This window comes from Streptomyces sp. NPDC054770 (assembly GCF_053611985.1).
The window spans coordinates 1-54,872 of the sequence record NZ_JBSHBL010000066.1; the positions used below are offsets into that span (position 1 = coordinate 1).

55 protein-coding genes (1 of these 55 running past the window's edge) are annotated in these 54,872 nt (G+C 71.3%); 21 read left to right on the forward strand and 34 right to left on the reverse strand.

Features of this window, described 5'->3' with window-relative positions; all coding sequences use genetic code 11:
• Positions 1-148 precede the first annotated feature (148 nt).
• From ACWGKQ_RS39055 to ACWGKQ_RS39065, 3 genes are all read right to left on the reverse strand, one after another.
• Complete coding sequence (locus ACWGKQ_RS39055; RefSeq protein WP_453296800.1) at positions 149-931, reverse strand: SDR family oxidoreductase; 783 nt, start codon at positions 929-931, stop codon at positions 149-151.
• 84 nt (positions 932-1,015) lie between these two features.
• Positions 1,016-1,855 (reverse strand): SDR family NAD(P)-dependent oxidoreductase, encoded by an 840-nt coding sequence (locus ACWGKQ_RS39060; protein WP_453296801.1) that lies wholly within the window; start codon positions 1,853-1,855, stop codon positions 1,016-1,018.
• Between the two features lie 125 nt (positions 1,856-1,980).
• Entirely contained in the window at positions 1,981-2,856 is an 876-nt protein-coding gene (locus tag ACWGKQ_RS39065) for a helix-turn-helix transcriptional regulator (RefSeq protein WP_453296802.1), read from the reverse strand.
• 236 nt (positions 2,857-3,092) lie between these two features.
• On the opposite strand from ACWGKQ_RS39065, the gene ACWGKQ_RS39070 reads away from it, so the two are divergent.
• The 4 genes from ACWGKQ_RS39070 to dacB all read left to right on the forward strand — a co-directional run bounded on the left by ACWGKQ_RS39070 (position 3,093) and on the right by dacB (position 6,633).
• Positions 3,093-3,950, forward strand: a complete 858-nt coding sequence (locus ACWGKQ_RS39070) for a helix-turn-helix transcriptional regulator (protein ID WP_453296803.1) — start codon at positions 3,093-3,095, stop codon at positions 3,948-3,950.
• Positions 3,951-4,032: 82 nt separating this feature from the next.
• Complete coding sequence (locus tag ACWGKQ_RS39075; RefSeq protein WP_453296804.1) at positions 4,033-4,626, forward strand: flavin reductase family protein; 594 nt, start codon at positions 4,033-4,035, stop codon at positions 4,624-4,626.
• A gap of 86 nt (positions 4,627-4,712) precedes the next feature.
• On the forward strand, positions 4,713-5,102 hold the full coding sequence (locus ACWGKQ_RS39080; protein WP_453296805.1) for a hypothetical protein: 390 nt from the start codon (positions 4,713-4,715) through the stop codon (positions 5,100-5,102).
• A 196-nt stretch (positions 5,103-5,298) separates the two neighbouring features.
• On the forward strand, positions 5,299-6,633 hold the full coding sequence (gene dacB / locus ACWGKQ_RS39085; protein WP_453296806.1) for a D-alanyl-D-alanine carboxypeptidase/D-alanyl-D-alanine endopeptidase: 1,335 nt from the start codon (positions 5,299-5,301) through the stop codon (positions 6,631-6,633).
• A gap of 104 nt (positions 6,634-6,737) precedes the next feature.
• Here the strand turns inward: dacB and ACWGKQ_RS39090 are convergent, their stop codons facing one another.
• From ACWGKQ_RS39090 to ACWGKQ_RS39115, 6 genes are read right to left on the reverse strand one after another with little or no spacing between them, the layout of a single operon-like run.
• Positions 6,738-8,036: an amidohydrolase family protein gene (locus ACWGKQ_RS39090; RefSeq protein ID WP_453296807.1), complete on the reverse strand. Its 1,299-nt coding sequence runs from the start codon at positions 8,034-8,036 to the stop codon at positions 6,738-6,740.
• Between the two features lie 21 nt (positions 8,037-8,057).
• Entirely contained in the window at positions 8,058-8,366 is a 309-nt protein-coding gene (locus ACWGKQ_RS39095; protein ID WP_453296808.1) for a hypothetical protein, read from the reverse strand.
• The gene (locus tag ACWGKQ_RS39100; protein ID WP_453296809.1) at positions 8,341-8,766 is read right to left on the reverse strand and encodes a hypothetical protein; all 426 of its coding nucleotides are present in this window, start codon (positions 8,764-8,766) and stop codon (positions 8,341-8,343) included. Before ACWGKQ_RS39100 ends, ACWGKQ_RS39095 begins: the two co-directional genes overlap by 26 nt.
• Positions 8,763-9,482, reverse strand: coding sequence for an ABC transporter ATP-binding protein (locus tag ACWGKQ_RS39105; protein ID WP_453296810.1), 720 nt, complete (start codon positions 9,480-9,482; stop codon positions 8,763-8,765). The genes ACWGKQ_RS39100 and ACWGKQ_RS39105 overlap by 4 nt, the downstream gene beginning before the upstream one ends.
• The gene (locus ACWGKQ_RS39110; protein ID WP_453296811.1) at positions 9,479-10,192 is read right to left on the reverse strand and encodes an ABC transporter ATP-binding protein; all 714 of its coding nucleotides are present in this window, start codon (positions 10,190-10,192) and stop codon (positions 9,479-9,481) included. The genes ACWGKQ_RS39105 and ACWGKQ_RS39110 overlap by 4 nt, the downstream gene beginning before the upstream one ends.
• Positions 10,170-12,281 (reverse strand): branched-chain amino acid ABC transporter permease, encoded by a 2,112-nt coding sequence (locus tag ACWGKQ_RS39115; RefSeq protein WP_453296812.1) that lies wholly within the window; start codon positions 12,279-12,281, stop codon positions 10,170-10,172. The genes ACWGKQ_RS39110 and ACWGKQ_RS39115 overlap by 23 nt, the downstream gene beginning before the upstream one ends.
• 156 nt (positions 12,282-12,437) lie before the next feature.
• Between ACWGKQ_RS39115 and ACWGKQ_RS39120 the strand changes: the two genes are divergently transcribed.
• The 5 genes from ACWGKQ_RS39120 (at position 12,438) to ACWGKQ_RS39140 (ending at position 17,688) form a co-directional block, all read left to right on the forward strand.
• Entirely contained in the window at positions 12,438-12,854 is a 417-nt protein-coding gene (locus ACWGKQ_RS39120; protein WP_453296813.1) for a nuclear transport factor 2 family protein, read from the forward strand.
• Positions 12,851-13,945, forward strand: a complete 1,095-nt coding sequence (locus ACWGKQ_RS39125; RefSeq protein WP_453296814.1) for an acyl-CoA dehydrogenase family protein — start codon at positions 12,851-12,853, stop codon at positions 13,943-13,945. Before ACWGKQ_RS39120 ends, ACWGKQ_RS39125 begins: the two co-directional genes overlap by 4 nt.
• Positions 13,946-13,951: 6 nt before the next feature.
• The gene (locus ACWGKQ_RS39130) at positions 13,952-14,740 is read left to right on the forward strand and encodes an acyl-CoA dehydrogenase family protein (protein WP_453296815.1); all 789 of its coding nucleotides are present in this window, start codon (positions 13,952-13,954) and stop codon (positions 14,738-14,740) included.
• A gap of 8 nt (positions 14,741-14,748) precedes the next feature.
• Positions 14,749-15,555 (forward strand): acyl-CoA thioesterase, encoded by an 807-nt coding sequence (locus ACWGKQ_RS39135; RefSeq protein WP_453296816.1) that lies wholly within the window; start codon positions 14,749-14,751, stop codon positions 15,553-15,555.
• A gap of 408 nt (positions 15,556-15,963) precedes the next feature.
• On the forward strand, positions 15,964-17,688 hold the full coding sequence (locus ACWGKQ_RS39140) for a tannase/feruloyl esterase family alpha/beta hydrolase (protein WP_453296817.1): 1,725 nt from the start codon (positions 15,964-15,966) through the stop codon (positions 17,686-17,688).
• Between the two features lie 69 nt (positions 17,689-17,757).
• On the opposite strand, the gene ACWGKQ_RS39145 is transcribed toward ACWGKQ_RS39140, so the two are convergent.
• Entirely contained in the window at positions 17,758-18,156 is a 399-nt protein-coding gene (locus tag ACWGKQ_RS39145) for a carboxymuconolactone decarboxylase family protein (RefSeq protein WP_453296818.1), read from the reverse strand.
• Positions 18,157-18,302: 146 nt separating this feature from the next.
• Here ACWGKQ_RS39145 and ACWGKQ_RS39150 point away from each other — a divergent pair, with 146 nt between their 5' ends.
• The gene (locus ACWGKQ_RS39150; protein ID WP_453296819.1) at positions 18,303-19,178 is read left to right on the forward strand and encodes an NAD(P)-dependent oxidoreductase; all 876 of its coding nucleotides are present in this window, start codon (positions 18,303-18,305) and stop codon (positions 19,176-19,178) included.
• A 50-nt stretch (positions 19,179-19,228) separates the two neighbouring features.
• On the opposite strand, the gene ACWGKQ_RS39155 is transcribed toward ACWGKQ_RS39150, so the two are convergent.
• Both ACWGKQ_RS39155 and ACWGKQ_RS39160 read right to left on the reverse strand, forming a co-directional pair.
• Positions 19,229-20,359: a thiolase family protein gene (locus ACWGKQ_RS39155; RefSeq protein WP_453296820.1), complete on the reverse strand. Its 1,131-nt coding sequence runs from the start codon at positions 20,357-20,359 to the stop codon at positions 19,229-19,231.
• Positions 20,352-21,782, reverse strand: a complete 1,431-nt coding sequence (locus ACWGKQ_RS39160) for a class I adenylate-forming enzyme family protein (RefSeq protein WP_453296821.1) — start codon at positions 21,780-21,782, stop codon at positions 20,352-20,354. Before ACWGKQ_RS39160 ends, ACWGKQ_RS39155 begins: the two co-directional genes overlap by 8 nt.
• Positions 21,783-21,836: 54 nt before the next feature.
• Between ACWGKQ_RS39160 and ACWGKQ_RS39165 the strand changes: the two genes are divergently transcribed.
• Complete coding sequence (locus ACWGKQ_RS39165; RefSeq protein WP_453296853.1) at positions 21,837-22,604, forward strand: SDR family oxidoreductase; 768 nt, start codon at positions 21,837-21,839, stop codon at positions 22,602-22,604.
• Positions 22,605-22,704: 100 nt separating this feature from the next.
• Here the strand turns inward: ACWGKQ_RS39165 and ACWGKQ_RS39170 are convergent, their stop codons facing one another.
• The 3 genes from ACWGKQ_RS39170 to ACWGKQ_RS39180 all read right to left on the reverse strand — a co-directional run bounded on the left by ACWGKQ_RS39170 (position 22,705) and on the right by ACWGKQ_RS39180 (position 25,758).
• Positions 22,705-23,769, reverse strand: coding sequence for a phosphotransferase family protein (locus ACWGKQ_RS39170; protein ID WP_453296822.1), 1,065 nt, complete (start codon positions 23,767-23,769; stop codon positions 22,705-22,707).
• Positions 23,766-25,091 carry an acyl-CoA dehydrogenase family protein gene (locus ACWGKQ_RS39175; protein ID WP_453296823.1) on the reverse strand — a complete coding sequence of 442 codons (1,326 nt, stop codon included), beginning with the start codon at positions 25,089-25,091 and terminating at the stop codon, positions 23,766-23,768. Before ACWGKQ_RS39175 ends, ACWGKQ_RS39170 begins: the two co-directional genes overlap by 4 nt.
• Positions 25,092-25,164: 73 nt before the next feature.
• Positions 25,165-25,758 (reverse strand): TetR/AcrR family transcriptional regulator, encoded by a 594-nt coding sequence (locus tag ACWGKQ_RS39180; RefSeq protein ID WP_453296824.1) that lies wholly within the window; start codon positions 25,756-25,758, stop codon positions 25,165-25,167.
• A gap of 47 nt (positions 25,759-25,805) precedes the next feature.
• On the opposite strand from ACWGKQ_RS39180, the gene ACWGKQ_RS39185 reads away from it, so the two are divergent.
• A complete protein-coding gene (locus ACWGKQ_RS39185) occupies positions 25,806-26,573 on the forward strand; it encodes an SDR family NAD(P)-dependent oxidoreductase (protein WP_453296825.1) in 768 nt (255 codons plus the stop codon).
• A gap of 81 nt (positions 26,574-26,654) precedes the next feature.
• On the opposite strand, the gene ACWGKQ_RS39190 is transcribed toward ACWGKQ_RS39185, so the two are convergent.
• Positions 26,655-27,269 (reverse strand): TetR/AcrR family transcriptional regulator, encoded by a 615-nt coding sequence (locus tag ACWGKQ_RS39190; protein WP_453296826.1) that lies wholly within the window; start codon positions 27,267-27,269, stop codon positions 26,655-26,657.
• A gap of 263 nt (positions 27,270-27,532) precedes the next feature.
• Here ACWGKQ_RS39190 and ACWGKQ_RS39195 point away from each other — a divergent pair, with 263 nt between their 5' ends.
• Complete coding sequence (locus ACWGKQ_RS39195; protein WP_453296854.1) at positions 27,533-28,666, forward strand: FAD-dependent oxidoreductase; 1,134 nt, start codon at positions 27,533-27,535, stop codon at positions 28,664-28,666.
• A gap of 122 nt (positions 28,667-28,788) precedes the next feature.
• Here the strand turns inward: ACWGKQ_RS39195 and ACWGKQ_RS39200 are convergent, their stop codons facing one another.
• Complete coding sequence (locus tag ACWGKQ_RS39200; RefSeq protein ID WP_453296827.1) at positions 28,789-30,198, reverse strand: purine-cytosine permease family protein; 1,410 nt, start codon at positions 30,196-30,198, stop codon at positions 28,789-28,791.
• A 532-nt stretch (positions 30,199-30,730) separates the two neighbouring features.
• Here ACWGKQ_RS39200 and ACWGKQ_RS39205 point away from each other — a divergent pair.
• The 3 genes from ACWGKQ_RS39205 (at position 30,731) to ACWGKQ_RS39215 (ending at position 32,894) form a co-directional block, all read left to right on the forward strand.
• Positions 30,731-31,198 (forward strand): DinB family protein, encoded by a 468-nt coding sequence (locus tag ACWGKQ_RS39205; RefSeq protein ID WP_453296828.1) that lies wholly within the window; start codon positions 30,731-30,733, stop codon positions 31,196-31,198.
• Complete coding sequence (locus ACWGKQ_RS39210) at positions 31,195-32,403, forward strand: MalY/PatB family protein (protein ID WP_453296829.1); 1,209 nt, start codon at positions 31,195-31,197, stop codon at positions 32,401-32,403. The genes ACWGKQ_RS39205 and ACWGKQ_RS39210 overlap by 4 nt, the downstream gene beginning before the upstream one ends.
• An 80-nt stretch (positions 32,404-32,483) precedes the next feature.
• The gene (locus ACWGKQ_RS39215) at positions 32,484-32,894 is read left to right on the forward strand and encodes a RidA family protein (protein ID WP_453296830.1); all 411 of its coding nucleotides are present in this window, start codon (positions 32,484-32,486) and stop codon (positions 32,892-32,894) included.
• Positions 32,895-32,959: 65 nt separating this feature from the next.
• Here ACWGKQ_RS39215 and ACWGKQ_RS39220 read toward each other — a convergent pair whose 3' ends face one another.
• The 9 genes from ACWGKQ_RS39220 to ACWGKQ_RS39260 form a co-directional block, all read right to left on the reverse strand.
• Complete coding sequence (locus ACWGKQ_RS39220; protein ID WP_453296831.1) at positions 32,960-33,523, reverse strand: CGNR zinc finger domain-containing protein; 564 nt, start codon at positions 33,521-33,523, stop codon at positions 32,960-32,962.
• A gap of 474 nt (positions 33,524-33,997) precedes the next feature.
• Positions 33,998-35,281 carry a HEAT repeat domain-containing protein gene (locus ACWGKQ_RS39225; RefSeq protein ID WP_453296832.1) on the reverse strand — a complete coding sequence of 428 codons (1,284 nt, stop codon included), beginning with the start codon at positions 35,279-35,281 and terminating at the stop codon, positions 33,998-34,000.
• 529 nt (positions 35,282-35,810) lie between these two features.
• Positions 35,811-36,872: a CaiB/BaiF CoA transferase family protein gene (locus ACWGKQ_RS39230; protein ID WP_453296833.1), complete on the reverse strand. Its 1,062-nt coding sequence runs from the start codon at positions 36,870-36,872 to the stop codon at positions 35,811-35,813.
• Positions 36,869-37,825: a TIGR03564 family F420-dependent LLM class oxidoreductase gene (locus tag ACWGKQ_RS39235; protein ID WP_453296834.1), complete on the reverse strand. Its 957-nt coding sequence runs from the start codon at positions 37,823-37,825 to the stop codon at positions 36,869-36,871. The genes ACWGKQ_RS39230 and ACWGKQ_RS39235 overlap by 4 nt, the downstream gene beginning before the upstream one ends.
• 1 nt (position 37,826) lies before the next feature.
• Positions 37,827-38,228, reverse strand: coding sequence for a cobalamin B12-binding domain-containing protein (locus ACWGKQ_RS39240; RefSeq protein WP_453296835.1), 402 nt, complete (start codon positions 38,226-38,228; stop codon positions 37,827-37,829).
• Positions 38,228-39,805: a methylmalonyl-CoA mutase family protein gene (locus tag ACWGKQ_RS39245; RefSeq protein ID WP_453296836.1), complete on the reverse strand. Its 1,578-nt coding sequence runs from the start codon at positions 39,803-39,805 to the stop codon at positions 38,228-38,230. The genes ACWGKQ_RS39240 and ACWGKQ_RS39245 overlap by 1 nt, the downstream gene beginning before the upstream one ends.
• Positions 39,802-41,244, reverse strand: coding sequence for a FadD3 family acyl-CoA ligase (locus ACWGKQ_RS39250; RefSeq protein ID WP_453296837.1), 1,443 nt, complete (start codon positions 41,242-41,244; stop codon positions 39,802-39,804). The genes ACWGKQ_RS39245 and ACWGKQ_RS39250 overlap by 4 nt, the downstream gene beginning before the upstream one ends.
• Complete coding sequence (locus tag ACWGKQ_RS39255) at positions 41,241-42,419, reverse strand: amidohydrolase family protein (protein ID WP_453296838.1); 1,179 nt, start codon at positions 42,417-42,419, stop codon at positions 41,241-41,243. The genes ACWGKQ_RS39250 and ACWGKQ_RS39255 overlap by 4 nt, the downstream gene beginning before the upstream one ends.
• A 35-nt stretch (positions 42,420-42,454) precedes the next feature.
• A complete protein-coding gene (locus tag ACWGKQ_RS39260; RefSeq protein WP_453296839.1) occupies positions 42,455-44,017 on the reverse strand; it encodes an AMP-binding protein in 1,563 nt (520 codons plus the stop codon).
• Between the two features lie 82 nt (positions 44,018-44,099).
• Here ACWGKQ_RS39260 and ACWGKQ_RS39265 point away from each other — a divergent pair, with 82 nt between their 5' ends.
• From ACWGKQ_RS39265 to ACWGKQ_RS39275, 3 genes are read left to right on the forward strand one after another with little or no spacing between them, the layout of a single operon-like run.
• Entirely contained in the window at positions 44,100-45,083 is a 984-nt protein-coding gene (locus ACWGKQ_RS39265; RefSeq protein ID WP_453296840.1) for a 2Fe-2S iron-sulfur cluster-binding protein, read from the forward strand.
• 47 nt (positions 45,084-45,130) lie between these two features.
• Entirely contained in the window at positions 45,131-45,850 is a 720-nt protein-coding gene (locus tag ACWGKQ_RS39270; RefSeq protein WP_453296841.1) for an enoyl-CoA hydratase/isomerase family protein, read from the forward strand.
• A complete protein-coding gene (locus ACWGKQ_RS39275) occupies positions 45,840-46,574 on the forward strand; it encodes an alpha/beta hydrolase fold domain-containing protein (RefSeq protein WP_453296842.1) in 735 nt (244 codons plus the stop codon). Before ACWGKQ_RS39270 ends, ACWGKQ_RS39275 begins: the two co-directional genes overlap by 11 nt.
• Positions 46,575-46,704: 130 nt before the next feature.
• On the opposite strand, the gene ACWGKQ_RS39280 is transcribed toward ACWGKQ_RS39275, so the two are convergent.
• From ACWGKQ_RS39280 to ACWGKQ_RS39290, 3 genes are read right to left on the reverse strand one after another with little or no spacing between them, the layout of a single operon-like run.
• Positions 46,705-47,967, reverse strand: a complete 1,263-nt coding sequence (locus tag ACWGKQ_RS39280; RefSeq protein ID WP_453296843.1) for an amidohydrolase family protein — start codon at positions 47,965-47,967, stop codon at positions 46,705-46,707.
• The gene (locus ACWGKQ_RS39285) at positions 47,967-48,296 is read right to left on the reverse strand and encodes a hypothetical protein (protein ID WP_217562114.1); all 330 of its coding nucleotides are present in this window, start codon (positions 48,294-48,296) and stop codon (positions 47,967-47,969) included. The genes ACWGKQ_RS39280 and ACWGKQ_RS39285 overlap by 1 nt, the downstream gene beginning before the upstream one ends.
• A 34-nt stretch (positions 48,297-48,330) precedes the next feature.
• Positions 48,331-49,614 carry an aromatic ring-hydroxylating oxygenase subunit alpha gene (locus ACWGKQ_RS39290; RefSeq protein ID WP_453296844.1) on the reverse strand — a complete coding sequence of 428 codons (1,284 nt, stop codon included), beginning with the start codon at positions 49,612-49,614 and terminating at the stop codon, positions 48,331-48,333.
• Positions 49,615-49,738: 124 nt separating this feature from the next.
• Here ACWGKQ_RS39290 and ACWGKQ_RS39295 point away from each other — a divergent pair, with 124 nt between their 5' ends.
• Together ACWGKQ_RS39295 and ACWGKQ_RS39300 are read left to right on the forward strand one after the other, a co-directional pair.
• The gene (locus tag ACWGKQ_RS39295) at positions 49,739-50,110 is read left to right on the forward strand and encodes a carboxymuconolactone decarboxylase family protein (protein ID WP_453296845.1); all 372 of its coding nucleotides are present in this window, start codon (positions 49,739-49,741) and stop codon (positions 50,108-50,110) included.
• Positions 50,107-50,958: an NAD(P)-dependent oxidoreductase gene (locus tag ACWGKQ_RS39300; protein ID WP_453296846.1), complete on the forward strand. Its 852-nt coding sequence runs from the start codon at positions 50,107-50,109 to the stop codon at positions 50,956-50,958. The genes ACWGKQ_RS39295 and ACWGKQ_RS39300 overlap by 4 nt, the downstream gene beginning before the upstream one ends.
• Here the strand turns inward: ACWGKQ_RS39300 and ACWGKQ_RS39305 are convergent.
• From ACWGKQ_RS39305 to ACWGKQ_RS39325, 5 genes are all read right to left on the reverse strand, one after another.
• A complete protein-coding gene (locus tag ACWGKQ_RS39305; RefSeq protein ID WP_453296847.1) occupies positions 50,934-51,557 on the reverse strand; it encodes a TetR/AcrR family transcriptional regulator in 624 nt (207 codons plus the stop codon). The genes ACWGKQ_RS39300 and ACWGKQ_RS39305 overlap by 25 nt on opposite strands.
• Positions 51,558-51,646: 89 nt before the next feature.
• Entirely contained in the window at positions 51,647-52,462 is an 816-nt protein-coding gene (locus ACWGKQ_RS39310; RefSeq protein ID WP_453296848.1) for an NAD(P)-dependent oxidoreductase, read from the reverse strand.
• Positions 52,463-52,478: 16 nt separating this feature from the next.
• Positions 52,479-52,979 (reverse strand): DoxX family protein, encoded by a 501-nt coding sequence (locus ACWGKQ_RS39315; RefSeq protein ID WP_453296849.1) that lies wholly within the window; start codon positions 52,977-52,979, stop codon positions 52,479-52,481.
• Positions 52,972-53,886, reverse strand: coding sequence for an alpha/beta hydrolase (locus ACWGKQ_RS39320; protein ID WP_453296850.1), 915 nt, complete (start codon positions 53,884-53,886; stop codon positions 52,972-52,974). Before ACWGKQ_RS39320 ends, ACWGKQ_RS39315 begins: the two co-directional genes overlap by 8 nt.
• Positions 53,887-53,902: 16 nt before the next feature.
• Positions 53,903-54,872: the 3' portion of a thiolase C-terminal domain-containing protein gene (locus tag ACWGKQ_RS39325; RefSeq protein WP_453296851.1), read on the reverse strand. It continues 707 nt past the right edge of the window; 970 of the gene's 1,677 nt are visible here — the last part of the coding sequence; the start codon falls outside the window, past its right edge; it ends in the stop codon at positions 53,903-53,905.

Genomic DNA, 54,872 nt, shown 5'->3' on the forward strand with positions numbered 1-54,872 from the left:
CCCGCCGCCCCCCCGCCCTCGTCCGATCACCTTTTTGTTCATGTCGGGTCCTCTCATGTCCTCATGTCCGAAAGTCCGCTGGACGGTTGGTGGGGGGGGGGGGGGATAACGGAACGGGCCGCTCACCCCCGCCACGCCGGAACGGATGTCAGATGGCCTGGGCGGTGGGCAGGATGGTGATCTCGGTGAGGTTGACGTGGCGCGGGACGGCGGCCATGAAGGCGACGGTCTCGGCGATGTCGGCGCTCTGGAGGACGTCGATGTCGTGGATGAGGTCGGCCATCAGCTTGGAGGCGTCGGGGTCGGTGACGTGGTCGGGGAGCTCGGTGTCGACCATGCCGGGCTCGATGGTGGCCACGCGGACCATCTTGGGGCCGAGCTCGACGCGCAGCAGCCGGGTGAGGTGGCTGATGTAGGCCTTGGTGCCGGAGTAGACGGAGAACTTCGTCAGGATGCGGGTGGCCGCGATCGACGAGGTGTTGATCAGGTCGGCGGCCTTGCCCGCGGCGGCGGATTCCGTCAGGTGCGGGATGAACGCGGCGATCACGTTCATCAGGCCGCTGATGTTGAGGTCGATCTGGCGCTGCCAGTCGTCGACCTTGAGTTCCTCGATGCCGGAGATGAGCTGGACACCGGCGTTGTTGAACACGAGGTCGGCCTTGCCGAAACGCTCGGCGACCTGGTCGGCGGCGGCCTGGACGGCGGCGCGGTCGGTCACGTCGACGGCCAGGGCGAGCGCGGTCCCGCCGGCGGTCTCGATGTTCTTGACCACACCGTCCAGGCGCTCCTTGCGCCGGGCCAGTACGACCACGGTGGCGCCGAGTTCGGCGAGGCGCTCGGCGGTGACGGCACCCATGCCGCTGGAGGCGCCGGAGACGACGGCGACACGGCCGGCGAGGGGGGTACCGGTGAGCAGGGCAGCAGACATCACAAGACCTCAATCTCTTTGATCACAGGCTGCGGAAAGTGAGTGAAGGGGCGGGGTGCCCGAACGGGTCGGGCACCCGGCAGAACGTCAGGCGGCGTCGTCGTGCGCGGTGGCCGCGGACTTCTCGCGCCACGGGGCGAGGTCGTCCTGCACCTGCTGGTACTTGACGTCGAGCCGCTCAAGCGTGTCGCGCCCGAGGTACAGATGCGTGGGCAGCTTCTCGGTGGAGGCCACCTCGACGATGAGGGCGGCGCCCTTGACGGGGTCGCCGAGCTGGGCGTGGTTGGCCCGGTCGATCCAGTCCAGCGTCACGTGCGCGGGGGTGTCGTCGTAGTCGCTGATGCGGTTCCCGGCGACGGACAGGGAGCTGGCGTCCAGGAAGTCGGTGCGGAAGACGCCCGGCTCGACGACCATCGACTGGATTCCGAACGGCGCCATCTCGGCGGAGAGCGCTTCGCTGATGCCGGCGACCGCGAATTTCGACGCGGAGTACAGGCTGACGCCCGGCTCGCCCTCGAAACCGGAGCGGGAACCGATGTGCACCAGCCGGCCCGAGCCCTGCTTGCGCATCACGGGCAGCACGGCGCGGGTGACGTTGATCAGGCCGAAGACGTTGAGGTCGAACAGCGACCGGGCCTCCGCGTCGGTGATCTCCTCCAGCGCGCCGAGCAGGCCGCGGCCGGCGTTGTTCACCAGGACGTCGATACCGCCGAACCGCTCCACGGCGGCCTCGACCGCCTGCGGGATGCTGTCGTTGTCCGTGACGTCCAGGGCGACCGCGAATACCTTGTCGGAGTTCTTCAGATCGTCCGGTACGCGTTCCGGATTTCGTACGGCGACCACGACATTGTTACCGCCTGCCACAGCGGCACGGGCGATTTCCGCGCCGATTCCGCGGGAGGCACCGGTGACAAACCACGTAGCCATGGGAAAACCCTCTTTCGTTCCTTTCCCCTTGAGGGGGATTTCTCGTTGACGTATTCGAGTCTGTCCTTCCTCGACGGCGATATGAAGGCAGCGGTTTTCCTGGGAGTCCTACACCCAGGATGGGCTCAGGTGCCGCGCGCTGGGTTCTGCTGGTGCGGCACCTCGGGTGCGTTGACGGAGCCCAGCAGGGCCAGTCCGTCCGCGGAGGGGGAGCCGGGCTCGGCTTGCAGGATGACGAGCTGCTGTCCGGGGGCGCTGCGGATGTTGAGGGCCTCGTGCCGCAGTTCCAGGTCTCCCACCACGGAGTGGTACACCTGCTTGATCTCGTAGGGCGGGACCCGGGTGTACTCGCGTGCCCACAGGGCGCGGAACTCGCCGCTGCGCACCGAAAGCTCACCGACCAGCTCCAGGATGCGGGGGTCCTCCGGGGTGCTCGCGGCCGTCTGCTGAAGATCGGCGACCGCCCGGTGCCTGGCCCGCTCCGGGCTGCGGTAGAAGGTCTTCGCCGCGGGGTCCAGGAAGAGCATGCGCAGGACGTTGTCGTGCTGCGCGAAGTCGCGGTAGAGGGCGTCGGCCAGTGCGTTGGTGGCCAGCAGGTCCTGGGCGTGGCCGATGATGAAGGCCGGCGTCCTGGTCCAGCTCTCGATCAGCTGTCGCAGGTGCGGCCGGACACGCTCGACCCGGCCGGGGGCCTTGGTACGGCGGGCTCCCGGCAGGGCGAGCCGGAAGAGCGCCCGCTTGTCCTCGTCACCGAGCTGCAGCACGCGGGCCATGGCCTCGAGGACCCTGGGCGACGGACTGACCTCACGGCCCTGCTCGAGCCGGCTGTAGTAGCTCAGGCTGACCCCGGCGAGCGTCGCGACCTCGTCGCGCCGCAGCCCGGGCACCCTGCGCCGACCGGCGGTGGGCAGCCCCGCCGCCGCGGGGCTCAGGCGCTCCCTGCGGGTGCGGAGAAACCGACCCAGCCCTTCCACCGGGTCGAGGTGCGTGTCGTTGTCCATGTCATCGAGGCTAGGCGGAAAACGCCCGGGAAAGTTCCGCCGACGGTGGGTGCATTACACCCAGGATTACGGGCTCCACGGGCTGGGGCGGTGGCGGACTACGGCCTGACGTTTCGGCCGCGGTCTCCTATCCGGGACCCCCGACAAGGAATCACCCTGTGCGACGGGCGTTCGACCGGCTGTGATAGTGGACGACCGGCGCTTCTCACCGGCCGAAATCCATCTAGTCTTGCCGCATGAGCAATGGGACGCCTTTGGGTGATTTTCTCCGAGCCCGCAGAGAAGCCCTGAAGCCGCACGACGTCGGCCTCCCCGAACACGGGCGGCGCCGGGTGCCGGGACTGCGCAGAGAAGAAGTCGCGCTGCTCGCCGGGGTCAGCTCCGACTACTACATCCGGCTGGAGCAGGGGCGCGAGAACAGCCCGTCCCCACAGGTCCTCGACGCCGTGGCGCACGCGCTGAAACTGGACGCGGAGTCCACCGACCATCTCAACCGCCTCTGCCTCGCCGCCTCGCAACGCCCGCACCACTGGGGCGAGGCGGACGTCAGCCGGCAGTTGTTGCAGCTGATGGACGGTTGGGATCACACCCCGGCCTTCGTCGTCGGCCCGGCCCTCGACATCATGGCGGGCAACTCCCTGGCCACGGCCCTGCACAGCGGTTTCGAGAAGTTCGACAACCTCGCCCGGATGGTGTTCGTCGACCCGGCGGGGCGCGACTTCTACCAGGAGTGGGAGCGGGCCGCGCACTCCTGCGTCGCCGAGATCAGAGCCGCCTACGGCCATGACCCCGAGTCCGCTCGCATCGCCGAGGTCGTGGCGGAACTGTCCGCCCGGAGCGAGGAGTTCGCCGCGCTCTGGCAACTGCACGACGTCAAGGGCAAGTCCCAGGAGGGCAAGCACCTCAAACACCCCCAGGTCGGGGACCTGCACATCAAGTTCGCGGCCTTCACGGTCAACGGGGCCCCGCACCAGCAGCTGGTGGTCTACCAGGCCGAACCGGCCAGCCCGACGGCGGCCGCCTTCGAGACGCTGAGGTCCATGGCCACCCGGCCGAAGCAGGCCCGGGCGGAAGCGGTGGACGCGAGCATGTGAGTTCCGGCGGAGCCTGGTCCTGGCGCACCCAGGAACAACGCGGCCTTCATAGGGGTGTGTCTGTCTGCCGACACTCGATGCCATGAACCGCACGGCACCGGGAGCAGACATGATCACCGTGAACGACCTTCGGCCGCACCCCCTGGACCAGGTTCACCGCCTGATCGAACCCGGCCCCGTCATCCTGGTCACCACCCGGCACCGCGGCATCCCGAACGTGATGACCAACGGGTTCAACATGGTGGTGCGCCATGTCCCACCGCTGATCGGCTGCACGATCGGCCCCTGGGACCACAGCTACCAGGCCCTGGTCGAGACCGGGGAGTGTGTCATCTCGGTCCCCACGGCCGACATGGCCGCCACCGTGGTCGACATCGGCAACTGCTCGGGCGCCGATGTCGACAAGTTCGAGGAGTTCGACCTGACCGCCGTGGCCGGGGAGAGGGTCCAGGCGCCGCTGGTGGCCGAATGCTTCGCCAACATCGAGTGCAGGGTCGCCGACAGCAGCCTCGTGGCCCCCTACAGCCTCTTCCTGCTGGAGCCCGTCCGGGCCTGGACCGACCCCTCACAGCCCCGACCGCAGCTGTTCCACCACCGCGGGGACGGCACCTTCACCCTCGACGGGCCGACCGTCGACCTGAAGGACCGCATGACGAAGTGGCAGTACCTCCTGTAGACAAGCCCGGCGGGACGAGGTGACGATCCGCGGTCGCAGAGAGCGAGGAGCAGGGCGTGGGCCCATGGTCGTGGAGTGCCGGTGTGATGGCGGGGCTCAAGTGGTGGCAACGGGTGGTGTTGGTCGTGTGCCTGTGTGCGCTCACGGTGCCGCTGTGGTTCGCGGCGAAGAACACCTACCGGTTCGTCGACGGCCACCGCACGGCGACGGATGGATATGTCCACTGCGACTGGGACGGCCCGTGCCGGGGCACGTGGCGCCTGCCCGGCGGTCGGCAAGGGCGGGGCGAGATCGACGGTCTGGCCTTCCAGGACGATGAGGAGCTCGTGGCGGGCATACCGCTCTACGCGGGTGCGGACTGGGCCGTGGCCGACCGCTCCGACCTGCTGGTGCACGCGGCCCTGCAACTCGGCGGCGCCGCGTTGGGCACGGCCCTGGTGCTCTCGGTCGCCTGGATCAGGTCCAGGGATCTTTGACGGCGCGGGTGACCGCCCGGGTTCGACGGCTGCCGTGGGCTGCGCCGGTGACCGGTCCTCCCCGATCCGAGCCGGGACATGCCGTCTTCACAGGAACCCCCTCGGAAACAGGATCACGCCTGTAGCTTTCACTCTCAAGAACCCGGGATTCCTCTCACAACTCCCCTTCGCCCACGAGCACTTCACCGAGGCCTGCATGTCCAACCCCCCGTCCCCCGCCCGCACGACCGGTCGTCACCGCAAGGCCAGAACGCTCAGCCCCGCACTCCGCCGGGTCGCCGTCGTCGCGGTGACCACCCCCGTCGCCGGGACGATCCTGTTCGGCACGTCCGCCTTCGCCGCCGGCAAAGCCGTCTCCAAGACCGCGGTCACCGCACTCGACCCCGCCGAGCAGAAGATCGCCGCCAACCTCAACACCCGTGTCCAGGACACCCGGCTCGGCAGCACGCTCAGCGGCGTCGTCATCGACGCCACGTCCCGGAAGGCCGTCTGGGGCCATGACGCGACCACCGCGCTGATGCCCGCGTCCAACACCAAACTCGGCACCGCCACCGCCGCGTTGACGGTGCTCGGCCCCAACCACCGGTTCACCACCAAGGTCGTCTACGGCAACGGCACGCTCACCCTCGTCGGCGGCGGCGACCGCACCCTGACCAGCGCCGACCTCGCCACCATGGCGAAGACCGCCGTCGCGGGACTCAAGAGCGCGGGTCTCACCTCGGTCAAGGTCCGGGTGGACGACAGCCTCTTCCCCGCCCCCACACTGGCGACCGGCTGGAACGACGGCTACTACCCGGACTCCGTCGCACCGGTACGGGCGTTGGTGGTCGACGGCCACCACGTCACCGACACGTCCCTGGACGCGGGCCAGACCTTCGCCAAGCTCCTCGCCCAGCAGGGCGTCACCGTCACCGGCGCCGTCGCCCACGGGACGGCCGGCACGGGCGCCGTGCCGGTCGCCGAGCACCGGTCGGGCACGCTCTCCACCATCGTGAAGCACATGCTCAAGGTCAGTGACAACGATATCGCCGAGACACTGCTCCGGATGACCGCGATCGGCGACGGCCGCCGGCCCACCTTCGAGAACGGCACGGCGGTCGTACGCAAGGTGCTCAGCAAGTACGGCGTCTCGCTGGTCAACTACGAGATCCACGACGGCAGCGGTCTGTCCCGCGCCAACCGCATCCCGGCACAGACCATCGCCGACATCCTCGACGTGGCCGACGCCCCCGGCAACGCCAAGACCCTCGCCTCCATCATCGACGGCCTGCCCGTGGCAGGAGAAGCCGGCTCCACCCTGGGTCCCGAATGGGGCCGCTTCGACACCGCGGACTCGCAGTGCGCCGTCGGCAAGGTCCAGGCGAAGACGGGTACCCTCACCGGCGCGATCGCCCTGAGCGGGCTGACCAAGGCAGAGGACGGACGCTGGAAGATCTTCTCCTTCATCGAGAACAACTCCACCGCCGACCCGGCCGCCACCAAGGACGCCCTCGACGGCCTGGCGGCCACGGTCAACGGCTGCTGGGCATAAGGCTCCTGGGCGGCGGCGCCCCCGTCCGCCGGTAGAACTCGACCGAGTTCACACCCGGTTTGACCATGCGCAGTCCGCCGACCCGTCCGGTTGTTCACCCCGTCTCACTGTTCGGCGGCCGCCAGGGCCGCCTGGGCCTTCTTGCGGTAGGTGGCGAGTTTCTCCGCGGGGGCGATGACCTGGCGGCTGCGGGACTTGACCGACACGTCGTGTCCCTCGGCCGCCCTGCGCAGGGCACCGACGGTGGCCTGGGCGCGCGGGATGTGGGCGAACGGGTCGAACGAGTACCAGCGCATCGCGTTCCCGTGGGTCATCTTGTCGGTCTCGTCGTCCGTCACGGAGTTGGCGGTGAGCACCTCGTGCAGTTGCTCGGGCGCGTTCGGCCACATGGAGTCGCTGTGCGGGTAGTCGGCCTCCCAGCAGATGTTGTCGACGCCGATCTCGTGGCGCAGCCGTACCCCGATCGGGTCGCTGATGAAACAGGTGAGGAAGTGCTCGCGGAAGATCTCCGAGGGCAGTTTGCCGCCGAAGTCCTGGAGGGTCCACGTGGCGTGCATCTCGTAGGTGCGGTCGAGCCGTTCCAGGAAGTACGGGATCCAGCCGGTGCCGCCCTCCGACAGGGCGATCTTGATGGTGGGGTACTCCTTGAGCACCCGGGACCACATCAGGTCGGCGGCGGCCTGGACGAGGTTGATGGGCTGGAGGGTGATCATCACGTCCGGCGGGGCGTCGGGGGCGGTGACGGCGAGCCGGCCGGAGGAGCCGATGTGCAGGTTCATCACGGTGCCGCAGTCGGTCAGGGCACGCCATACCGGGTCCCAGTACTCGGTGTGGAAGCTGGGGTAGCCGAGCGGGACCGGGTTCTCGGGGAAGGTCAGCGAGTGGCAGCCCTTGTCGGCGACCCGGCGGATCTCCTGGGCGCACAGTTCGGCGTCCCAGATGGCGGGCAGGGCCATCGGGATGAACCGGCCGGGATGGGCGGCGCACCACTCGTCGATGTGCCAGTCGTTGTAGGCGCGGACCAGGGCGAGCGAGAAGTCGGAGTCCTCAGTGGCGAACAGCCGGGCGGAGAAGCCGGGGAAGGAGGGGAAGTTCATCTGGGCGAGGACGCCGCCGGCGTTCATGTCGGCGACCCGCTCGTCGACGTCGTAGCAGCCGGGCCTGATCTCGTCGAGGCCCTGCGGGTCCATGCCGTACTCCTCCTTGGGGCGGCCGGCGACCGCGTTGAGCGCGGCGTTGCCCACGCTGTTGTCCCGGAACTGCCACACGTCGCTGCCGTCCTCGCGGTGGACCAGGCGCGGGGCGTCCTTCTTGTAGCGGTCAGGCAGGTGGTTCGCGAACAGGTCGGGCGGCTCGATGATGTGGTCGTCGACGCTGATGAGGATCATGTCGTCACGGTTCATGAGGGCTCCTTGGGGCTCGGGTCAGTCCGAGGCGGGCAGCGCCTTGGGCGCCTTGATCTGCAACGGCTGTCCGCCGTAGGTGAGGTGGCCTGCTCCGGAGGCGGTGCACAGGAGTTCGAGGGTGTCGGTGGCGTCGACGTAGCGCTTGCCGATGAGCGTGCCGGACGGCTCGTCGTCGCTCGGTGCGGCGGGCGCGCCCTGGGCCTGGATCATCGGGACGCCGCCGCACTCGATCGGAGCCGCCGCATCTGCCGGGGCCCGGATGACGATCACCCGGGCGGTGGAGGTGGCGGAGGCGAGCTGGTCACCTGGGCGAGGGGGCAGCGCCATTGCGTGGTTCTCCTTCAGGTGCTGGTGAGTTGACCGTCCTGGCGGCGTCGGCGGGATCGCTGAGGCGCTCCCCCAGCCGGTCCAGGTCGTAGGACTGCCGGGCGAGCCAGAAGCGCAGGAAGTCGGTGAGCGAATAGCGGAGGAAGAGCGCGCCGCCCACCACGGCGGCCGTGATGCCGCCGAGGCCGAGGGCGAGCGCGTCGCCCTGTGCGAGCGAGTTGTCCGTGGCGTGGGCGAGGGGGAAGGCGAGGGCACCGAGTACGAGGCCCGCGGTCATGAGCAGTCCGCCGAGTCGGCGCCAGAGGGCGGTGCGGGCCGCGGCGGGGTCGGGGATCTTCAGTTCGGCGAGTTCACGGATGAACCGGTCCGCCCGCGAGGCCGGCACAGGGGTCGACGTCATGTGGGGCTCCCCAGGTAGTAGGAGGACAGTTCGGCCTGCAGGGAGCTGTCGGGGTGCCCCTGCCACTGGATCCGGCCGCGGACGAGGACGGCGGCGTGGTCGGCGATCTTCAGTACGGCGGCGGCGAACTGCTCCACGACCAGCACCGCGACGCCCTGCCGGGCGATCTCGGCGACGAGTTCGTACAGTTCGGCGACGACCAACGGGGCGAGCCCCATGGAGAGTTCGTCGAGGAGGAGCACGGCGGGGTCGGTCGCCAGGCCGCGGGCGAGGGCGAGCATCTGCTGCTCGCCGCCGGAGAGGGTGCCCGCCTGCTGGGTGCGGCGGGCCGCGAGGACGGGGAAGCGGTCGTACGCGGTCTCCTCGATCTCCTCCCGGCCGCGGCCGCAGAAGGTCATCATCAGCAGGTTGTCGCGGACGGAGAGGTTGGGGAAGACGCCGCGGCCCTCCGGGATCAGGCAGACCCCGGCGCGCGCCAGGCGGCCGGGGCGGATCCCGGTGACGTCCCGGCCGCCCATCAGCAGGTGCCCGGCGCTGGGCGGGTGCAGTGCGGCGGCGACCTTCAGGACGGTGGTCTTGCCCGCGCCGTTGGGGCCGAGAAGTGCCACCACCTGTCCTGCGGCGACGGTCAGGTCCACGCCGTGCAGCACGGTGATGCCGTGGTAGGCGGCGCGGACGCCGCGGAGTTCCAGCAGCGGGCTGTCGTTCACGGTCATGGTTCCCCCAGGTAGGCCGCGAGGACGGTCTCGTCCTGCTGGATCTCGGCCGGCGGGCCGCAGGCCACGACCTGGCCGAGGTCGAGGACGTACACGTCGTCGCAGACGGCCATGACCAGGCTCATGTCGTGTTCGACCAGGACGACCGCCGTGCCCTCGGCCGCCAGGGAGCGCAGCAGGTCGGCGAAGCGCTCGGTCTCCTCGGCGTCCTGCCCGGCCGCGGGTTCGTCGAGGAGCAGGACGCGGGGGCTCTGGACCAGGGCGCGGCCGACCTCGACGAGGCGGGCGATGCCGGTGGGCAGGGCGTCCGCGGGGGCCTGGGCCGTGTCCCTCAGGCCGAGGCGGTCCAGGACCTCGTCCGCCGTACGGGCCGCGTGGCGGCGCCGGGGCCCGAGTTCCGCGGCGACCAGGAGGTTGTCGCGGACGGAGAGCCGGCCGAAGAGTTCGAGGTGCTGGAAGGTCCGGGACAGACCGCGCCGCGCCCGGCGGGCGGGGCCCTCGCGGGTGATGTCGCGGCCGTCGAACCGTACCCGGCCGGTCTGCGGGCGGCGGAGCCCGGAGACGGTGTCGAACAGCGTGCTCTTCCCGGCCCCGTTGGGGCCGATCAGGCCGGTGACCCGGCCGGCCTCGGCGGCCAGCGACACCCGGTCCAGGGCCCGCCGCCCGCCGAACGCGACGGTGATCCCGTCAGCTTGCAGCAGCGGTGGCACGGCTCAGCACCTCCCCGTCCTCGGGCCGCCACGGACGGCGGACGCCCCCCCACACCGGCGGGACGTCCGCGGGTGCCGCCGCTCGTGCGGCGGCACGGTTGCGCAGGACCATGGCCACCACTACGGCGGCGGCGAGTGCGGGCCGGCCGCCGCTCGGGGCGAAAGCGGCGACGGCCCAGCACAGGGCGAGCACGCCGAGCAGTGCGGCAAGCAGCTGCCGGTCGCAACCGAGCGGCGTCCATTCGGCGCGCAGCCGCGCGATCACCCCGCCGGGGCTGTGCGCGAAACCCAGGCCGGCGAGGGCGACGAGGAGGGCGGGCAGGTTCTGCGCCCAGCCGCCGAGCCCGTCGAGCAGTTGGACGGGCACGACGTACGCGAGTCCGGTGAACAGGCCGGTACCGACCGAACCGAGGCCGCCGACCACCGCGATCAGGAAGACGGGCAGTCCGGCGACGAGGCTGAACTGGTCGGCGGTGACCGTCTGCAGCTGCATGCCGTAGAGCGCGCCGCCCAGTCCCGCGATGCCGGCGGAGAGGGCGAAGACCGCGACCTTCGCGGCCAGCAGGCGTCCGCCGAGGGTGGCGTAGGCGGCCTCGCTGTCGCGCAGCGCGACGAGGCGGCGCCCGAAGCGGCCGCGGCGCAGGGCGGCCACGCCGAGCGAGGCGACGGCCAGGCAGAAGGCGGAGAACAGCACCAGTCCGGTCGGGGACGTGAGGCGCAGGCCGAACAGGTCGGGGCCGGTCACGGAGACCGAGCCCTGGTCGAACAGGCTGATGCGCATGCCCAGGACGTGGAAGGCCGGCAGGGTGAAGATCCACCGGTCGAGGACGGTGGCGAAGGCGACGGTGCCGAGCGCCAGGTAGATACCGGACAGGCGCAGCGCGGGCAGGGCGACCAGGGCTCCGACGGCCGCGGCGACGAGGACGGCGACCGGCAGCGCCCACAGTGCGCCGTGTGCGCCGAGGTGCCCCCACACCACCGCGCCGATCCCGGCGATGGACAGCTGGCAGAGGGAGATCTGACCGGCGTATCCGGCGAGCGGCACATAGGACAGGGCGATCACGCCGAGCGGGAAGAGGGTGCCGTACGAGATGACCTCGTCCTCGGTCAGCACGCTGACCAGCACCAGCGCGACGGCCAGGACGCTTCCGGCCAGGACCAGGCCGCCGCGCCTGCCCGGAAGCGGTACGCGGACCAGGGTGCGGTCGCGTCCGGGCAGCCGGCGGTGCGGGAAGGCGAGCAGGGCCAGGAGGAGCAGCAGGGCGGGGGCGGCCAGCCGCAGGCCGGGCAGGTAGTCGTTCTGCGGCAGGTAGCCGGCGAGGTAGGCCTCCAGCAGGCCTACGACGACCGCGCCGAGGAAGGTGAGGGGCAGGCTGCGCAGCCGTCCGAAGACGGCGGCGGTGTAGGCGCTGACGATGAGCAGGGAGAGCTGCTGTGCGTCGAGCGCGACGGTGGGGGCGATGAGGATGCCTCCGACGGCGGCGAGCTGGATGCCGAGCACCCAGGCCAGCCGCCCGGCACGCAGCGGGTCGGCGCCGGTCAGCCCGGCGAGGGCGCGGTCGTCCACCGAGGCGCGCATCTCGGTGCCGGCCCGGGTGCGGTGGAGCAGGAACCACAGGGCGCCGGCGATGGCGAGCGCCGTCGCCATGGTGATGGCCTGATGCCAGGTGACGACGGCCGGGCCGAGGCGCAGGGCGGGTTCGCCGGCGAGGAACGCGGCGAGCGGGCGGGGGGTGTTGGGATCCCAGACCCAGCGGGCGAGCGCGATGCATCCGGTGAGGAGCGCGACCGTCATGACGAGGCGTTCGGCCTCCCCGAGTGCCTGTACGGGGCGCATCAGGACGCGCTCGGCCAGCAGGCCGAAGGCGGGAGCGAGGACGAGGAGCACGGCGGCAAGGGCGGCCGGCACCGGCCAGCCCCATCCGACGGCCAGCTGCCAGTAGGCGAAGGCCGCGAGCATCCCGGCCGCACCGTGGGCGAAGTTGAAGACTCCGGCCGTGGTGTGGGTGAGCACCAGGCCGCTACCGATCACGGCGTAGACGGCGGCAGTGCTCAGGCCCACCACCGTGAAGGCCAGGAACTGATCCATGGGTTGGAAACTAGCTTCTCGTTAATGGAGAATCAACCATTCGCACAAGGGGAGCTTCCTTCCCGAGGCCGCGGCGTTGACGGCGCCCATCACTCATGGAAGCGTGATACTCGTTTTCGAGAACGTCGTTCTCATCCCAGTCACCAGGGAGGCCCCTTGAGTGCCACCGACGACCTGATGGAGATCGAGCAGCTCCTCGCCCGTTACGCGGTCGCCATGACCCGCGGAGACGTCGACAGGGTGCTCGGCGTCTTCACCCCGGACGGCAGCTACAGCGCGTTCGGCGACACCTACCCGCTGGACGAGTTCCCGGCGCTGATCGCCGCCGCTCCCAAGGGCCTCTTCCTCGTCGGCACACCGGTCGTCGAGCTGGACGGTGACACCGCGGCCGGCACCCAGCCGCTGTGCTTCGTCGAGCACTCCGAGCACCGGATGCGCATCGGGTACTACAACGACTCCTACGTCCGCACCCCGGCCGGATGGCGGCTGCGCACCCGGGCCATGACGTTCATCCGCCGCAGCGGTGTCCATGACTCGGGCCGCCCGCACGCCTTCGAACGCTCGCGTCCATGACGGTCGACGAGTTCCGGCAGGGCCTGCGGGACTGGCTGGACCACCACGATCTGACGCCGCCGCCCGACGACTCCCTAGATGCCCAGGTCGCTCAACTGAACCGGGTGCGCGGGGCGTTGTGGGATGCCGACTGGATGCGGTACGGATGGCCGCCCCGGGTCGGCGGACTCGGTGGGAGCGGTGCACTGCGCGCGGTGCTCGGCGAGGAGGTCGCCTCCCGGGCACTGGCGGAACCGGGCATCTGGTCCATGGTGGAGGTGCTGGTGCCCACCGTCGTGGACTACGCACCGCCCGCGCTCGCCGCCGAGATGGTGCCGCGGCTGCTGTCGGGCCGGGAGCAGTGGTGCCAGGGCTTCTCGGAACCGGGCTCGGGCAGCGATCTGGCCTCACTGTCCACCCGGGCGGTGCCCGACGGGGACGCCTGGGTGGTGTCCGGCCAGAAGGTGTGGACGAGCCTCGCGCAGTACGCGGCCCGCTGTGTTCTGCTGGCCCGCACCGGAGGACCGGGCCACGCCGGCATCAGCGCCTTCCTCGTCGACATGGACCACCCCGGCATCACCGTACGACCGCTGCGCACGATGCACGGTGTCGACGAGTTCGCCGAGGTCTTCTTCGACGACGTGCGCGTCCCGGCGCATCGCATGCTGGGCGGGCCCGGCGACGGCTGGCAGCTGGCGATGGACCTGCTGCCGCACGAACGGTCCACCTGCTTCTGGCACCGTATCGCCCACCTCTACGCCACCCTGGACCGTCTTCTGGCCGCCGACTGCGAGGCGGACGCCGATGCTCTCGGCGCCGCCTGGCTGGACCTGCACACCGTGCGCTGCCGGTCGGCCTCGACCCAGCGGGCGCTGGCGGCGGGCGGGCGGCTCGGGCCGGAGACGTCCGTCGACAAGATTCTCCTGGCCACCGCCGAGCAACGGCTGTTCGACACCGCGCGCGACCTCCTGCCGGGTGCGGTCGAACTGGCCGAGGACGCCGCGTGGCGCACCGGCTTCCTCTATTCCCGGGCGGCCTCCGTCTACGGCGGTACCGCCGAGATCCAGCGCAATATCGTCGCCCGTCGTCTCCTGGGCCTCGGAAGGGAGTGACCCGCAGTGGACACCGCCGAACGCGACCTGCTGGAAGAGGCGCTGCGCAAGACCATGACGGCGGCCGCGGCCGGCGCCGGACTCGACAGCGCGCTCGCCGACCTGGGCTGGACACAGATGCTCGCCGAGGCACCGGACTCCGCCGTCCCCCTGGTCTTCCGGCTCCTCGGCGAGACGGGGACGCAGGCCGCGGTCCTCAACGACGTCGTCCTGCGGGCGGCCGGGCGGCCCGTCGGGGGGACCCTGCCGCTGCCGTACGCGGGCGGGATGTGGGTGGTGTGGGCGCGGGACGGAGCCACCGAGGCAGGCGCGCTCGATCCCTGGCTGCCGCTGCGCCGGGTGGGCACGGGCGAGACCGTCCCGCTCGCCGCCGGGCGTCGGGCGCTGGGCTGGTGGCTGCTCGGCACCGGTCGCGCCATGCTCGGACTGGCCCGGGAACACGTCCTGGAACGGCACCAGTTCGGGCGGCCCCTCGCCTCCTTCCAGGCCCTGCGCCACCGGCTCGCCGAGGCCCATGTGGCGCTCGAGGGGGCCGAGGCAGCACTCGGCGCGGCCGCTGACGACACCGTTGCACTGCTCGCCAAGGCCGCTGCCGGGCGGGCCGCACTCACCACGGCGCGCCACTGCCAGCAGGCCCTGGGCGGCATCGGTTTCACCGCGGAACACCCGCTGCACCGGCATGTCAAACGGGCCCTCGTGCTCGACGGACTGCTCGGCTCGACCCGTGAACTGACCCGTGAGGCAGGCGCGTTGCTGCTGCGCGAACGACGGACGCGCCGCCTCGTCGACCTGTGAGGAAGCACGTGACCACGGACCTGTGGCAAGACCTGCTCGGCTGCCTCGACCTCACCACGCACGGCACCGGCACCGGCACTTATGAGGGCCGCTCGCAACAGCTCAGCTATCGACGGCTGTTCGGCGGTCAGCTCCTCGCCCAGTTCGCGCGGGCCGCCTGTCTCGCCGCACCCGGCAAGAGCCTGAAGTCGCTGCACACGCAGTTCCTGCGCGAGGGCCGTACGGGTGAACCGGTGCGCTACGAGACCGATGTGCCGCAGCAGGGCCGCACCTTCGCGACCGTACGGCTCACCGCCCGCCAGGACCATGGAGTGGTGGCGACGGCGAACGCGAGCCTGCACGTGTGGGAGGAGGGGCCGGACCGGCAGACGGCGGATCCCGCGCCGGCCCTGCCCGGCCCGGAGCGCGCCCTCGAACTCGCCCTGCTGCCCTGGGAGTCGCGGGCGGCCACCGACCTCGACACCGCGAAGTCCGAGCCGCCGGGATACGAGCTGTGGACGCGCATCCCCACGGCCCCGCCCGCTCTGGGACCGGCCCTGCTCGCCTACGCCACCGACCTCACCCTGATCGGCACCGCGCTGCGCCCGCTGGAGGGCATCACCCAGGCGGACGCGGGCCGGACGTTCGCCTCGGCCGTGACCGCGCACACCGTCTGGTTCCACCGCCCGTTCACCACCGGACGGTGGCTGCTGCTGCGCCAGCACAGCCCGCTCGCCGCACACGGGCGGTGCTTCGGCCGCGGCGACGTCCTCGACCAGGACGGGATGCTCCTCGCCTCGTTCGCTCAGGAGGGGCTGCTGCGGTTCGGCGGGTGAGCGCTTCGCTGGAAGTGCCGCGGTGTGCCGTCTACCGACTGCGGCGCCGTCGTGGCTGGTCGCACCCACGCGGCAGAGCCGCATATGGATACAGCCCCGCGCCCCTTCGGGGGCGCTCAAGCCTCTGGCCGGAATCGATCTCACCCTGCCATTAATCGTCGACAATTTCGTTGACGAATCTTGTGACCACAATGGTCACAGGACTATGTTCATCGCCGTACCGCCACTGCAGTTGCAGCTCGACAAGGGCCGGGGGCTGCGCCCAGCAGAGGCGTGCGCCGGGCCAGGCGTATCGACCGGGTCGCCGCGCACCTCGGTCCGACCGTCACTCGCGCTGACTCAGCAACCGAACGGAGATCGAGCATGTCCATGCTCTCCCCCTGGTGTCGAAGGACGTCGGCCTCCTTCATGGCCACCCTGGCAGCCGCGCTCGCACTCGTGACCGGGGCGGGCTTCGCTCTCGCCAACGCGCAGACCGGCAGCGCGCAGACGCCCGCTTCCGCGACCGCACTCGCCGCGAGCGGCACGGCCTCCGGGATCGCACCGGCCATGTCCTGCGCGGGCGTGGCGGGCCTTGACCTGGCCAGTGCCGTCCCCGGTGTGCCTTTCGAGATCACCTCGGCCACCGAACTGGCGGCGAGCAGCAACACGTTCGGCAACTGGGCGGCCTGCGACGTGAAGGGCGTGATCGCCCCTCAGCTGCACTTCGAGATCAAGCTGCCCGAGACCGGCTGGCAGGCCGACTACCTCCAGCTCGGCTGCGGCGGCCTGTGCGGCGGCGCCACCGTCACCAACGCCCCCGCCTCCGCCGGCTGCGTTCCGCTGACCACCGGCGCCTTCGCCGTCGCCTCCAGCGACGAGGGTCACCAAGTGGGCGGCGGCCTCTTCTCCACCGACCCGACCCTGAGCGCCGACTTCGGCTACAAGTCCGACCACGAACTGGTCCAGGCGGCCAGGGCGATCATCAAGCAGTACTACGGGCAGGCGGCCACCCACTCCTACTTCGACGGCTGCTCCCAGGGCGGCCACCAGGGCCTGACCGAGGCACAGCGCTACCCGGCCGACTTCGACGGCATCATCGCCGGCGCCCCGGCCAACAACTTCACCGCGCTGAACACCTTCTCGCACGCCTGGACCGCCCAGTCCGTGTACCTCGACGGCGGCCCGGCCACCCTCACCAACGCCGACCTCGCCGACCTCCACAAGGCAGTCCTCAAGGGCTGCGGCGCCCCCGCCGACGGCATCATCGCCGACCCGCTGAGCTGCACCTGGGACCCCGGCACCATCCAGTGCAAGACCGGCCAGACCTCGACGTCCGACGCCTACTGCCTGACCGCCGACCAGGTCACCACGCTGCGCCGCATCTACGCCGGACCCACCGACGAGCACGGCCGACTCCTCTACCCGGGCTACCAGTTGCGCGGCTCCGAGCTGAACTGGGCCGGCATCATCACCCCGGCCACCGCGACCGGCGCCAGCGGCGACATCAGCTTCGTCCGGGAGACCCTGCGTTACCAGATCTTCGCCAGCCCCCAACCGGCCCTGACGTACAAGGACATCAAGTTCACGGCCGCCTACTACAAGAAGGTCATGGGGCCCAACGAGGGCATGTACGACGCCACCGACCCGGACCTCACCGCGTTCAAGAAGGCCGGCGGCAAGCTCATCCTCTGGCACGGACTGGGCGACCAGCACATCCCGGCCGTGGGAACGATGGCCTACTACAAGGCGGTTGAGAAGGTGATGGGCGGCGAGGCGGCCACCGAGACCTTCGCCCGGCTGTTCCTGCTGCCCGGCGTCGCGCACTGCGGCGGCGGCCAGGGTCCGGACACCTTCGACGCGCTGACCGCGATCACCGACTGGGTCACCAAGGGCGACGCCCCCGACAGCCTGACGACCAGGTCGGTCGACAGCAGCGGGAACACCACCGCCTCCCGTCCCGTCTACCCCTTCCCGTACTACGCCGAGAACACCACGGGCGGCTCGGCCACCGACGCGAGCAGCTACACCCCCGTCAAGTCCACCGCCGAGGCCGGGCTCAAGCTCGACTGGCTCGGCTCCTTCCGCTCCGGCTACGAGACGGTCGGCAACTGGGTGGGCCGCAAGTGGGTCGTCACCAAGGGCAAGAACTGACCCCTGGATCCCCATGGTCAGGCGTCTGTCGGACCGGCGATCCAAGTGTGCTGGTGCCCGGGAGCGTGTCTACTCCCGGGCCCGTTCCTTCTCGTGATCGGCGATGGCGTCCTCGATGCCCCGGTCCACGCTGGTGGCGTTGCCCCACCCGGTGTAGAAGGCCAGCTGGAGTACCCCCTCACGCAGTTCTTCCGGGCTCAGTTCGCCGTTGCGCAGTGCCCCGAGGGCCTGGATGCGGATCAGGTCGCCGCGGCCGAGGGCCGCGGTCACGCCGATCACCAGGAGTCTGCGGTCGCGCACCGACAGGCCGGGGCGCGACCAGATGTCGCCGAAGAGATGATCCACCGTCTCTCGGTGGTAGGGCATCTCTCGGGGAACCGGGTAGTACGTCGCCGAGAATCCCTCTCCGTAGACGGCGTCCATGGCTTGGGTCCCGCGGTTCCACCGCTCGTCGCCGTTCGTCGTCATCTGCGCACTCCTCCATGTCGGCCCGTGCACGGTAGTTCTGGGCGGCTTCGGCGCCCCAGCGGGTGTCCCGCTGAGAGGGACAGCGACCCCGGCGGCAGGCACCCGCTGCCTACCGTTGGCCGACCAGGGATGAAGGGGCTTCAGTGATGGCACAGTCGCGTGCGGTTCCCCGGCAGACGATCACGGCCGGTGTCATCGGGCTGGGCATGATCGGCTCAGGGGTGGCGAGGAACATCGCCCGGGCTGGGCTGCCTCTGTCGGTCTTCGATGTCCGTCCGGATGCGGCCGATTCCCTGGACGGCGTGGGTCCGGTGCTTGCCTCGCCCGCCGACGTGGCGCGCGCCAGTGACGTGGTCCTGGTGGCCGTGGTGGATGCCGGACAGGTCCGTGAGGTCCTGGCGGGTGAGCGGGGGCTGCTGAGCGCGGCCAGAGCGGGGCTGGTCATCGTACTGCTGTCCACGGTGGCGCTGTCCGCTGTGCGGGAGTTCACCGAGCTGGCCGAGGGGCGCGGTGTCACCCTGCTCGACTGCGGTGTGACCCAGGCGGGCGACGGACTGCTGGTGACGATGGTCGGCGGGCCCGAGGAGGTGGTCGACCGGGCGCGGCCGGTGCTGGAGTCCTTCTCCAAGGCAGTGGTGCACTGCGGCCCGGTGGGTTCCGGCATGGTCACCAAGATCGCCCGCAATGTCGTGACCTATGCGAGCTGGGCGGTGGTGCGGGAGGCCGTACAGCTTGCCGTACGAGGAGGCGTCGACCCACGGAAGCTGATCGAGGTGCTGGAGTCGGCGGTGGCCGGCGGCACCTCCCAGTTGTTCCTCCTGCACGACCACCTCGACGCCGCGGGCACCATCCGCGCACAGGCCGACTACATCGAGGCGCTGGCCCGCAAAGACCTCGCGGCCGCACAGGAACTGGGCCGGGACACAGGCGTGCGCACCCCGCTCGCCGATGTCGTGCTGCCGCGCATGGGCGCCGTGCTGGCGGGTGACTACGACAGCGGTCCAAGCCGCCACCGGGACTGACCGGGGCCGGCTCACGGACGGACGGCTCGTCGGTGAGGGCCCCGGCAGGATCAGGGCGCGGGCACCTCCAGGACCAGGGCGGAGCCCATGCCGCCGCCCGCGCACATCGCGGCCACGCCGACTCCCCCGCCCCGGCGGCGCAGTTCGTGGACCAGGGTGACAACCATGCGTGCACCGGTCGCGGCCACGGGGTGGCCCAGGGAACAACCGCTGCCGCTGACGTTCACCGTGTCCGGGTCGAGGCCGAGGCGACGGATCACGGCGACGGGTACGACGGCGAAGGCCTCGTTGATCTCGAAGAGGTCGACGTCCGGGAGCGACATCCCGGCCCGCTGAAGCGCCTTGGGGATGGCGTGCACGGGGGTGAGCCCGGTCTCGGCCGGGTCCAGGGCCACGGAGGCCCAGGAGCGCACCCGGGCCAGCGCGGGCAGCCCGAGCCGCTCGTCGGCGACCACCACGGCGGCCGCCGCGTCGTTGGCACCGCAGGCGTTCCCCGCGGTGATGGAGAAGCCCTCGATCTCCGGGTGCAGCGGCTTGAGCGCGGCCAGCCGCTCGGCGCTGGTGTTCCGACGCGGGTGCTCGTCGGCCTGGAAGAGACCATACGGCGTCTCGACGGGCACCGTCTCGTCCTTGAAACGGCCCTCGTCCAGGGCGCGTACGGCGTTGCGGTGTGACCGCAGCGCCCACGCGTCCATCTCCTCGCGCCCGATGCCCTCCTGCACGGCCGTGTTCCAGCCCACCGTGATCGACATGTCGAGGTTGGGCGCGTCCGGGCGGTCCGGGTGGGTGGGCGGCACCCAGCGCTCGGTGTCCTGGAAGGACAACTTGGGCGCTGTGGACGTGGAGTTGACGCCGCCGGCGAGGACGAGGCGGTCCATGCCGGACCTGATCGAGGCCGCCGCGGTCTGGACGGCGGCGAGTCCGGCGGCGCAGTGCCGGTTCAGCGCCAGGCCGGGAACGCGAGGCAACCCGGCGGTGAGGGCCGCGTGGCGGGCGACGACTCCGCCGCCGTAGTGCGACTCGGCGAGTACCACATCGTCGACGAGGTCGGGGTCCAGCCCCTCCGCGACCGCCGCGACGATACGGTCGGCCAGTTCGTAGGCGGTGGTGCCGCGCAGAGTGCCCTTGAACGCGGTGCCGATCGGCGTGCGCAGGGCGGTGACGAGAACGGCCTCAGGCATCGGCGGTCTCCTCCAGTTCGGTGACGAGGGTGCGGCGCAGCAGCTTGCCGGTGGGGGTGCGGGGCAGTTCCGGGCGGAAGACGACGGTGTCGGGCGTCTTCGAGGAACGCAGGTGGCGGCGGGCGAAGGCCCGGATGTCCTCGGGGTCTCCGGAGCCGACGAGGACGGCCACCAGCCGCTGCCCCCACTCCGGGTCGGCGATACCGAGTACGGCGGCCTCTCGTATCCCCGGGTACCGGAGGAGTACGTCCTCGATCTCGGCGGGGGCGATGTTCTCGCCGCCGCGGATGATCGTGTCGTCGGCACGGCCCTCGACGAACAGGTAGCCACCGTCGTCCAGCCGGCCCCGGTCACGGGTGGCGAACCAGCCCTGGCCGTCGAGTGCCCGGGCGCCGGCGTACTCGCCCGAGATCTGCTCGCCGCGTACGAAGACGAGCCCTGTCGCTCCTCGTTCCAGCACCTTGCCGTCCTCGTCCCGGATCTCGACCTCGATCCCGGGCAGCGGGCGGCCGACCGAGCCGAGCCTGGCCCGTACGGCCGGATCCTCGGAGACCAGCGCCTGCCAGTGGTCGTCGGGACCGAGGACGCAGATGGAGGACGCGGTCTCCGTGAGACCGTACGCGTTGACGAAGCCGGTCTCCGGGAACTGCCGCAGCGCCCGCTCCACCACCGGGCGCGGGGTGCGTGCCCCGCCGTAGGCGAGGCTGCGCAGGGTGGGCGTCTCGGCCCGGTTCTCGCCGAGTTCGGCGGTGATGCGGGCGAGCATGGTCGGCACCAGCATGGCGTGGGTGACACGCTCGCCGCGCACCGTGGCCAGCCAGTCCGCCGCCTCGAAGGAGGTCTGGTAGACGATCCGGCGGCCCGCGTAGAGGTTCGTCAGCAGGTTCATCAACCCCGCCACGTGGTACGGCGGGAGGGCCACCAGGGTCGCGTCGTCCGCGCCCGCCGAGCCGAAGTCCTGCGTGTTGAAGACGTAGGCGAGCAGGTGGCGGTGGCGCAGCAGTGCCGCCTTGGGCGCGGAGGTGGTGCCGCTGGTGTAGAGGATGACGGCGGTGGCGTCCCGGTCGTCGGGCGTCGGCCGCCACTCGGCTTCGCCGGAGGGGTCGAGGAGCGCGTCGAGGTCGTCCGGACGGAGTACGGCGGCACCCGGGTGGCGCTCCAGAAGAGCCGCCAACTGCTCATCTCCCAGCCGGTAGTTGACAGGGACGAAGGGGGCTCCGGCCAGGGCGGCGCCGAACAGTGCGACCGGGTAGGCCAGGTGGTTCGCGCCCAGGTACAGGACCGCGGGGCGGTCGCGGAAGCGGGCGGCCGCATGACGCGCGAGGCGCTGGAGTTCGGCGGCGGAGAGCGAACGGCCGCCCTCGGTGACGGCCGGCCGGTCCCCCGCGGAGGCGGCCATTTCCAGGATCACGGCTATGTTCATGAGAATGGCATTCTCATACACTCAGAGGCTCACTAGCAAGAGAGGGGAATGACGATGCTCATCGAGGGTTCCTCGGCCCTGGTGGTCGGCGGCGCGGGCGGGCTGGGCGAGGCGACGGTACGGCGGCTGCACGCGGCGGGGGTGCGGGTCGTGGTCGCCGACCTGGCCGACGACAAGGGCAAGGCCCTTCAGGAGGAGCTGGGGGTGCGGTACGTCCGTACGGACGCCACCGACGAGGACTCGGTGGCGGCGGCGGTCGAAGTGGCCGCGGAGGAGGGCGAGTTCCGTACCGCGGTGGACTGCCACGGCGGGCCGGCGGCCGGCGGGCGGCTGGTCGGCAGGGACGGGTCGCCGCTGGGCCTCGCCGCCTTCCGGGCCACGGTCGACGTCTATCTGACGGGTGTGTTCAACGTCCTGCGCCTGGCCGCCGCGGCGATCGCCCGCACCGCGCCCGCCGGGGAGGACGGCGAACGCGGTGTGATCGTGACGACGTCGTCGATCGCGGCGTACGAGGGCCAGATCGGCCAGCTCCCCTACGCCGCCGCGAAGGGCGGGGTGAGCGCGATGACCCTGGTGGCCGCCCGCGATCTGTCGCCGCTCGGCATCCGGGTGGTGTCGATCGCGCCCGGCACCGTCCTCACGCCCGCGTACGGCAAGGCCGCCGACCAACTGGAGGCGTACTGGGGACCGCAGGTACCCCACCCCCGCCGGATGGGGCGCCCGGAGGAGTTCGCGGCCCTGGTCCAGCACCTGTGCGAGAACGGCTACCTCAACGGCGAAGTGGTCCGCTTGGACGGGGCGTTGCGGTTCCCTCCTAAGTAACTTGCACTCCAGCGCCCCGTAAGGGGCGCGGGGCCGTATCGATGTGCGGCTGCCGCCGCGTGGGCGCGACCAGCCACGACGACGCCGCGGACGAACTACATCAGTCGCCCGCCATCTCCATGCGCGCCTTCTCCCACAGCCACCCGGCATACGCGTGAAACGCGTCCCCCATCTTTCGGTTCAGTTTCCCCGCCAGCGCACGCGAATGGCTGCCCTCCAGAAGCGCGGCAAGCCGGAAACAGGCCAGCACCTGGTACCAGCGGAACGCGGACACGTCCCGGCCGGTCCGTTCGGCGTAGTACGCGACGAGCTCGGCGCGGGAGGGTATGCCGTCCCAGGGCTGGAGTTGGGGGTCGCTGCCGGGTGGGTCGCCGGGCTCGCGCCAGGCGGTGAGGATCCAGGCCAGGTCGAGGAGCGGGTCGCCCAGGGAGGCCATCTCCCAGTCCACGATGGCGGCGAGGCGTGGCGCGTCGTGCGCGAACATGACGTTGGCGAACTGCAGGTCCCCGTGGACGATCCCGGTCGCGCCCTGTTTCGGGGCATGCGCGACCAGCCAGTCCGCGACGGTGTCGACGTGCGGGTTCTCGCTCTCCAGGTAGGCGGGGTCGGATCGGTAACCGTGCAGCATCTTCAGGTACTTGGGGGTCTGCCGCTCCAGCCAGCCCTCCGGACGCCCCAGGTCGGCGAGGCCGTGCGCGCCGGGGTCCACGGCCGCCAGCCGCGCGGCGCCGTCGACGAGGGCGAAGGCGACCGCGCGCCGCCACTCCGGGTCGTCGGCGTACCGGCCGGGGAGCTGCCCCCGGGGCATGAAGCCGTCGATCTTCTCCAGGACCGAGAAGGGCGCGCCGAGCACCGACTCGTCCTGGACGCTCGCGTGCAGATGCGGGTGCGGTACGTCGGTGGCGGCAAGGGCACCCAGGACGCGGCCCTCACGGCGGAAGGCGTCGGAGGCGCCGGCCCGCAGGTGCCGGCCGGGGCGGCGCAGGACGAGTTCGGTGCCGTCGGCCCTGCGGAGGGTGAACAGGAGGTTCTGCGCCCCGCCGGTGAGGGGGTCGAGCGCGGTGACGGGACCGTCGCCGGGCAGGCCGGTGAGGCCGGGCCAGGCGTTGAGGCGGTCGAGGTCCGGGAGTGTGCTGTCGGCGCCGTGCGCCGCCTGGGAGCTCACCAGGTCACCGCCGTCTCCTTCAGGCGGTCCGCGTATTTCTCGCGCGCCGCGGCCAGTCGGGTGGGCAGGTGCGCGGAGCCGAAGAGCGGGTCCTCGGCCGGGGTGGCGTCCTTGAGCAACAGCCGGGCTATGACGTCCTGGTGGGCCTCAGTGGGGCCGTCGGCGATGCCGAGGGTGGGACCGGAATGCCACATCTTGGCCAGGGGCAGCTCGTTGGAGACGCCGAGCGCGCCGTGCAGGTGCAGGGCCCGGTAGGCGACGTCGACGAGGACCTTGGGGGTGGCGACCTTGACACCGGAGACGTGCAGCCGGGCGCGGCGCGCGTCGGCCGGGTCGCCGGTGTCGGCCGCCCGGTCCGTCTGCCAGGCGGCGTGCAGGACCTGGAGGCGGAACTGCTCGATCTGCACCCAGGTGTCGGCCAGTTGGTGGCGGACAGCCTGCTGGTCGGAGAGCGGGCCGCCGCGGGTGCGCCGGGAGGCGATCCGTTCGGTCATCATCTCCAGGGCGCGCCGGCACTGGCCGACCGACCGCATCGCGTGGTGCAGACGGCCGCCGCCGAGGCGGGTCTGTGCGATGAGGAAGCCGGAGCCGGGCTCGCCGAGCAGGTTCGCGGCGGGCACGCGGCAGTCGGTGAACCGCAGATAGGCGTGGACGCCCTCGCCGAGCGGCTCGCCGGCCATGCCCGTGCCGCGCACCATCTCCATGCCGGGCGTGCCGGCCGGGATCAGGATCATGGAGGCGCCCTTGTGCACGGGCACGTCGGGATCCGTGACCACCATGGCGATGACGAACGCGGCGTGGGGGTAGTTGGAGGCGAACCACTTCTCGCCGTTGATCACCCATTCCGCACCGTCCCGTACGGCACGGCAGGTGAAGCCGCCCGGGTCCGCGCCGCCGGTCGGCTCGGTCATCGCGAAGGTGGAGACGATCCGTCCGTCGAGCAGCGGCTCCAGATACTCCTTGCGCTGCTCCTCGGTGGCGTAGTGGGCGAGGATCTCCGCGTTCCCGGAGTCGGGGGCCTGGGTGCCGAACACCATCGGCGCCCAACTGGAGCGCCCGAGTATCTCGTTGAGCAGGCCGAGGTTCACCTGGCCCATGCCCATGCCGCCGAGCGAGGGCGGCAGATGGGCGGCCCACAGCCCCTGTTCACGCACCTGCCGCTGCAACGGGCGGACCACTTCCCGGAAGACCTCGCTCTCCCGGTCGTACGGCTCGGCGTTGCCCGGGAACAGCACGTCGAGCGGCTCGATCTCCTCACGGACGAAGCGCGCGGCCCAGTCGAGCCTCTCCTGGAACGCGGCGTCGGTACTGAAGTCCCACATGACGCATCCACCTTCCGTCAGAATGCCGTTCTGAAATTAACAGAACGACATTCTCGTCGTCCAGCAACAGGACTCACCCTCTGCGCGGATCCGGGGCGCACACTCCCGCGAGCAGGAAGCCGACCAGATGCTCCGTCTCGGCGCGCCCCGGCACCTCCTCGGTGAACAGCCAGTACTGCAGCGCCGCGACGACCGCGCCCGCCGCGGTCCGGGCGGAGCGCATCGGGTCGCCCGCCCCCAACTCGGCGGCGGGCTGGGCGAACAGCGCGGCCAGGGCGTCCACCAGCGCGACGGTGACATGCGAGGCCCGGGGTGCGTGTCCGGTCGCGTTGGCCAGCACCGCCCGGGTCTGCCGGGCCAGCGTCACGTCGGAGGCCTGCCGTACGACCGCTTCCAGCCCGGCCCGCAGCCGGGCCTCCGGCCCGCGTCCGGCCGCCCGTGCGATCCGGTGCCGGACATACCCGACGAGGGTGCGCGCGCCGCGCTCGACGATGGCCTCGACCAGGGCGTCCTTGCTCGCGAAGGAGCGGTAGAAGGCGTCGTTCGACAGACCCGCGGCGGCCACGATGTCGGCCACGCGGGGCCGGCGTCCGCCGCCCGTCACCATCAGGGCCAGTCCGGCGTCCAGCAACGCCTCGGCATCACGATCCCGAATGCTATTCTGCACACTGGAGAACGCTACTCTCATATTCGAGAACGCTCCAGGAGGCAGGCATGGGCTACGCGGACGAGCTGTTCGACCTCTCCGGCCGGGTGGTCCTCGTCACCGGCGGCAGCCGGGGCCTGGGCCGGGCGATGGCGTTCGGGGCGGCTCGCTGCGGCGCGGACGTCGTCGTCGCCAGCCGGAAGTACGACGCCTGCGCCGCCGTGAGCACCGAGATCGAGAAGGAGACGGGGCGTACGGCGCTCCCGTACGCCGTTCACGTGGGCCGCTGGGACGAGCTGCCCGGCCTGGTCGACGCCGTCCACGCACGCTTCGGCAGGCTCGACACGCTGGTCAACAACGCCGGGATGTCTCCCGTCTACGACGACCTGACCGAGGTCACGGAGAAGATGTTCGACGCGGTGGTGGGCCTCAACCTCAAGGGCCCGTTCCGGCTGTCCGTGCTGGCCGGGGCCCGGATGGCCGAGGCCGGAGGCGGCACGATCGTCAACGTCAGTTCCACCGGCTCGGTCCGGCCGCGCCCTGCGATCGTGCCGTACGCCGCCGCCAAGGCGGGGCTGAACGCGGTGACCGAGGGGCTGGCGCAGGCGCTCGGCCCGTCGGTGCGGGTCAACACGCTGATGTGCGGTCCGTTCGACACGTGGGCGACCCGCGGTTGGCAGCAGGACCCGGAGCAGCTCGCCGAGGGAGTCCGCGGGCACGCGCTGCAACGCATCGGGGACCCACGCGAGGTCGTGGGCGCCGCGCTCTACCTGATGTCGGACGCGTCCTCGTACACCAGCGGGGCGACGCTGCGGGTGGACGGCGGGATGCCGTGACCCCAGGGCGCGTCCGGCCGCCCACGCGGCATGCCGACCCGAGGCCGGCCAGCGGCGGCCGGTGCTGTTCGGCAGCGGTGTTCACCCGTCGGCGGCGAGGGCGGACCACCCCCTTTCGAGGAGGTCGAAGGCGCGGGTGACGGCCTGCCGGGGGTCGCCGTGTCCGCGAGCGGCGCGCGGGGCCTCGAGGGCGAAGTGGGCCAGGACGGCGCAGGCGGGATCGCCCGCGGGCAGACCGCAGTCCTCGGCGATGACCCGGGCCAGGGCGTCGGTGTGGCGCAGCCACATGGCCTGGCCGTAGTCGCGCAGGGCCGGGGTGCTGTCGACCAGGTCGAGGAAGGCGGCGAACCGGGCGTCGCCGTCCGCGGTGGCCATGCGCTGGTGCAGCGCGTGCTCACACAGGGCTGCAGGGATCGACCGCCCGCGGGGCCGGTCGCGTACGGCGGCGAGCAGGCGCGCTTCCTGGTCTGCGTCCTCGTCGAAGACGAGGGCCTCCTTGACCGGGAAGTGCTTGAACAGGGTGGTGGTGGACACGTCGGCGGCGTCGGCGATCTCGCGGATACCGACGGCCTCGTAGCCACGCTCGAGGAACAGGCGCAGCGCGGCATCCGCGATGGCCTGGCGGGTCGCGGCCTTCTTGCGCTCGCGGCGCCCCATCGGCGCCGCGGGGGCGGGGGTGGTGTCTGTGTCCGGCATACCCGTGAGCCTACCTCTCGGTTATGCAGCTCCAAAAGTGCATCCGTTGCACTTATTGGGTTGTTGTGTTTTTCTGGGGTGGCGGTCGGCTGACCCGCACCCGCCCGGGTCGTGACCGCACCTCACACCTGATGACCAGCCTGTACATGATCCTCGTCGGCGTCGGCTTGGGCTTCGCCAGGCAGCTACCCGCGCCGTCCAGCCCCACCTGCCCGCACGGCACCCCGGCACCGCGCAACGCGCAACGCGAACGGAGCACGACCATGAACACCGCCCCCACCCCCCGCATCGCCATCATCGGCGCCGGCCCCGGCGGCCTGACCTGCGCGCGCATCCTCCAGCGGCACGGCATCACCGCCGCCGTCCACACCCACGAAACCGGCCCCCACGACCGTGACCAGGGCGGCACCCTCGACCTGCACGAGGACAACGGCCAGATCGCCCTGCGCGAAGCCGGACTCCTGGAGGACTTCTTCCGGCTCGCCCGTCCCGAGGGCCAGGAGATGCGCCAGATGGACCCGGCAGGCACCCTCCTCTTCCACCGGACTCCCGAAGAAGGCGACCACTTCAAGCCGGAGATCGACCGCGGCCAGCTCCGCGACCTCCTCCTGGGCTCACTCAAGCCCGGCACGGTCCGTTGGGGCCACACCCTGCGCGCCGTCGACGGCCCTGCAGAAGGCCCCCGGCAGTTGCACTTCACCGACGGCACCGTCACCGAGGCCGACCTCGTCATCGGCGCCGACGGCGCGTGGTCCAGGGTCCGCCGGGCCGTCTCCCCCGCCACGCCCCGGTACTGCGGCGTCAGCTTCCTCGAAGCCTGGTTCCACGACGTCGAGAACCAGCACCCCGACATCGCCGAACTCGTCGGCCAGGGCTCAGCCGCGGCGGCCGACGGCGACCGCGCCCTGTTCGCCCAGCGCAGCAGCGGCGACCACATCCGCGTCTACATCATCCAGCGCGTCCCCGCCGACTGGATCGCCGCGGCCGGCCTCACGGTCCAGGACACCGATCGCATCCGCACCCTCCTCCTGGACCGCTACCGCGACTGGTCACCCCGCCTGCGCCGACTGCTCACCGACAACGACGGCTGCTACGTCGACCGCCCCATCCACGCCCTGCCCGTCCCGCACACCTGGAACCACAACCCCACGGTCACCCTGCTGGGCGATGCCGCCCATCTCATGCCCCCGCTCGGCGTCGGCGTCAACCTCGCCATGCTGGACGCCTGCGAACTCGCTCTCGCCATCGCCGGCCACGACATCATCGACGACGCTGTCCAAACCTACGAAAAGACCATGCTGCCCCGCTCCACCGAAATGCAGCGGCTCCTCGACAACGGCGCCGAGGGGCTGCTGGCCACCGAACTGCCCGACTTCGCCACCGACGGCAGCAACTGACCCTCCGGAGGAGGCCTGTCAGCTGGACGAAGACAGGCTGCGGGCGCCGGTGTGCGGGCGGCCACCGCAGGGAGCGTGGCCGTCCGCACACCGGCGTCGGGTATCGCTGACGCGCCGGTGGTTCAGCTCATCTGCTGGATGCGAGCCGGGTCGACGGCCGCGGGCTCGGTGGTGGCGAGCGGCTTTCTGAGGAGTTCGTAGATCACCGCGGCCACGACGAAGGAGGCTGCGTAGCTGATGTCGACGCCGCCCAGCATGTGGCCGATCGGCCCGGTGTAGGCGTCGGTCGCCATGAAGGGCACCGACGCCCCGATACCCAGGAAGAAGGCCAGGAGCGCGCGTGGGCGTGTGCCCCGGTACGGCCCCGTCCTGTCGTGGAACACGGTGGGCTCGGGGTACCTGCGGCCGCCCTGGTGCGTGCGGTAGAAGTCGATGAGCAGGATGGCCAGCCAGGGCATGACGAAGTACGACACCATCAGCAGGAAGGTGTTGAAGTGCGACTGGAAGCCCGCACCGCCCAGGAGCACGGACAGCACGCAGCCGACGGCTCCGCCGGCCACGACGACGGTGGTGCGGCGCAGCGGGAGGTCGCACGTCAGACCTGCCATGGCGCCGCTGTAGAGGTTGACGGCGTTGTGGGAGAGAGCACCGATCACCAGCACGACGAGCACCGTCTTCAGCAGCGGGTCCGGCAGCACGATGCCGAGCCCGGCGAGCGGATCACCGCCCGCCAGCATGGTCAGCGCGGCCCCCAGCACCATCATCCAGGTGGCAGAGGTGAAGATCCCGCCGAACGCCCAGAGGAACATGCTCCTGGCGCGGCCGTCCGCGGGGAGGTAGCGCGAGTAGTCGGAGGCGTAGACGGTCCAGCTGACGGTGTAGGAGAAGACGACGCTGCACACCAGCAGCCACGTCGTCAGGTAGCGGCCCGCAGCGGTGTGCGAGGCGGTGGCAGACCCGGTTCCGTGCAGCACCACGGCGACGGACACGGTACCGAAGACCACCAGGCTGACGCGGGTCAGCCACTGACCCACGGCCTGCAGAGTGTCGTAGCCGAAGACGGCGATCACCACGCTCAGGCCGGCGACCACCACGATCATGGGCGGGTACGGCAGCCCGGTCAGGTTCGCCAGCGAACGTGCGCCCAGCACGGTGCCGAGGCTGAAGTAGCCGATGAACAGCAGGATGCCGAGGTACGCGGGGATGCGGTTCCCGCGGTAGCCGAATGCGGCCCTCCCCATGGTGACCTGCGGTATTCCCAGGCGCGGGCCCATCACCGCGCAGGCAGCGGTGGCCAGCGATCCGAGGAGGTTGCCGACGACGATCGCGGTGATACTGCCGATCAGTCCCAGGCCGAGCGGAATGCCCACCCCGCCGAGCACCACCGGCGCCAGGTAGACGACGGGCGCGAAGCGTATCGAGAACTGGTCCCGCTCACGGCCGTGCCGGCGGCCGTCGTCGATCCAGCTGATTCCGTGGTGCTCGGTGAGCGGTCTCTTCGTCGGGCCTGCCGGAGCACGGTTTTCGTTCATGGTGTCGTCCTGTGGGTCCGTGGTGGGTTGGGGGCATGACGGGTCACATGGCGCCGCTCGGCGGTGCCTCCTGTGCGGGGGTCCGCCGCTTCGAGGGGGTGTGAACCCCGGTTCACGCGCGGTGTCGGCGCGGTGTGCGGGGACGGCGATCACGTGTGGCGGCGGCCCTGTCGGCGCCGGCGAACGAGCGGTGAGCTCTGCCGCTCCAGGCGATGGCTCACCGTGGCACTCAAGAAATAACCTGTCAATAGGGTTCGCATGCCCGACGCTCAAGCACGCAGATGACCCGTCCATTTCGCCACGACCGGATCCGCGGATCACACCCCGACCTGCCGAACCAGGAGAGCAACCCCCTACTTGCGGCGGCAGAGCCCGCACCGCTCCCGAGACAGCTTCCCTGTTGACAAGTGATGTTGCGACACCTCACCCTGAATGAGTAACCGGGTAATGCGGTTACCGAGTCGCCTGATTCACGGCATCCCCGCTGCGGATGTGGTCACCGCCGCGTCCCCACCTACGAGGAACCCCTCCTGTGCAAGATCAGAACGAGTACCTGTACTTCCTGCGTCGCGCCTTCGACGGAATGCTCGGCGTGCTGGACGACGTGGGCGACGACCTGGGCAACACGAGTCCGCCACTCCCCGGGGCCAACTCGATCTATGCGATCGCGTACCACTGCGCTGCGGTCGCCGACTACTGGACCGGCCACGTCATCGCGGGGCGCGAGGTCGACCGTGACCGCGCTTCGGAGTTCACGGCCACGGGGCACGGACGGCAACTTCGCCGCCAGGTGGACGAGTTGTTCGAGCGGCTTGAGGCCGACCTCGCCACGGTCACCCCGGCGTCGATGCCGCGCAACACACCGCCCACCGACTTCGAGGGCCCGGACCGCCCGCTGAGTGTGGAGGGCGTCCAACTCCACGTACTCGAAGAACTCGCCCAGCACCACGGCCAGATCCAGATCACCCGCGATCTGCTCAAGCAGGGAACCTCCTCATGACCTTCCTCGTGAACGCCGGGTCGTCCGAGTCGCTGCGGCTGCCCGGCTTCGACGACCTGGACCTCGACCGGCTGCGCGCCCGCACCAGTGCCAAGTGGCATCGCCCGGGACCGGACGTACTGCCCGCCTGGGTGGCCGACATGGACTTCCCCGTCCCCCCGGCTGTCACCGACGCGCTGCGTGACGCTGTCGAGCGACGCGACCTCGGTTACCCGGACTGGCCGGACGGCAGCCCGCTGCGCGCCGCCTTCGCCCGACGGATGGCCGACCGCTACGGATGGGCGGCGGAGGCGGACCGGGTGCGCGAGCAGACCGACCTGATCCAGTGCCTCCAGCTCGTCCTGCACCTGGCGACGGGCCCGGGCGATGCGGTCGCCGTCCAGACGCCCAACTACCCTCCGTTCCTCGCCACGTTGTCGACCATGGGACGGCTCGCCGTGCCCATCCCGATGCAGGACACGGACGAAGGGTGGCGGATGGACTTCGCCGCCCTGGACGCTGCGGTGACGCGGTCGGGCTGCAAGGTGCTGGTGCTGGTCAATCCGCACAACCCGACGGGCCGCGTCCTCACCCGCGCGGAGCTGGAAGAGCTCGCGGCCATCAGCCGGCGCCACGATCTGCTCGTCATCAGCGACGAGATCCACGCCGAACTGGTCTACGCCCCGCACCGGCACATCCCCTTCGCGAGCCTGTCCCCCGACGCGGCCCGCCGGACCGTGACGCTGACGTCCGCCACCAAGGCGTTCAACCTCGCCGCGATCCGTTGCGCCGCCGTCCATTACGGCCCGGACCGGCTTCTCGCACTGCGGGACGCGCAGCCGCCGGACCTGTACGGCACCGTGTCCCCGCTCGGTGTGGTCGCCACCGAGGCCGCCTGGCGGGACGGAGACGCATGGCAGCGTGACCTGCTGACGGTCCTGGACCGCAATCGCCGCCGGGTCCAGCAGGTGCTGCGCACACAGCTGCCGCACCTGCGCCATCACACGCCGGAGGCCACCTACCTGGCCTGGTTCGACGCCCGCCTGCAGGAACCGGACGAACCTCCGGTCGAGTGGGTACGCAAGGCCGGTGGCGTTCTGCTGGACGGCGGCCGTCCCTTCGGACCCGGCGCCGACGGGTTCCTGCGGTTGAACTTCGCGACGTCCCACGCCGTCCTGGAAGACATCCTGGCCGGCCTCACCCGCGCGCTCACAGCCGACGTGTGATCCCGGCGAGCCGCGAACGACCGGCCCGGTGACCTCGCGCCCGCCCACCACCACCCCCCCCCCCGGAGGGAACCCACTCCATGAACCGTGCGGCAACGAAAACAGCCCTCGTCCCCGATTCCCGAGCCAGGACCGCCGGCCCCTTCTCGCCGGGCGTCTCGATCGGACCCCTGCTCCAGGTGGCCGGCCAGGTCGGGGTCGCGCCGGACGCCTCCGCACCTGCCGGAGCGTCGGTGCGGGCCCAGACCCTTCAGGCACTCGACAACGTGCGAGAGATCCTCACCGTGGGGGAAACCGGATGGGAAGACGTCCTCATGATCCGCGTCCATCTCACCGATACCGGCCACTTCGCGGAGTTCAACGACACCTACCGCGAGTACTTCAGCGCACACGGGTGCACGACGCTGCCGGCTCGCACCACGGTCTACGTCGGCCTTCCGGCAGGGCTGCTGGTGGAGATCGACGCGCTAGCGGTGCGCGGCGACCGCTGAACGGGCCGTACCCCACGGCCTCGCGGCCGGCCCGGCGAGGGATCAGGACGATCCCCGGACACCGGTCATACCGCAGACTGCTGCTTCTTCCGCATCCGGAAAGCGGCGGCCTTCTGCCTGTTCCCGCACTCGGCCATCCCGCACCATCGCCGCGCGCCGGAACGGGACAAGTCCACGAACAGGCGCGTGCAATCGTCGTTGGCGCACTCTCTCATCCGCGAGAACTGGGGAGAACCCAACAGGTCCACGGCATCGCAGCCAACCGCACCGAGGACCTCGTCGACACCGCCGGTCCGCGTCGCCAGGCCCGACTCGTCGAGCTGACGCCTCGGCAGCGGAAGCCGGGCCGCTTCGTTCACCTCCGCAAGCGCATCCTTGACGGCGGGGTCCGCCTCGCCGTCCAGGGGCCAGTGGCCGACAAGCAGGTAGACCGCCTCACGCAGACGACGAACTCGCTCCAGCCCTCGGGAGTCCACGGAACCGGGATCATCCACGATGCCCGCCGAACCGATCCAGCGCCGCAGGTCGTCCGGGGAACCCAGCAGTTCCGTGCGAAGGCTGCGCCGCCACAGCATGGTGCCCGCCAGGTCGAGGCACAGCCGACCACTCACAAAGACGAACTCTTCCACGTACCCATATTGACAGGTGACGGCTTCCCGGTCCAGGGCCCTCAAACAGGGATCGCGGGAATCCTGAGACCAGGCAGATCCTCCTCCGAATCGCTCCTGCCTGCACCAACCACGTGCGTGGCCCCGTGGAGGCGTTCCCGGTGGAGGTGAGGTCCGCAAGAGAAATAACCGCATGAAGAGGTTGCCGGGTGTACCCCGCCCTCACGGGACGGACGTCGTCAGGACAGCCCCCGCGCTGCGCGGCCGGCATGATCGGCGGGGCACGCCCTGGCCTGGTACTCCAGTGCGACTTCGTGGTGTCGCGCTGGGCCGGATATGACCGGGTGCGTCGTCGTCGGGTCCGCAGACAAGTTGGTGGGCGGGTCGACTTCCCGACCATGCGGTCGGCCGCATCGCGTACCGAGTCGCCGCGGCGGACTCGTCTCCAAGGGTGACCGCGGAGGGAATGCGGTGAGACGTAGGGGCGCGTATTCGCTACTCGGCCCTGGCCGGCGCGCCCTGTTCCCTCTGGCGCTCCTCGTACCGTGCGGGCGCGCCAAGGATCCAGGACCAGGCCTCGTAATCGTCGACGGGCCCCACCCGGCCGGCGCCGTCGACGCAGCGCGGATCGTCCCGCTCGGCCAGCCCGTGGACGGCCCAGATGCGGGTCTGCTGGTCATCGTCGTCGAGCAGGCCGGCCAGGATGTCCCCGACGGCGGGTTCCGGATTCAGGCTGTGTGCGAGCTGGTAGGCGGCGACGTTGCGGACGGAGGCGTCGGTGTCCTGAGCCAGTGCGAGGAGGGCGTTCAGTCCCTCGGAGGTGAACGTCTTCCGCCCGGACCTTTCCGAGTCGACGATTCTCAGGGTCGAGACAACCCTCGCACGTACCTGTGGGGCGGAGTGGGCGAGGAAGGAAAGCCCCAGTGGTTCGATCCTCGGATCTTCATGCTGGCCAAGGCCGGAGAGGGTCTCGGCGAGGACGTCCGGGTGTTCCTCCTCCGCCGCCCAGCCGAGGAGGAACTCGAGCGTGCGCTGTTCGAACGGGCTCGGGGCGTCCAACACGGGATCCCCGAGGTTGAGGGAGATCAGGACCTCCGCGCCGAAGCGGCGGTGCAGGGGATCAGGGTGAGCCCGCAGTGCCGTCGCAGCCTCCCAGGTCTCATCGTCCTGCCTCTGGGCAAGGGTTCTGGTGATCTCCCACCAGGCGGCGTGCTCCCAGTCGGGGTACTCGAGTGCGCACGCGCGGGCGGCCAACTCGTCAATGCCCGGGTGGAGTCCGAAGCGTTTCTCGAGGAGGGTGAGGATCCCTGTGTGGCCGTCGCGGACGGTCATTCCGCCGAGCCGGATCTCGTGGTAGTCGGCGGACCATTCCCTGTCTCGGATCCGGACCCGCTCGACCGAGTCCGAGGCGTTGGTTCGCTCCCGCAGCATGGCGACCGGGCCCATCTCATGCCACTGCCGGGCGCGTGCCAGCAGTTCCACGCGGGTGGCCTCACTGAGCTGGGCCGCTTCACCGAGCAGGCTGTGGGTGAGGCCGATGGAGCCGCTGTCGACGGCCCGCAGGCGGGGTGTGGTCCCGTCCGACAGTCGGCGGTCCGGATCCGCGCCGCCTTCCACCAGGTAGCTGGCGATCGTCCAGTTGAATGCCGAGATAGCCAGGCAGAGTGCGGGGCTGCCCTGCTCGTCGACGGCGTCGGGATCCGCCCCGTCCTCGAGCAGCACTCTGACCGCGTCCTCGTCCCCGCTCCGCACCGCCGTAATGAGTGGGTCCTCACCCATGCCCCGCCCCCCTGTTGCACTCGATGACCGGCCCCACAAGCAGCCGCAGGCCGGGAGAAACGTCGTCGGCCAAGTCCGTCAAGCCGTCCCCGGGGCCGAGCCACGGGCTGAACATCCGGGCGTCGGGCCGCAGACGATCGGCGGTCGATCCCGAGCTTCGTCCTGTGCGGAACCCACTGGCCGAAGCAGCCTGTCACACCCGCTGGACCTGCAGCGGCCACCGCGTGATCGTCAAGGGCCGTGTGGACTCCTGAAGATCGTGTGGCGACCGCGGACAACAGCACAGACGCCGCCTGTTGGCGCCGGCCGGTCGCCGCCGAAGATCCACCCGCCCGAAGCGGCGACCGATCCGCACCAGCGGCTCTTCCAGTTCCGCCGACCAGACGTCGGGCTGCACATCATCTTGCAGGACAAACACAACGGCCCCCGTACCCGAAGTCACAAACTACCGCCCCCTGACGGCACATCAGCCGAGTACACTCACGAACACGCCCCTGACCAGCAGGAATAGCGAACTGCAACTGGAGTACTAGGCGGTGTCCGTCCGTACGGCGTCGCCGTGTTCGCCCAGGCCCGGCGGTGGCCCGTACGACGGCTCGTAGCCGGTGACCCGGAACGGGCTGCCGACCAGCCGGAGGCCGCCTGAGCCCACCACCGCGTCCGGAGCCTGAGCCAGCGCCTCGGGAAGGGTGCGGACGGCCGCGGCGGGGACGCGGAGCGGGCGCAGCCGGGCCTCCCAGCCGATGGCCGTGTCGGCGGTCAGTGCCTTGGTCACCGCGGCGATCACCTCGTCGCGGCGGGCCGCCCGTTCGGCCATCGTCGGGAAACCTTCGATGCCGGCCTCGGCGGCGAAGGCGCGCCAGAAGCCGTCGTGGGTGATGAACAGGGCCAGGTGACCGTCGGCGGTCGGGAAGAGCTGGGCCGGGACGTAGTACGAGTGCGCTCCGCCCAGGCGGCGGGGGGCGACTCCGTCGTTCAGCCAGACCGAGGCGTGGTAGTTGAGCTGGGAGAGCATCACGTCCCGAAGGGAGACCTCGATCTGTCCGCCCCGGCCCGAGACCACCTGGGCCAGCAGGCCGAGCGCGGCGGCGAGTCCGGCGGAGTTGTCGGCGGAGGAGTAGCCGGGCAGCAGGGGCGGGCCGTCCGGGTCGCCGGTGAGGGCGGCGATGCCGGTGGCGGCCTGGACGACGTAGTCGAAGGCGGGTTCGTCGCCGGCCGCCATGCCCCAGCCGGTGAGGGCTACGCACACCAGGCGTTCGTTGAACGACTTCAGGGCCTCGTAGGTGAGACCGAAGCGGCGGATGGCGGACGGCTTGAGGTTGACGAGCAGGGCGTCCGACTCACGCACCAGGTCGTGCAGCCGGTCCTGTCCGCCGGGCGTGGTCAGGTCCAGGCGGACCGAGCGCTTGCCCCGGTTGAGGCTGGCGAAGTAGGCGTCGGACACCTGCCGGGACAGGTCGCCGTCGGGCGGTTCCACCTTGGTGACCTGTGCCCCGAGGTCGGCGAGCAGCATGGTGGCGTAGGGGCCGGCGAGGATGTGGCCGACCTCCAGGACGCGCAGCGCCGCCAGCGGGCCCGGCCCCCCGGTCACCGGAAGTCCGCGGCGAGGGCCGCGACCGCGTCCCGGGTGCGGAGCTTGGAGGCGACCAGTTCGTCCCGCCCGGTACCGATGGGCAGCAGGCGGACGGACAGGTCGGTCACCCCCGCGTCGGCGAAGCGCCGGAAGCGGGCCGCAATCGCCGCCTCGTCGCCGGCCGCGCACAGGTCGCCGACGTCGCGTGCCTCGCCGTGGTCCAGCAGCCGCTGGTAGTTCGGTGAGATCTCGGCCTCACCGAGGATCCGGTTGGCACGCTCCCGGGCCGCGTCCACCTCGTGCGCCGCGCAGAGGCAGACCGGGATGCCCGCCACGACGCGTGGGGCCGGCCGGCCCGCCGCCTCGGCCGCCTTGGTGATCGTCGGCACGACGTGCTCGGCCACGGCCCTCTCGTCCGCCATCCACAGGACGGTGCCGTCGGTGTACTCCCCCGCGATGCGCAGCATCACCGGGCCGAGGGCGGCGACCAGGACCGGCAGCGGGGCGACCGGGGCGAGGGTGAGCGGATTGTGCACGCGGAAGACGTCGTTCTCGACGTCCACCGAACTCGCGCCGCCGAAAGCCGCGTTGAGGACTTCCAGGTAGCCGCGGGTGTACCCGGCCGGCTTCTCGTACGGGACGCCGAGCATGTCGCGGACGATCCAGTGGTGCGAGGCGCCCACCCCGAGGGCGAGCCGCCCTCCGGCCGCCGCGTGGGCCGACATCGCCTGCCGGGCCAGGGCCACCGGGTGCTGGGCGTGCACCGGGACGACCGCCGTGCCCAGTTCGATGCGCGAAGTGGCCTGTCCCATCAGGGAGACGGCGGTGAGGGCGTCGAAGTCGGTGGGCACCTGGGGCACCCACACGGTGTCGAACCCGGCGTCCTCGGCCCAGCGGGCGTCGTCGACCATGCGCGCCGCCTTGTACGCCGCGTCGCCCCGCTCGGGACCGCTCATCACTCCGACTCGCATGTCAGCCCTCCTGGGCGGTCAGTGCGCGGATGTCCGCGACGATGGCGTGCAGTGGAGTGCCGGTGGGAAACACGGCTGCCGCTCCGGCCTCCCGCAGCAGCGCCACGTCGGCGGCCGGGATCGTGCCGCCGACCACGACGGGGATGTCGTGGGCCCCGGCCGCACGCAGCCCGCTGACAGTGCGGCGGGTCAGCGCGAGATGCGCGCCGGAGAGGATCGACAGGCCGACCACGGCGACGTCCTCCTGGACGGCGGTGGCGACGATGTCCGCCACCCGCCACCGGATGCCCGTGAACACCACCTCGAACCCGGCGTCACGGAGCCCGCGCGCGACCAGTTTGGCCCCGCGGTCGTGCCCGTCGAGCCCGGGCTTTGCGACGAGCACCCGCACCGGCGTGGTCATCAGAACACCACCGGCTGCCGGAACTCGCCCCACACCTCGCGCATGGCTCCGGCGATCTCGCCGACCGTGCAGTAGGCGTTGGCACACGCGATCAGGGGATCCATCAGGTTGGCGTCTCCTTCGGCGGCGCGTTTCAACTCGGTGAGGCGGGCCCGTACCGCTGCGCCGCTGCGTTCGCCCTTGACCTGGGCGAGCCGCTTGAGCTGCCGTTCCCGTCCTTCGGGGTCGAGTTCGTAGGTGGCCAGGTCGGGCGGGGGCTCCTCGGCGGTGAAGCGGTTGACGCCGACGATCGGCCGTTGCCCGGAGTCGACCTCCTGGTGCAGCCGCCAGGCCTCGTCGGCGATGAGCCCCTGGAGGTAGCCGTCCTCGATGCAGCGGACCATTCCGCCGTGCGCCTCCAGGTCGGCCATGATCCCGGTGATCCGCTCCTCCGTGGCGTCGGTGAGCGCCTCCACGAAGTACGAGCCGCCCAGCGGGTCGGCCACCCGTGCCACCCCCGTCTCGTGGGCGAGGATCTGCTGGGTGCGCAGGGCGAGCGTGGCCGACTCCTCGCTGGGCAGCGCGAACGGCTCGTCCCAGGCGGCGGTGAACATCGACTGCACGCCGCCGAGCACGGAGGCGAGGGCCTCGTAGGCGACGCGCACGGTGTTGTTGCGGGCCTGCGGCGCGTACAGCGAGGCCCCGCCGGCCACGCAGCCGAAGCGGAACATGCACGCCTTGTCGGTCCGCGCGCCGAACCGCTCGCGCACGATGGTCGCCCAGCGCCTGCGCCCGGCCCGGTACTTGGCGATCTCCTCGAAGAACTCGCCGTGCGTGTAGAAGAAGAAGGAGATCTGCGGGGCGAACTCGTCGATGGTCATACGTCCGCGTTCCAGCACGGTTTCGCAGTACGTCACCCCGTCGGCGAGGGTGAACGCCATCTCCTGCACGGCGTTGGCGCCCGCGTCCCGGAAGTGCGCTCCGGCGACCGAGATGGCGTTGAAGCGGGGGACCTCGGCGGCGCAGAACTCGATGGTGTCGGCGATGAGTCTGAGCGAGGGCGTGGGCGGCCAGATCCAGGTGCCGCGCGAGGCGTACTCCTTGAGGATGTCGTTCTGGATGGTGCCGGTGAGCTTCGCGCGCGGGATGCCGCGCTTCTCGGCGGCGGCGATGTAGAAGGCGAGCAGAATGGCCGCCGTGCCGTTGATGGTGAAGCTGGTGCTGATCCGGTCCAGCGGGATCGCGTCGAAGAGGATCTCCGCGTCGGCCAGGGTGTCGAGGGCGACTCCGACGCGGCCGACCTCGTCCGTGTACTCCGGGTCGTCGGAGTCGTAGCCGCACTGGGTGGGCAGGTCGAGCGCCACCGACAGGCCGGTGCCGCCCTGGTCGAGGAGGTAGCGGTAGCGGCGGTTGGACTCCTCGGGGGTGCCGAAGCCGGAGTACTGGCGCAGGGTCCAGGTGCGGCCGCGGTAGCCGGTGGGGTAGTTGCCGCGGGTGAAGGGGAAGGCGCCGGGGGCCGGGGGTTCGGCGTGCAGGTCGGCGGGGCCGTAGACCGGCTTGAGGGGGATGCCGGACGCGGTGCGGGGGTCGTCGGTCATGACAGCTGGTCCTTCATCACCTTGCCGGTGGCGTTCAGCGGCAGCTCCGAGCGGAACTCGACCTGCCGGGGCACCTTGAAGCCGGCCATCCGCTCCCTGGCCCACGCGATCAGCTCGGCCTCCGTCACCGTGCCGCGGGGCACCACGAACGCCTTGCAGACCTGGCCCATCCGCGCGTCGGGCACACCGATCACGGCGGCCTGGGCGACGGCCGGGTGCCGGAGCAGGAAGCCCTCGATCTCGGCGGGGTAGGCGTTGAAGCCGCCGACGATGAACATGTCCTTCTTGCGGCCGACGATCCTCAGCCGCCCGTCGCCGTCGAGCTCGCCCAGGTCCCCGGTGTGCAGCCAGCCGTCGGCGTCGACGGCCTCGGCGGTCGCCTCGGGGTCGTCGAGGTATCCGAGCATGACGGAGTAGCCGCGCACGAGGACCTCCTGGTCCTCGGCGAGGCGCACCTCGAAGCCCTCACAGGGTCTGCCCACGGTCGTGGCGACGGCCTCGTAGGGGTCGCCGGGCCGGGACGCGGTGACGGTGCCGGCCTCGGTGAGTCCGTAGCCGGTCATGAGGTGGGTGAAGGGCAGCTCGGTGGTGATACGGCGGACCAGCTCGACCGGGATGTCGGCGGAGCCGGTCACCGCGACCCGGAGCGAGGACAGGTCGTGCCCGGCACCCGTCTGGAGCAGGGAGTGGTACAGCGTCGGCGGGCCCGGCAGGATCGTCACCCGCTCCCGCTCCACCAGATCCAGGACGCGGTCCACGTCGAAGACGGCGACCGGGAGGACGGTCGCTCCTCGGATCATGGAGGCGACCAGGCCCGCCTTGTAGCCGAAGATGTGGAAGAACGGGTTGACGATCAAGTAGCGGTCGCCCTGCCGGAGTTGGGCCAGGTCGCACCACTCGGCGTACAGGCGGAGGGTCTGGCCGTGGGTGGTCATCACGCCCTTGGGGCGGCCGGTCGTGCCGGAGGTGAAGATGATGTCGGCGAGGTCGTCCTCGCCGACCTCGCGCTCCAGCGGCTCCCCGGAGCCCAGGAACCCGTCCGTGCGGACGTCGATGACGGGAACGCCGGGCGGTCCGGTGAACTCCCGGTCCAGGAAGCCGTTCTGGACGCACAGCACCTTGGCGCCACTGCGGACGACGATGTCGTGGGCCTCCTCGTCCCGGAACCTGGTGTTCACCGGCACGAGCACGCCTCCCGCGGTGAGCGCTCCGAACGCGGCGACGGCCCACTCGGCCGAGTTCGGCGCCCACACCGCGACCCGGTCGCCGGGCCCGACGCCCACGGAGGCGAACGCCCCGGCGGTGCGCCGTACCCGATCGGCCAGCTCGGTGAAGGTGAGCCGCAGTTCGTCGTCGACCACGGCCTCGGCGTCGCCGAACCGGTCGGCGGCGCTGCGCACCAGTTCGGGGATGCTGTGCCACGGCAGCGTCGCGGTCATGCGTCGATCAGCCGGGCGAGGTTGCCGCCCATGACCCTGGCCTTGTCGGCCTCTGTCAGCTTGGCCAGGTGGTCGACGTAGGTGACCGGGTCGGCCAGGCCCTCGGGGTGGGGGTAGTCGGAGCCGAACAGGACGCGTTCGATGCCGATGAGGTCGCCGAGCCGGGCCATGTCCTCCTCCCAGAACGGGCTGATGTGGATGTTCCGCCGGAAGACCTCGACCGGGTCCTCGCGGAACTCGTGGGGCATCTTCTTGTGCACGTCCGCGAGCCGGCCGAGCAGCGGTTCCACCCAGGAGGCGCCGTTCTCGATCACCGCGACCTTGAGCTCCGGGAAGCGGGAGAGGGTACCGTGGCAGATGAGGGACGAGACTGCGTCCTCGATCGGCCGCCACTCGTTGACCTGGCGGAACGCGTTCGGCTTGAAGGGCAGGAACTCGCGCGTGTTGCCCTCCCAGTCGTTGGCGTAGCGGGCGTAGCCGCTGTCGGAGGAGTGGAAGGCAACCAGCACGCCGGTCTCGACGACCCGCTTCCAGAACGGGTCGAACTCCGGCAGCGCGAAGGAGCGGGTGGCACCGAATCCGGGCACGGGCGCGGGGCGGACCAGGATGGCGCGGGCGCCCCGCTCCACCACCCAGTTCAGCTCCTCGATCGCCTTTTCGACGATCGGGAGGGTGATGACCGGCACGGTGAAGATGCGGTCCTTGTAGGTGAAGGACCAGGTGTCGTGCAGCCATTCGTTGAGGGCGTGGATGACCGCGTGGATCAGCTCCGGGTCGTCCTTCATGCGCTCCTCGATGAGGCTCGCGAGGGTGGGGAACATCAGGCTGCGCTGGATGCCCAGTTCGTCCATCAGCTCCAGGCGCGGGGCCGGTTCGCGGAAGGCCGGCACGGAGCGCATCGGCTCGCCGAATATCTCCCGCCGGGTCTTGCCGGTCGGGTTGCCGACCTTGAAGTACTCCTCCATGGCGCCGGGGCGGGCGACCACGTCGAAGGTGGGGTTGGGGATGTACTCGCTGATCTGCCCACGGATCGCGATCTTCGTGCGGCCCCGGACGGTCACGTACTCGATGGCCCCGTCGTACTCCTTGGGCAGGTACTTCGTGAGCGCTTCCTGCGTCTCGTAGAGGTGGTTGTCCGCGTCGAACAGCGGATACGCGAGTGCGCGAGAGGGCATGAGATCCTCCTTCACCAATCTTGAGAATCGTATTCTCACTGTGCGGTAGTGGCAATGTTCCGCCGGAGCTCGAACTTCTTGACCTTGCCGCTCGGTGTCCGGGGGAAGTCGTCGACCGAGCGGATCTCCTCGGGCCACTTCTGCCGGGCCAGCCCTGAGCGCTGGAAGTGCGTGCGCACCTCGGCCAGGACCGGCGCGGACCAGCCGGGGCGCATCCGCAGTACGGCCGCGGCCCGCTCCCCCAGGCGCGGGTCGGGTACGGCGACCACGGCGGCCTCGGCCACTCCGGGCAGGCCGAGCAGCACCTCCTCGACCTCCAGGGCGCTGATGTTCTCGCCGCCGCGGATGATGACGTCGGCCTTGCGGTCGGTGATGGTCAGGTATCCGTCGGCGTCGAGCACGCCGATGTCGCCGGTGCGGTACCAGCCGTCCTCGTCGAAGGCGGCGGCGGTCAGGGCCGGGTCGGTGTAGCCGAGGCAGAGGTCGGGGCCGCGGGTGAGGATCTCGCCGTCCTCGGCCAGCCTCAACTCGACGCCGGGCAGCGGGAGTCCATCGGTGTGCAGCCGTTTGTCGGCGGGGCCGTCGTAGGGAGTGCAGGTCACGGACGGGTGCTCGGTGGAGCCGTAGGCCCGGAAGACGCTGATCCCCAGGGACTCCAGCCGGGTCGTGACGGCGGAGGCGACGGAAGCGCCGCCCAGACCCGCGTACTTGAGGTGCGCGATGTGCTCGGGTGTGCAGTCGGGGTGGTCGAGCAGGCTCGTCATGTAGTACGTCGCTCCGCCGCCGACCGTGAGCCCCTCGGCCCGCATCAGTGCGAGCGCCTGGGCGGGGTTCCAGGTGTCGCCGAGATTGACCGGGGTGCCGTCGAGGACGGGGATGAGAAAGGCGTTGATCATGCCGATGAAGTGGCCGACCGGCGCCACGGTGAACTGCCGTCCCCGGTCAGGCGGGTAGCTCGCGGCCAGCTGACGGGTCTCGTAGCCGAGGGTCCGGTGGCTGTGGATCACACCCTTGGGATCCCGGGTGGTGCCCGAGGTGAAGGCGATGAGCGCGGGGGCGTCCGGGTCGACGGGCTCCACGCCGGCCAGGGGTTCGTCGGCGAGCAGCGCGTCGAAGTCGCGGCCCACGACGCCGACGACCGGGACGTCCGTGCACACCTCCGGGCGGAACTCGGACCGGCCGAAGCGCTCGGCCGCGAAGAAGGCCTTGGGGCGGGTCGAGCCGAGGACGTAGCCGACCTCCTTGGGCCCGTAGAAGTGGACGACCGGCACGACCACCGCGCCCAGCAGGGCGGCGGCCCAGAACACGGCCGCGGCCTCCATCCAGTTGGGCAGCTGCATGGCGACCACGTCGCCGGGGCCCACCCCGTGCGTCCGTAACCCGGAGGCGAGCCGCCGCGCCACCCGCTCGACGTCGGCGAAGGTCCCGGCCCACGGCCGTACCTCGGAGTGCACACGGAACTCCACGTCCCCCGCCGTGGCCAGTCCGGCGGTCAGCAGCTCACCGAGGGTCTCGCGGGTCCACCAGCCCTCGGCCTCGTAACGCGCCGGCAGTTCGGGCGGCAGCGGCCGCAGGGCACCGAGGGAAGTCGTCGACATGACAGGGGATCTCCTCGTCGCAGTCACCATTGCACCTGTAGGAGAATTGCACTCTCCCATAGCGAGAAGGTAAGTTCCATACATGGCACGGGACCACGGCTTCCATCCGGTGCGGATCACCCGGATCGTCGACGAGACGCCGGACACGCGCACCTTCGCCCTCGACGCGCCGTTCCCCTACCGGGCCGGACAGTTCCTGACCTTCAAGGTGTGCGGGGCGCTGCGCAGTTACTCGATGTCGTCCTCGCCCGACACCGACGGCGAGCTGTGCGTGACGGTGAAGCGGGTGCCGGGCGGGCTGGTCTCCGGCTGGATGCACACGCAGCTGCGGCCGGGCGACACCCTTGAGGCCACCAGGCCCGGCGGCTCCTTCTGCCTGCGCACGGAGGCGACGGACCGGCCGCTGGTCGGATACGCCGGCGGGAGCGGAATCACACCGGTGTTCTCCCTGGTCAAGAGCGCACTGGCGACAACGCCTCGCGCAGTCCGGCTGCTCACCGCCCATCAGAGCGCCGGCTCGGCCATCTTCCGCGAGGCACTCGGCGCCCTGGCCGCTCGCCATCCCGGCCGGCTCCGCATCCACGATCACCTCGACGACCGGGACGGACTGGTCTACGCCGACGAGATACGGGCCCTCGCCGACGGCGACGCGGACCACTACCTCTGCGGGCCGGAACCGTTCATGGCACTGGTCGAGAGCACGCTGCTCGCGGCCGGGACACCCGCCGGGCAGATCTTCGTCGAGCGGTTCGCGCCGGTGGCGGCCGCCGAGTCGTCGGCCGAGCCCGTCCCGGGCACCGTCACCGTCGGCCTGCGCGGTCAGCGCCGTACCGTGCCGCAACGCGCGGGCGAGACCCTGCTGCAGAGCGCGCGCCGGGCCGGCTTCACCCCGCCCTTCTCCTGCGAGTCCGGGGACTGCGCCACCTGTATGGCACGGCTGACCGACGGCGAGGCCAAGATGCGCGTGAACAACGCCCTGGAACCCGACGAGATCGCCGAGGGCTATGTGCTCACCTGCCAGGCCGAACCCACGACCGCCGAGGTGACCGTCGTCTACGAGGACTGACGCCCGCCGAACCATCGGCACCCGCCCGTTCGACCGGAAGGCCACGCATGGTTGATCTGGAACTGGACGACGGCCTGGCCGTCGTCACCATCGACCGCCCGCACGCCCGCAACGCCATCGACCCGGCCACCATGGGCGAACTCGACAAGGCCCTGGACGCGGCCGAGGGGGCGAGGGCGCTGGTGGTGACCGGCGCGGGCGACAAGGCGTTCGTGTCCGGCGGCGACCTCAAGGAGCTGGCGCGGCTGCGCGCCGAGGACGAGGCGGCCGGGATGGCGCTGCGGATGCGGGCACTGTGCGACCGGATCGCCGCCTTCCCCGGCCCGGTGGTGGCCGCCCTCAACGGGCACGCCTTCGGCGGCGGTGCGGAGGTCGCGGTCGCCGCCGACGTCCGGATCGCCGCCGACGACATCCGTATCGGCTTCAACCAGACGAAACTCGCCATCGTGCCCGCGTGGGGCGGGGCCGAGCGGCTGGCCCGGCTGGTGGGGCCGGGCCGGGCGCTGCTGCTGGCGGGCACCGGACGTGTCCTGGATGCCGCCGAGGCCGAGCGGCTGGGCCTGGTCGACCTGGTGCTGCCCCGTGCCGGGTTCGCCGGCGGATGGCGGGAGACGGCGCGGGCACTCGCCACCGCACAGGCCCGCGAGATCAAGAACCTCACCACCCGGGCCCGGCCGCCGCACGAGGCCGCGGCGGCCTTCGCCCGGCTCTGGGTGGCGGACGAACACTGGCAGGCGGCGGAGAAGGTGATGTCCCGTGGCAGGTGAGATCCACGTCGAGGAAGGGCCGTTCGGGCCGGAGGTACGGCCCGAGGGCGCGGCCGTGGAGCAGACGGTGCTGTATCTGCACGGCGACCCGCGGCTCGCGGGCACCCCGCAGGACGCCCTGCCCACGGCCCGCGCGCTGACTCGGCACACGGGCTACGCGGTCGTGTGCGCCCGGTACCGGCTCCGTTTCCCCGAGGCCCTGGAGGACGTGTACGCCGCCTGGGAGCACTGTCACCGCCAGGGGCCCGCGGCCGTGGCCGGCAAGCGGCTGGGCGGTGCCCTCGCCGCCGGTCTGCTACTGCGGCTGCGCGACGAGGGGGCGGCTCCGCCGTCCTGTGCGGTGCTGTCGTCGCCGGTGCTTGACTTCACGCTGGACGCGTCGAGCCTGCTGCTCAACGCGGCAGCGGACCGCACGGTGGACGCCGAGGCCCTGACCGTCCGGGCGGCCGCGTACGCGGGCCCGACGCCGCGCACCCACCCCCTGCTCAGCCCGCTGCACGGCAACCTCCACGGCCTGCCGCCGATCCAGCTGCACGCGGCGGGCACGGAGATGCTCCTGGACGACACCCTGTCCCTCGCGACCCGGGCGGCGCACTCTGGGGTCGAGGTCGACATGCGGATCTACGAGGACTCGTCCGCGCAGGGACTCAGGCAGCTGGAAGCGACAGCGGCGTTTCTGCGGACCTGGTGCTCGACCGGCCTGGTCACACCCCACCGCGGCTGAACGGTACGGCGGAGCGGACGGCTTCCCGCAGACGAGTACGGCCGCCCGTGACGCGAAGAAGCCACCGGTCGGTACCGCGCCGCCCCTCCTCGGCGCGGTGCCGACCGGCGTTCGTAGCCTCGTGCGGCGGTCAGGATCCCTGTGTGTCGTCGCGGTACACCCGGCCGCCCTTCATCACGAAGCACACCCGCCCCGTGACGGACGGATCGGCGAGTGGGTCGCCGGGGACGGCGATGACGTCGGCGAGCAGGCCCGGGCGCAGCCGGCCCCGGTCGTCGGCGCCGATCAGCTCGGCGGCGACCGTCGTCGCGGACCGCAGGGCCTGGAGCGGCGGCATGCCCCGGTCGACGAGGGCGAGGAGCTCCAGGGACCCCTTGCCGTGCGGGATCGCGGGCGCGTCGGTGCCGAGGGCGACCTTGACACCACGCCGGATCGCCCGGGCGGTGGACTCACGGGCGCGGGGGAAGACCTCGGCGGCCTTCGCCCGCAGTTCCGGGTCCGCGTGCTGGGTGTTCATGCCCTCGGTGAGATAGGTGGTGGCGACCAGGAAGGTGCCGCGCTCCACCATCAGGTCGAGGGTCGCGTCGCTCGCGAGGAAGCCGTGCTCGATGCAGTCGATGCCGGCCTCGACGGCGGCCCGGATCGCCGAGTCCCCCATGCAGTGGGCGGCCACCCGCACACCCGCCCGGTGTGCCTCGTCGACGATGGCGCGCAGTTCCTCGTCCGAGTACTGCTGCGCGCCCGCCGGGCCGGTATGTGACATGACACCGTTGGAGGCGCAGACCTTGATGACCTTCGCCCCGTACTTGATCTGGTACCGGACCGCCTTGCGCACCTCCGGCACGCCGTTGGCGATGCCCTCCTCCACGGTCAGCGGCAGCACCCCGGGCGCGAACGCCTGGAACATGGTCGGGTCGAGGGGGCCCCCCGGGGGCGGGGTCGCGGGGCCCGCGGGGCCCACACGGGGGCCCGGCACCCCCCCCCGGTGGATAGCGGTTTTCAGGGCGACGTCCAGGAGCACGCCCCCGGTCTGCACGAACAGACCGAGGTTCCGTACGGTCGTGTAGCCGCGGTGCAGGGTGCGGCGGGCGTTGGCGACCGCGCGCAGGGTGCGCAGCGCCGGGTCCTCCTGGACGGGGATCAGCGGGCTGCGGTGGTCGGGGCCGCCGAGGAAGAGGTTGACCTCCATGTCCATCAGGCCCGGCAGCAGGGTGGCATCGCCGAGGTCCTGTACGACGGTGCCCTCGGGAAGGCGGCCCGGCTGCACCTCGGCGATGTGCTCGCCGACCACCAGCACCTCCCCCGGCGCGACCAGTTCGCCCTTGTCGACGTCGAGCAGCCGGGCCGCCCGCAGCAGCACGGGCGGCCGGGGGGCCGTCTCCCGCCCGGCCATCACACGGCGGGTTCGACGACGGCGTGGATGCCGGCGGGCCCGCTGTCCGGGACCCGCGGCTGGCCCCACGCCTCCACCGGGAAGGCGATGGTGACCAGCGAGCAGAACGCCCACAGCAGCCGCTTGTCCTGCTCGCCGATGTCCTCCATGCCGACCTGTTCCAGGTACGCGGTGCCCTTCTGCAGCAGCGGGAACGCCACGTCGTAGAAGGCCTGCAACTCCTCCATGGTGCTGGCGACGCGCTTGGCGTAGCGGGCGCGCTCGCCCTGGATCGCCCAGTCCGCGAACGGCTCCAGCTCGTGGAACCCGTCGGGAAAGACCGTGGTCATGTCTGCACTCTCCCTGTCTGCTCGATGGGGCGTCTCAGGACGCGGGGGCCGGTGCCACCGGCTGCTCGTAGGCGCGCACGAACTGCCGTGCGGTGGCGTGCAGATGGCGCAGCAGGACCTCCTGGTCGCACAGCGGGAACTCGTCCACGGTGCGCGTCTCCAGCATGGTCTGGGTGGCTTCCAGGGTGTTGCCGTCCTGGAGGCCGTACTCCTTGAACGACACGACGGCGAGCTCCTGTTGCAGCCGCTGGAAGGCGTTCTGGGGCGGGACGAAGTAGCAGGTGCCCTCGAAGATGTGGGTGTTGTAGGACGTCGGCCAGTAGTGGTAGGTCAGCACCCAGTTCGGCCGCCAGACCAGCAGCATGAAGTTGGGGAAGAACACGAACGAATCCATGCCCCAGACCTTGCTGCGCGTGGGGTTGATGGCCGGCGGCAGCTGCTCGGTGGTCAGTCCGATGTCGGGGGCCTCCCAGGGCCCGAACAGGCCGCTGCGCAGAGCCCGTTCGACGGGTTTGACCATCGCCCGCTCCTTCGGCGGTGCGATGCCGCCCCAGGAGGAGACCATGCTGTGCGGGCCGTCGATGTCGTACGACAGTGCCTCGTAGCCGTACTTCTTGATCTTGGCGGCCTCTTCGGCCACGTACTGGCCCGCGTGCAGGATCGGCGCGTGGTAGAACTCGGCGAACGCGTCGATGAACAGCTTCCAGTTGCTGCCGATCTCGGCGCGGTACTTGTGCACCTGGGTGAGCTTGTGGAACGGGTAGCCCTCGATGCCGTGGGCGAACCTGCCGAGATAGTCCCGCAGCGGTGTGGTGTTGTCGGGGTCGAGGTTGACGAAGACGAACCCCTCCCAGACGTCGGTCTGCACGGGCAGCAGCCCGTACTTGGACTTGTCGACGTCGAAGAACTCCGACTCCTGCTGGACGAAGGCGAGCTTGCCCTCGAGGTCGTAGCGCCAGGCGTGGTACTTGCAGGTGAAGGCGCGGCAGGTGCCCTTGGTCTCCTCGCGGGGGTAGTCGTCCCAGACGAGTTTGTTGCCGCGGTGGCGGCAGACGTTGTGGAAGGCACGCACCTCGCCGTCCGTGCCGCGCACGACGACGACGGAGGCCCGGGCGGCGTCCAGTTCCTTGGTGAAGTAGCTGCCCTTGCGCGGCAGTTGTTCGACCCGCCCGACGTTCAGCCAGGTCCGCCGGAAGACGGCGTCCCGCTCCAGTTCGTAGAACTCCGGTGAGATCGAGTCCGCGTAGGAGACCGGCTCCGTACCGATCTTGAAGTGCTCGGTCCAGCTGCCCTCGGCGGGCTTCGGGAAGTGCGCCATGAGTGGGAACCTCCGGTCGATTGACAGCCCTACGATAACAATCGTCTCCGATTTGGAGAATAGCGTTTCCGTATTCTGCATATGGAACCTATGGTCGGGGCATCGGCCACTGAGGGGATGACGGATGTACGACGACGCAGGGCAGCGGGCCGCACGGGCGGTGCGCCGTGAGGTGATCGGCGACGACGGCACGGCGGCAGCGGACACCCTGCCGGCCGGGTACCAGGACTTCGTCACGGCGACGGCCTGGGGGGTCTGGGCCCGCGGCGGGCCGCTGACCCGGCGCGACCGCAGTCTGCTGGTGCTGGCGATGACGGCCGCGACGGGCCGCATGGGCGCCTTCCGGATCCATCTGGAGGCGGCCCCCCGCGCCGGCGTCGCGGACGCCGAGATCGACGAACTCCTCTTCCAGCTGACCGCCTACTGCGGCGCCCCGGCCGGGACCGAGGCCTCGGCGGTCCTGCGCGAGGTGCGCTCCGCCCGGGAGGCGGTGTGAGCGGGCGCGGGGCGGTGGGCTTCATCGGGCTGGGCAACATGGGTGCAGCGCTGGCCGCGAACCTGGTGCGCGGAGGCTTCGAGGTCGTGGCCTACGACGCCGCCGGTCCGGCCCGCACTCCGGTGGGCGCCCGCTGGGCGCCGGACCCGGCGGAGGTGGCCCGGGGCGCCGGCACGGTGGTGCTGAGCCTGCCGGACGGAACGGTCTGCGGAAAGGTCGTGGCCGGCCTGCTGGCCGCCCGGGACCGGCGGGTCACGCACGTCGTGGACACCTCCACGGTGGGGGTCGCGGCGGCTCGTCATCTCGGCAGCACCGGGCTGTCGTACGTCGACGCGCCCGTGTCCGGCGGAGTGGCGGGGGCACGCAACCGCACCCTGATGGTCATGTACGCGGGCTCCGACGACGCCTGCGCGCACGTCGAGCCGGTGCTCGCCGGGCTGAGCGACCGCAGGCGCCGGGTCGGCGACCGTCCCGGGCAGGCGCAGGCGCTGAAGCTCGCCAACAACTTCCTGTCCGCGACCGCACTGGCGGCGACCAGCGAGGCCGTCGCCTTCGCGCGGGCCGCCGGACTGGACATGGACGTACTGCTGGAGGTGCTCAACGCGTCCAGCGGCCGCAGCGGGGCCACCCTCGACAAGTTCCCGCAGGAGGTGCTGACCGGCCGCTACGCCTCCGGGTTCAGCAACACGCTGATGGCGAAGGACGTACGGCTGTTTCTGCGCGAGGTGGACGAGTCGGGCGGCGCAGCGGCACTCGCCGCCGTCACGGACGCGGTGTGGGAGGCGTTCGCCACGGCCGAGCCGGGCGTCGACTTCACCCGCATCTACCCGTTCGTCAGCGGAAGTTGAGGATTCGGCAGTTGGGGCTGCGGCAGTCGGGGCTCCGGGACGCTGTCGGTGCCGAGCAGCACGGACAGCGCCTCGCGCACGATGCGCGGGTAGCGCTCGGCGTCCTGGTCGACGAGCCAGAGCTGGTGGACACCTTCGATGAGGGCTAAGACGGCGGCCGCGGCGGTCCGCGGGTCCAGTCCGCTGGGCAGCCGCTCCCCGTATCGCTCGATCAGATGGGCGGTGAGGTGCTCCTGGAGGGACCGGCTGCGTTCGCGGACGTAGCCGCAGGCCGGTTCCTGGCCGGTGACGGCCTCGGCGAGGACCACGGTCTGCACGGTGGCCAGCGAGGGATGGTGCACCTCGAAGGCCACGGCCTCGGCGAAGTCGCCGGCCCAGTCCTCCCCGAGCCTGCGCCCCGCGAGGTGCTCCCGGGCGAGCTCTTCGCGGAAGGCGAGGAGGTCCAGGAGCAGCCGCTTCTTGCTGGGGAAGTAGTGCAGCACGCCCTGCCGGGTGAGGCCGGCGCGCTCGGCCACCGCGTCGATCGAGGTGCCCTTGAACCCGCGTTCGGCGAAGACCTCCAGGGCCGCTTCCAGGATCTGCTGACGCCTCGCCGACACCACGTTGGGCCCCTTCCGCCGTTGGAGAGGTGCCCGCCCACACTATGTAGGCGTGCCTCGGCAGGGCGAGAGGGCGTACCGGATTGGCCTCATTTCCCCATCGCGGCCAGGGCGGCGAGCGCGGCCTCCCGGAGCGTTCCCGCTGCACCGGCACCGGCCGTGTCCGCGATGTCGGCGAACAGGCGGACGTCCTTGGCGAGCAGTCCGCCCGCGTGGGCGGCGATGCGGTCGAGGGTGCCGCCCGCGTCGGCGACCCGCTCCAGCGCGAAGCCGGCCGCACTGCCGCGGGGCAGGACCCGGGTGAGCGCGGCACGGTCCAGGCCGAGGGCGGCACCCACGCCGAGCGCGTCGGCGGCGAGGCCCAACTGGGCGGTGAACAGCACGTTGTTGAGGATCTTGGCGAGCTGTCCGGAGCCGGTCGGGCCGAGGTGGACGACGGGGTCGCCGTAGGTCTCGAACACCGGGCGGCAGTAGGCGAAGACCTGGGGGTCGCCGCCCGCCATGACGAGGAGGGTGCCCTGTTCCGCGGCCCGGCCGCCCCCGCTGACCGGCGCGTCGAGCAGGGAGACACCGGAGGTCCGGGCCAGCGCCTCCAGGCGGCGGCAGGTGTCGGGATGCACGGTGGAGTGGACGGCGATCACCCCGCCCCGGCGCAGCCCGGCGAGGACCCCGTCCGGGCCGGTGACCACCTGCTCGACGTCGGCGTCGTCGACGACGCACAGGCACACCAGGTCGCTGGCGGCGGCCAGTTCGGCGGGCGAGCCGGCCGTCTTGGCGCCGCTGTCCGCGAACGGGGTGAGCGTGGCGGGCCTGCGGGCCCACAGGGTCGTCTCGTGTCCCGCCCCGGCGATCCGCCGGGCCATGGGCGCGCCCTGGCTGCCCAGTCCGATGAAGCCCACACGCACGGGTGCTCTCCTCACGTCAGGTCGTCTTCCGCGGGCGCCAGAACACCGCCAGCAGTCCGGCGGTCGCCACCACGCCCACCACGAGCACGACGCCGGCGCCCGCCCAGCCGGTCACCGTGATGTCCGCCGCCGTGTCCAGCGCGTACTTGCCTGGTCCCCAGGCGCCGAGCGCGACCGCGAGCATGCCGAGGACGAGGACGTACTCGTAGCCCTCCTTGAACACGAAGAAACCGTGCGGCCGGTGGGCGAGCAGTCCGGCGACCAGCATCACCGACAGCACGGCCGCGCAGGCGAGCGGGGTCAGCAGGCCCAGCGCGAGCAGGGCGCCCGCCCCGAGTTCGGTGAGGACGCTCAGCCAGGCCTGGAGCCGGGGCCGGGTCAGGCCGAGGCCGCCGAACCAGCGCGCGGTGCCGTCGATCCCGCCCGGGCCGCGCCAGTGGTTCCAGCCGTGCGCCGCCATGACCGCACCCAGCACGAGCCGTACGGCCAGCAGGGCGGTGTCCGAGGCCTCACCCATCCCGGTACCGCCGCTCGGTGGGCAGCGCCTGGACGCCGAGCGCGCACTCCTCCACGAAGGCGAGGACGTGCAGGTGGTAGGCGAGGGCGGTGCGGCCGACGCTGGTGTTGTGGCCGGCGCCCGCCTGCTCGTGCAGGACGACCCGGGGCGAGCCGGTGAACATCGAGGCGAGGTCGGCGAGTCCCTCGGGGCCGTTCGCCCACACCTGTTCGTGCTCGGCGAGGGTGATGTGGACGGGCACCGGCACCTGCCCCGAGAGCCGGGCGAACTCCTCCTGCCAGTTCTCCCGGAGCCCTTCGTAGGCGGGTGAGGCGGAGCCGATGTGCCGGCCGCCGTGCACGTCGGGAGGGTAGGCGTGCGGTGGATCCCACAGCGCGCGGCGGAGGTTGGGCCGGGTGCGCGTCGGATCGCGCCGCCACTCCTCCATCGCCAGCACCGAACGGGGGTGGTGGACGCGGCCCATCCCGGCGAGCTCCACGCCGAGCAGGTCGGCGCCCCGCCGGTCGCTCGCCATGCGGACGGCGAGTTCGCAGCCCGCCGAGTGCGCCCAGAGGAACACGCCGAGGCCGCGGTCACGGCCGTCAAGGAGTGCGGCCAGGGCCTCGTAGGCGAAGTCGGTGCGCTGCTCGGGCGTGGCCATCCGGTCCTCGTGTCCGGCCGAACTGCCGTAGCCGGGGCGGTCCAGGGCCAGGACGGTGAAGCCCGCGGCGGCCGCGGTGCGCAGCAGGGAGAGCCGGGGGTGGCCGGGGTGGTCGAAGTAGGCGGAGGTGGTGGCGCCGCCGTGCAGGGCCACGATCACGCCCTGCGGGCGGGGCGCCTCGGCGAGCAGCGCGGAGGCGGGCACTCCGTGCACGTCGGCCACCAGCCGCCTTACCGCGTGGGCGAGTTCGGGTTCGAGCGAGGTCATACGACCGTCCTGGATGTCATCCGTCCGTCCTGAGCAGGAGTACGCCGCTGGGGGTGAGCCCGCCGCTGGAGACCACCGCGGTGCGCGCACCGGCGACCTGGCGGGCGTCGGCCTCGCCGCGAAGTTGGAGCACGGCCTCGTGCAGCAGGCCCATGCCGTGGGTGCGGCCGTGCGAGAGCTGGCCGCCGTGCGGGTTGAGGGGCAGTACCCCGTCGCGGGCGATGTTCTTGCCGCCGTCCAGGAAGTCCCGGGCCTCGCCGATGCCGCAGAAGCCGAGCGCCTCGATCCAGGACAGGCAGTTGAAGGTGAATCCGTCGTAGAGGAGGGCCACGTCCACGTCGGCGGGGCCGAGGTCGGTACGGGTCCAGAGGTGGGCGGCCTGGCCGAGCACCTGGGGTTCGTGGGTGAGGGTGGACTGGTCCCACTCGGGGCGTTCGAGGATCTGGGTGCCGACGGCTTCGAAGCGGACCGGGGGCTTGGGAAGGTCGGGGGCCGTCTCGGCGGCGGAGACGACGACGGCCGTCGCGGCGTCGCAGGGGACGTCGCAGTCGTACAGGCCGAAGGGGGTGGTGACGGTGCGTGCGGAGAGGTAGTCGTCCATGGTGAGCGGGTCGCGGTAGATCGCGTCGGGGTGGCGGGCGGCGTTCGCGCGCTGGTTGAGGGCGATCCAGCCGAGGGTCTCGCGGGTGGTGCCGTAGCGGTGCATGTGCCGCTGGGCGTTCATGGCGAGCATCGTCGCCGGGGAGACGGCGCCGAATGGCTTGAACCACCCTTCTGGGCCTGCTGGTCGGGCCGCGCGGATCCTGCCCTGCTTCAGCAGTTCGGCGTACGTCGACTCCCAGACCGTACGGAAGCACAGCACGTGCCGGGCCAGGCCGCCGGCGACCGCCAGCATCGCGGCGATCAGCGAGCCGCCGGGGCCGAAGGTCTCCCCCGCGCCGTTGTGCCAGACCGGGCGGATGCCGAGCGCCGACTCCAGTGCGGTG

Excerpts from the sequence above, each read along its gene's own strand:
- ACWGKQ_RS39260 (WP_453296839.1), bottom strand. The coding sequence starts at position 44,017 with ATGTCGACGACTTCCCTCGGTGCCCTGCGGCCGCTGCCGCCCGAACTG.
- ACWGKQ_RS39295 (WP_453296845.1), top strand. The coding sequence starts at position 49,739 with ATGTACGACGACGCAGGGCAGCGGGCCGCACGGGCGGTGCGCCGTGAG.
- ACWGKQ_RS39190 (WP_453296826.1), bottom strand. The coding sequence starts at position 27,269 with ATGCCGGACACAGACACCACCCCCGCCCCCGCGGCGCCGATGGGGCGC.
- ACWGKQ_RS39060 (WP_453296801.1), bottom strand. The coding sequence starts at position 1,855 with ATGGCTACGTGGTTTGTCACCGGTGCCTCCCGCGGAATCGGCGCGGAA.
- ACWGKQ_RS39235 (WP_453296834.1), bottom strand. The coding sequence starts at position 37,825 with ATGCGAGTCGGAGTGATGAGCGGTCCCGAGCGGGGCGACGCGGCGTAC.
- ACWGKQ_RS39200 (WP_453296827.1), bottom strand. The coding sequence starts at position 30,198 with ATGAACGAAAACCGTGCTCCGGCAGGCCCGACGAAGAGACCGCTCACC.
- ACWGKQ_RS39320 (WP_453296850.1), bottom strand. The coding sequence starts at position 53,886 with ATGACCTCGCTCGAACCCGAACTCGCCCACGCGGTAAGGCGGCTGGTG.
- ACWGKQ_RS39280 (WP_453296843.1), bottom strand. The coding sequence starts at position 47,967 with ATGGCCGGGCGGGAGACGGCCCCCCGGCCGCCCGTGCTGCTGCGGGCG.
- dacB (WP_453296806.1), top strand. The coding sequence starts at position 5,299 with ATGTCCAACCCCCCGTCCCCCGCCCGCACGACCGGTCGTCACCGCAAG.
- ACWGKQ_RS39210 (WP_453296829.1), top strand. The coding sequence starts at position 31,195 with ATGACCTTCCTCGTGAACGCCGGGTCGTCCGAGTCGCTGCGGCTGCCC.
- ACWGKQ_RS39175 (WP_453296823.1), bottom strand. The coding sequence starts at position 25,091 with ATGTGGGACTTCAGTACCGACGCCGCGTTCCAGGAGAGGCTCGACTGG.
- ACWGKQ_RS39255 (WP_453296838.1), bottom strand. The coding sequence starts at position 42,419 with ATGCCCTCTCGCGCACTCGCGTATCCGCTGTTCGACGCGGACAACCAC.
- ACWGKQ_RS39070 (WP_453296803.1), top strand. The coding sequence starts at position 3,093 with ATGAGCAATGGGACGCCTTTGGGTGATTTTCTCCGAGCCCGCAGAGAA.
- ACWGKQ_RS39115 (WP_453296812.1), bottom strand. The coding sequence starts at position 12,281 with ATGGATCAGTTCCTGGCCTTCACGGTGGTGGGCCTGAGCACTGCCGCC.
- ACWGKQ_RS39075 (WP_453296804.1), top strand. The coding sequence starts at position 4,033 with ATGAACCGCACGGCACCGGGAGCAGACATGATCACCGTGAACGACCTT.
- ACWGKQ_RS39090 (WP_453296807.1), bottom strand. The coding sequence starts at position 8,036 with ATGAACCGTGACGACATGATCCTCATCAGCGTCGACGACCACATCATC.
- ACWGKQ_RS39185 (WP_453296825.1), top strand. The coding sequence starts at position 25,806 with ATGGGCTACGCGGACGAGCTGTTCGACCTCTCCGGCCGGGTGGTCCTC.
- ACWGKQ_RS39080 (WP_453296805.1), top strand. The coding sequence starts at position 4,713 with ATGGCGGGGCTCAAGTGGTGGCAACGGGTGGTGTTGGTCGTGTGCCTG.
- ACWGKQ_RS39315 (WP_453296849.1), bottom strand. The coding sequence starts at position 52,979 with ATGGGTGAGGCCTCGGACACCGCCCTGCTGGCCGTACGGCTCGTGCTG.
- ACWGKQ_RS39065 (WP_453296802.1), bottom strand. The coding sequence starts at position 2,856 with ATGGACAACGACACGCACCTCGACCCGGTGGAAGGGCTGGGTCGGTTT.
- ACWGKQ_RS39245 (WP_453296836.1), bottom strand. The coding sequence starts at position 39,805 with ATGACCGACGACCCCCGCACCGCGTCCGGCATCCCCCTCAAGCCGGTC.
- ACWGKQ_RS39160 (WP_453296821.1), bottom strand. The coding sequence starts at position 21,782 with ATGAACATAGCCGTGATCCTGGAAATGGCCGCCTCCGCGGGGGACCGG.
- ACWGKQ_RS39125 (WP_453296814.1), top strand. The coding sequence starts at position 12,851 with ATGACGGTCGACGAGTTCCGGCAGGGCCTGCGGGACTGGCTGGACCAC.
- ACWGKQ_RS39195 (WP_453296854.1), top strand. The coding sequence starts at position 27,533 with ATGAACACCGCCCCCACCCCCCGCATCGCCATCATCGGCGCCGGCCCC.
- ACWGKQ_RS39290 (WP_453296844.1), bottom strand. The coding sequence starts at position 49,614 with ATGGCGCACTTCCCGAAGCCCGCCGAGGGCAGCTGGACCGAGCACTTC.
- ACWGKQ_RS39155 (WP_453296820.1), bottom strand. The coding sequence starts at position 20,359 with ATGCCTGAGGCCGTTCTCGTCACCGCCCTGCGCACGCCGATCGGCACC.
- ACWGKQ_RS39095 (WP_453296808.1), bottom strand. The coding sequence starts at position 8,366 with ATGGCGCTGCCCCCTCGCCCAGGTGACCAGCTCGCCTCCGCCACCTCC.
- ACWGKQ_RS39100 (WP_453296809.1), bottom strand. The coding sequence starts at position 8,766 with ATGACGTCGACCCCTGTGCCGGCCTCGCGGGCGGACCGGTTCATCCGT.
- ACWGKQ_RS39285 (WP_217562114.1), bottom strand. The coding sequence starts at position 48,296 with ATGACCACGGTCTTTCCCGACGGGTTCCACGAGCTGGAGCCGTTCGCG.
- ACWGKQ_RS39165 (WP_453296853.1), top strand. The coding sequence starts at position 21,837 with ATGCTCATCGAGGGTTCCTCGGCCCTGGTGGTCGGCGGCGCGGGCGGG.
- ACWGKQ_RS39140 (WP_453296817.1), top strand. The coding sequence starts at position 15,964 with ATGGCCACCCTGGCAGCCGCGCTCGCACTCGTGACCGGGGCGGGCTTC.
- ACWGKQ_RS39145 (WP_453296818.1), bottom strand. The coding sequence starts at position 18,156 with ATGACGACGAACGGCGACGAGCGGTGGAACCGCGGGACCCAAGCCATG.
- ACWGKQ_RS39150 (WP_453296819.1), top strand. The coding sequence starts at position 18,303 with ATGGCACAGTCGCGTGCGGTTCCCCGGCAGACGATCACGGCCGGTGTC.
- ACWGKQ_RS39250 (WP_453296837.1), bottom strand. The coding sequence starts at position 41,244 with ATGACCGCGACGCTGCCGTGGCACAGCATCCCCGAACTGGTGCGCAGC.
- ACWGKQ_RS39240 (WP_453296835.1), bottom strand. The coding sequence starts at position 38,228 with ATGACCACGCCGGTGCGGGTGCTCGTCGCAAAGCCCGGGCTCGACGGG.
- ACWGKQ_RS39265 (WP_453296840.1), top strand. The coding sequence starts at position 44,100 with ATGGCACGGGACCACGGCTTCCATCCGGTGCGGATCACCCGGATCGTC.
- ACWGKQ_RS39215 (WP_453296830.1), top strand. The coding sequence starts at position 32,484 with ATGAACCGTGCGGCAACGAAAACAGCCCTCGTCCCCGATTCCCGAGCC.
- ACWGKQ_RS39270 (WP_453296841.1), top strand. The coding sequence starts at position 45,131 with ATGGTTGATCTGGAACTGGACGACGGCCTGGCCGTCGTCACCATCGAC.
- ACWGKQ_RS39105 (WP_453296810.1), bottom strand. The coding sequence starts at position 9,482 with ATGACCGTGAACGACAGCCCGCTGCTGGAACTCCGCGGCGTCCGCGCC.
- ACWGKQ_RS39225 (WP_453296832.1), bottom strand. The coding sequence starts at position 35,281 with ATGGGTGAGGACCCACTCATTACGGCGGTGCGGAGCGGGGACGAGGAC.